Genomic DNA, 57,671 nt, shown 5'->3' on the forward strand with positions numbered 1-57,671 from the left:
TGTACTTTGCCAGTACAAATAGTCGCTCCATGCGGTAGATGAAAAAATTAGCTTCATTCAATCAGTTTCTTTTCAGAGCCCTTTCCATCTTCTAATTCGGCAATTGAACTCAATAATCTTCTCGCGTTCTCAGGTGAACGCAGCAAATACGTCGTTTCTTCCATTGCTTGATAATCTTCTAGAGACATCATCACAACAGAGGGTTGAGTCTTTCTTGTAATAATAACAGGAGCATGATCATTGCATACTTGCTCCATCGTTGTTGCAAGTTTAGCCCTTGCTGCGGTGTAGCTTATAGCGTCCATAATTGTTCTCTGGTACAGTTAGTTGTACATAGTATAACGGCAAGTTACACAAACTTGAAGCGGACAAAAAGAAAAAGCAAGATTTGTCGCTTAAGTAAGTGATGATTTTACTGGATACAACTTAGCCTTTTGCAAAGTCTTAATGCACCAAACGACGAAATAAATGAAGTAATGGGCGAAAGAAGCGGATGCCCGAGTGTTAGCATATGACAACAATGAAATAAGCTCAAAACCATTTCCAGAAGTATTAAAAAAGTATAAATGAATATTGAGTTTCTTGAGATAGCGGCTGCCTAATTAGACGACGCGTTTGAATATTATGAATTGGTCGGCTTGAAAACTAACAAAAGCATGGAGCCGGATTTGTCACAAAAGCGCTACCAAACCGCTGACCGATAAGCAGGCTTGCCACACTCATTTATACCGTGGATACTCAAATTAAATATGGCTCAATCAATGGCAAGGAGTTTAATATACCTATGGATTCTCCGCTTAGTTTTCAAATTGTCCAATTTCAATATGGCATCAAATGTCAATTGAGTGCCGTTTCCATATCAAGCGCTAAGTGGCGAGATGAACGCAATGAATTCAAAGAATTTTATTAACTACTTTTCTGAAATAGCCTCGCTTGATAAAGACAAGCAAGAGGTTATCTTAGAACAAGCTCATTACGTCTCGTTCACTAAACTAAAGCTATCGGGTAAGAGCGCACTCTATTTTATTTTGTCGCTTTTGGTTAGTTTGATATTTCCAATTACTAGCTTTCTAATGTTTGGTGCGTCTATATTAATCAACGGCCTGTCTATTGGTGTGGGTGTCTTTGTATCGCTCTTACTCTACAAAAGGCTATATTCCTCGTTACTTCAACGGGGCTTAAACGAGGTTTTAAAAAATAATGCCACCAGAAAAACCAATTAACACACTCACTTCGTTCGCCGAGACGCCCGCATACTGCTGCTTCACCATTTTCGCAGAAAGCGTTCGCCCGTTATCGGGGCATTAGTATTATATGTCAAAGTTCATAGTTGTTTTTGCGCTCGTATGGTCTTTTAGGTCAGTAGCCGCTGAGAGTATTTGTTTTGGCACTACTTCAAACGGACGACTCGAGAATGGAGTTAAGTTGCCTTCTAGCGGAGACAATTACGTTTCTTATAGCTTGTCTGCCCGATTGCTTGGACGCACATTTGTTCACTCGACAGTGAAGAAAATTGTAGTCGATGCCTATTCTAGACTTTTTGAAGAGATGCCTGATAAAGTCTTTAAGTATGCCGAGACTGGTTTTAAGGATGGCGGCGAATTTAAACCTCACAAGACCCATCGCAACGGATTATCGGTTGATTTCATGACGCCAGTTGTCGATGTAAACGGTAAGTCAGTTCATTTGCCGACTAATGTCTTTAATAAATTAGGCTACAACATTGAATTTGACCGGAGCGGTCGTTTTGATGGATTGCGAATTGACTATGACGCATTGGCTGCGCACATAGTAGCTTTGCACAAGGAAGCCTTAGCAAATGACGTTGATTTGTGGCGAGTTATATTTGATCCGGATTTACAACCGAATTTGTTTAAGACCGAGCATGGTAAATATCTTAGAGAGCACGTTCAATTTTCTACTAAGCGTTCTTGGGTGAGGCACGATGAGCACTATCATGTTGATTTCAGAGTACCGTGCTTGTAGTACTAAAAAGCGAATTAACAGAGATTATCAGCTGATATCATGCCGCTCATGCAAAACGATTACTTGATGTCCCGCGTTTGCTTAAAAGACTCCCCCCATTCACGCATTTGCAATAATAGCGGCTCAAGCGTTTTCCCAAATGCTGTAAGCTTGTACTCAACACGAGGCGGTACTTCAGGATAGACCTTGCGATGAATTACGCCGTCTTCTTCTAGCTCACGAAGCTGAAGAGTGATCATGCGTTGGGTGGCGTTTGGTGTCATTTTACACAGTTCGCCAAAACGCCTTGTCTCCTTTAACAAATGAAATAACAGAACAGGTTTCCATCGACCGCCGATAACGCTCAGCGTCGCCTCTACATCACAACCTGTTTTCCAATCATAATTTCTTGCCATAAAAATTCTCAATTTGGCTAATTTCAGCCAATACTTACATTTTTGTATGTACTTGTAAATTTAATTGTTGTATCGCAAAGTAACCCTTCATTTTTTAATTCATAGTTCTAAAAAGGTGCGATATGAAAGTTTATGAAATCGTTAAAGGCAACACTGTAGATAGCATTAAGTGCGTTGAGCGAGCTGAGCCCCTCCCAAGGGCCGATGAGGTTTGTATTGATATGAGAGCATGCGCACTCAATTATCGAGACATACTGGTGATCAAGGGGACATATGCAGAAAACGGGAAAACTACTGGCGTGATCCCTGTTTCTGATGGCGCTGGAATTATCAGTTCAGTCGGTAGCGATGTTACACACTTGAAGGTCGGCGATAGAGTTTGCGGCGCATTCATGCCAGGCTGGATAAATGGTCCGTTGAATGCCGAAAAGCAGGCTGGGTCGCTCGGTGGAGAAGTGGATGGAGTATTGGCTGAGCAGGTAGTACTCCCCGCTTCTGGCGTAGTAAGATTTCCTGCTCATTTGAGTTTTGAAGAAGCATCTACCCTTCCGTGTGCAGGCGTCACCGCTTGGTATGCAAATTTCGTGGGGGCTAATTTACAAGCCGGACAAACCGTACTTTTACTTGGCACTGGCGGAGTATCCATTTTTGCTTTGCAGTTTGCAAAAATGATAGGCGCTAAAGTCATTATCACAAGTTCGAACGACGCCAAGCTAGAAAAAACGAAGGCCCTAGGCGCTGACCATGTCATCAATTATAAGAAGCAGCCAGATTGGGAGCAGGTTGTGTTAAATCTCACCGAGGGCGAAGGAGTCGACCATGCTGTAGAGGTCGGTGGCCCAGGTACTATTAACAAAACTTTACAAGCAGTGAAGTTTGGCGGCTCTATCTCACTGATGGGCGTGCTAACTGGCTTAGCTTCTGAAGTCGCTACTGGTTTAATTCTTCATAAGAACATTAAGATACAGGGCACTTACGTCGGTTCGGTTGATATGTTTAAAGCCATGAATAGAGCAATTGAAGTTAATAAGCTCACACCACAAATAGATAAAGTGTTCAATTTTGCACAAGCCCATAAAGCTTTAGCATATTTGGAAAGCACAAAGCATTTTGGAAAGGTCGTAGTCAAAGTAAATTGATTCATATCACCTCTTACTCAATTAGCGATAAAGCCGCCATCGATGACAAAATCGGTGGCGGACATTAATACTGGCAGCGTCTTCCGTTCACTGTACGACTTGATTAATTTCCGGAAAACGATTCATATTTGGGAATTTTTGTTTTATGGTGGCGACGCCCAGTAGTCTCAGGATCTCTGAATGAGCAATTTTATTTAATTTTTATAGGGATTTTAAAATGAAAAAATTGTATCGTTATTTTGCTTTAGCATTTCTTACCGCATCATTCGTCGTTCTCGCTAATGATAATATTAAATCATTAAGTAGTTCACCTTATCAGGCTAAAAAAGCCGAAGATATAAAGAAACTTGAGTTAAGAAATCAACAAGTTGCGTTTGAGTTGGCTACTGTAAAAACTATGGCTGACTTTCAGACGATCGAAATTGCAGACTCTAGTCCGTTGAATCTTCTGTCAGAGGATGCGAAAGCAAGGTTTGCTAATAGTCTTGTTTTCAATCAACGAGGACTAGCAGGGTTTTATTATGCAGATCTTGAGGCTGAACTTACACCCACGCAAATATATACCGTTCTTCGCTTGTTCGGGAAGCAGCATGCAACTCACTTGTTTTCAAATGCTCGCATAGAAACAACTTTAGACGTGATGTTGCTTGATCGGCCTATTTCCCTTGAAGATACATCAGAATTTGTTGCAGGTACGAATAATATGCCCGTGTTTGGTGACCATAAAGGATATTATTGCGCTGGGCGAGCGACATGTACTGAGCGGCAAGGATCGATTTGCATGGGTAGTTGCTGAACGATATAGGAGAAGCTCTGTTTGCTTGATGTGAGCAGAGCTTTATCGATGAAACTTACAATCTTAGCACTTCTACTTTTTAGTTTATCCGGATATACATTAGCGTCCGAAAGGTGCAGCTCGCTTAACAACATAAAGACGAAAGTTTTCGAATTGGAAATTCTACCAGACTCTGAAAAAGCTCTGGTTTCGGGCAACACATCTTTAGTTAACCATCGCTCTTTGTTTATGGCACAACTTTTTAAAAAGTGCGTGAAACAGTTTTATTTGTCTAGAGTTGACTCCTTTTGGTCACCTGAAAATGCGCATTTGTTCTTTAGTATCATTAATAAAATAAGTTTCTATTCTATTGAGCTCGAACACTTAGTCTTATTTGAACACTTTGTCTCTAATCTATCTAAAGGTAACCCTAATCGTGAACGATATGCGCTAGCTTTGTCCGAGCGATATATTGCAGCATGGCGATTTGAAGACGTAAAAAGAATTATGACAACATTCGAGTTAGATACTAAAGCTGATATTCCTGCAATTTCGAAATCAGACGCAGCCATCGCCCGCTCGCCGAACGAACGACTACTGCTCAGTATTGAGACACCAAATAAGCTTGTCGAAGAAAAGTTTGATTTATCAAAAAACGACATTCAAATAGTGATCGTTGGGTCTCCATTCTGTTCACCTTCAGAACGCTTCGCGCGTTGGATTGAATATGAGGCGCTTGTCGATGGCGATATCCTTGCTTCCACAGTATGGATCACAAGACAAAATGGGGAGTTAAGACTCGGTGAGCGTTTGCAATCTAACAATAGCTATAAGCGCCATAGTTATCGATTCATCTACTCAAAAGAACATTGGCCGGAAATTGAATATTGGAACACACCTACAATATTAATTTATCGCAAAGGTATTCTCATAGAGCAAATTGTCGGTTGGCCGGAAGAAGGGCGAAAAGACGAATTTCTTCAAGCTATATCATTTGCGAAAATGTCGATAGAATAGCCCAATCAAAAGTGTAATAACTTTGCGCTCTGATTGTGCCAAACTACACGTTTATCCTTCAGCCCACCATGTTGTTTTCTATTATTTGAGCCATGAATAAAGCAACTCGCGCTAAGCAACTCAGTAATTAAAGCGAAGCTACTGCAGCAGCGCCAGCACAGTAACAATGGTGATGGCACTTCCAAACGTAACTCCGCCTATAAAAATTAAGAGCTGGGCTCTAATACTCAACGCCGACGTTTGCAATTCGTCTTTTTGGGCCAGCGCAAGTTCTTCTGGACTTGGTACTTTAAACAAAGCTTGTCGCTTCACATCAAAGGTGACACAAAGCGACATGATGGTCTCAAGCGACGCACTGCCGTTATTTTCGACGCGTTGAATGGTGCGCAGGTTAACATCACAAATTTCCGCAAGTTGAGCCTGTGTCCAGCCTTTTTCCAAACGCATAGTTTTGACAATGTCGCCACGAACCTCCATTTACAAATACCTCATGCACGATGCTGTAATACAAATCCACATCAAGCTGCACCGCCATATAATGCCTGTACTGCCAAATACAAAGCACCGGCAAGTAGAATACCTGCAACAATGCTGGCGGCTAGCTGTAAGGCGATACTCTTAAGCGCGCCTTTTTCTGAATAAAGGCGTTTTTCATCGTAGCAGATAACAGTGCGAAGCCTTTTGAGGTTGGCTCGATAAACACCTTTGAAACTCTCGGTTTCTTCTAGCTCTACCGTAAGCGCACTGTCGTTAATCATTATGTGATGAGTTGAACGAGTGGCCAACAAATTGCGACGTTCCGATGCGGGATGATCGTCAACATAAACCACTTCTTTTCCGGTCATGGGATTAAGGTGCACGGCAATTTGATGACGTACGCCTTGGTCCTCAAAAGGGAGATGGAACCATAATCCCCTTTTCATACTAATTTTGTTCATTGTGGCTCCACCTTTAAATCCCTACGCGCTGAAACACTGTTTCTCTTAAAGTTAAAAAACTATGCGAATACTTTAGCAACGATATAGCCGAGCATGATGAACAACACGAACAAACCCACAAAGCTAACTAACACCGATTTCCAGTTTTTTCGACTGATTTGCGCCACGGTATCGCTTTCAATGAGCTCACCGTCACAATAAAGACTGACCTCAATCTCGCCTTTTAAAATACTAGTCATACGAGTTTTAACCTCGTAATGATGCCCGTTTTTTTCAAAACTATGTTGGCTTTTAAAATTATTTAGGTTTCTGAAAGCAGACACTTCTTTATTGTTGAAAAAAACTTTTTCTTTGCCCGAGTAAACAGAGCCAAACATTGAAATGTCGTTTCCTTCGTGTTCGAAGTAGAACCAATAGCCTTTACGTAATGATACTTGACTCATTTGATCTGGCCCCTGTGTGATGCCTAAATTACTTATTTGCATTGTCTTACTCCTGTGGTTTGAATGCCAGTGCATTCCACAGGATTTTTTGCCTTATAAAAACGACAGAATAAAGACAACGATACGACAGTGGGAAATTTATAGAACGACAGTCGCATGTCGCATCTGTTTTTAATGCTCTTACTAGTAAGCAAGTGTTCACATACAATTTAAAGATTTTCGTTTATTTCGATGTGTTTTAAGCTTACTAATAGCTGGGAGTACTGAGTTTTGCCTGCATAACTTGGGCAGTGTTGAGATTTTGGAGATGGCGGCAAACTCAAACTCAGCGGTTCGCGTTATACTTTTATGAGTCTTGAGCACCTGCCCATTCGGTAAATTCTTCGGCCTTCATGGGTTTGGCAAAATGATAACCTTGGTAAATGTCACAACCCATCCGCGCAAGAATATCTACGTGTGAGACGTGCTCTACGCCCTCAGCGACGGTTTTCAAGCCCATATTATGGCTGATGGTAACGATTGAACGTGCTAGCTCGCTTGAGCGCTTTTCTTCTATTACATTTACAAAGGAGCGATCAATTTTTAACACGTCCAGCGGTAGGTCCTTAAGATGAGACAAAGACGAGTAGCCTGTCCCAAAATCGTCAAGAGCCACAGTAAAGCCAAGCTCTCTCAGTGCGTTTAGTTTATTTATACAGTCTTCTAGGTTACTCAATATCCCAGACTCGGTAAGCTCAAGCTCGAGCTCGTCAGGAGTAATGCCATGCACAGAGATGAGCTTTTGTACATCTTCAACAAAATGTTCTTGTATTAATTGCACAGAGCTAACGTTTACCGCAATGCGGCCATTAATCTCAACGCCCTGCTCTTTCCAAGCGTTTATGTCTTTACATACTTGCCCCAACATCCACAAACCAAGTTCTCTTATCGTGCCCGAGGACTCCGCAACTGCAATAAATTCATCTGGGGGCACAAATCCTAAGTCCTTGCTTATCCAGCGACACAGGACTTCAGCACCAATCAGGCGACCAAATTGGTCAACTTTGGGTTGATAAACTGGAAATAATTCGGTGTTTTCCTGCAGCGCATGCAGCAGACCCACTTCGATTTTCCTGCGTCTATCCATTTCTTCCAATATTTTGGCATCGAACATAGTCACTTCATTATGACGCGTAAATTTAGACTGCTCTAAAGCAATCTCAGCGCAGCGCAGCACTTCTTGCGCGTTTTCTACCTGCTCAGGAAAAACCACAGCGCCCGCACAAGCATCAAGCTCTGCACTTAGGCCATTAACGTGAATGGTTTTTTTAATCATTTCAAATAGAGCGTCCCAGTGAAGTTTAGCAACACCCGCTGCATGCATAGACACGTTTGAGATTAATACGGCAAATTCGTCACCTCCTGCACGAGCAATGCTTACATCCTTTTGCATATAGCCTGACAAACGCTGTCCGAGCTCTTTTAAGCACGCTTCAGCAAACGCAAAGCCAAAATCTCGGTTTATCTCTGTGAACTTGTTTAAATCAATGAGTATGAGTACCGATTGCGTTTGCTCTTCTAAGCTTTGGCTATAGGCAAAGGAAATCTGCTCGTGCAGCTTTGATATGTTTGGCAAACCGGTTTGATGATCGAAATAAGCCGTTTGATGGAGTTTGTTTTGGAGTCTATCTCGTTGAATTTCAGCGGCCGCTCGTGAGCGAAACACGTCTAAGGTTTGCATGAGTGTGGTCGGCTCATCAACTTCTTCGTCAGACAATAGAACGATAGCGCCTATTAGGTTTTCTTGTTCATCAAGCATGGGCGCATTGACATAACTTTTAGCGTTGACTGTCTTAAATAAGGTAAATTGAGGATATAGCGTTTTTAAATCGGCATTTACGTAAGTACATTGCCTACCGGACATCAATTCTGTTGGAATGTCGCGCAGGTAAAAGCGCTTATTCTCGAGCTCTGTATTTTCATGCATAACGATTTTAGTCGTAAGGGTTTCATTATTGTCGTCTAGCATCGCGATATAACAAACCTTCGCCTGACTCAATGACTGCAGCTCTGTCATCATCGTTTTATAAAACTGCAGGCTGTCATAGCTCGAAACTCCCTTTGCTAAACTAGACAATACCGACTCAAGCTTCTCTCTATTAACTACTTCGGATTTGAGCGATTTTCGCTTGATGCTTAAAGACGTAGCCACGGTAACGCAGGCAACAAAGTTGAGTACGGTGAACGCAAAACCGCCTAAATAGAAAAAGTTAAATCGACCTGAGTCCATGTAAATCGCCATAATTGACGCAAATATTTGAATGCATAAAGTTATGATCAGCAATACGCCTAATAGCTTTTTGCCCTGTTTAAATAATTTGGTAGCCAAATAAATAAGTGCCACCAAAAGAGCAACCGCGTATAGCTGAAACGCATAGACACCCGGCGTTCTATCGCCCAACATGCGGGTAATTTCACTGCCATTAAATATTGGCACTCTTAACAAATCAACATGCCCTGAAAACCGCAGTGTGCCGTCGCTTAGCAGATTAATCGTTAAAAATATTGCGCTAATTACGCACATACCAATGTAGCCCGAGCGCGGCATGCGCTGGTCGCTCCATTGCACAAACAATAAAAACATAATAGGAAGGGAAACAATGACGATTGAGGTTTGAATGCGAAGCCACATCATGGCGCTTTCAGGTTCGAGGCTAACGTGAAACTGCCAGGTGCTGTATTGGTACATGATTGAGATTATGCAGCCGAGCAATATTGTGCGATAGACCGGATGCTGACGAAGACCTGACGTGGTGACCACCGCCGCGCACAGAAGATTGATGCCAATCGAGGCTGAAAAATAAAATGAAACGAATTCGTCAAAAATTACCATGCTTATCAACAATACCTAATGTGCATTTAAAAGCTTAATTAAAATGTTTTTCAACAGGTAATATCGACCCTTTAAGCTGTGACAATAGTCAAAAGGGCCTTAAGCCTACAATTTTTAAACTTTAGTTTAATCTTTGGTATGTGAGGCGATTGTCGCCAGCGCGTCTCTCAATGCTCAGGCTAAGTGCGCGTTAATATCAAATCGTGCTAACAAGAAACTACTTTAAGCAGTGCTGCCTGCGTCTACCGTTAGCACTGTTCCGGTGACTGCTGTGGCATGCTCGCTTAACAAATAAATCAAAGCGCCCGCGGCGTCTTCCGGGCTTGCTAGGCGACCCAAAGGACTTCGACGTTTAATGCTCTCTAGTTTTTCATCTTTTAAGCTGTTGGTCATTTCAGTTTGCATGTACCCAGGTGCGACGCAGTTGACTGTAATGCCTGCTTTGCCTACTTCTCGAGCCAATGATTTTGTAAACCCTTCAAGGGCGGCCTTACTTGCTGCGTAAACGCTCAAACCATTAAATCCTGTGCGCGCAATAATTGAGGATATATTAATAATTCGCCCGCCCCGATTAAGCAGCATTGGCCTTATGAGGTACTTACTCAATAATATTGGTGCCTGAATATTAAGCTTCATAAGCGTATCAATCTCACTGTTGTGCATAGTGGCTAGCACGCCATCATAACCAACCGCGGCATTGTTAATGAGCGCATAGGGACGACCGTACTGCTTAACAATCGTGCTGCAAATACCTTGAATATCATCAAGGCGAGAAAGGTCTGCCTCAATAAAATGAAGGTCTTCATTGCTATTTTGCAGCGCTGAAAACGCCTCACTATAGGTTCGCGAGACCGCCACTACAGCATAGCCGTGCAACAAAAGCTGGCGGCAAATGGCTAAACCTAAACCTCGACTGCCGCCGGTAACAACGACTAACTTTTTTGCGGGATTGCTATTCATCTGCTCAGTTTTCCTGTGGATTGGTTCGCCAAGTGACTAACAAACTTAAATTGACTGGGTATTTGGTATCGCGCTAGCTTTGCTAAGCAGTGCGCAAGTAGTTTCTTTTTTAAGCCTTGAGTGTCTTGTGTATTGGCCACTATTTCGCATGCTACCAACTGTCCCAAAACACTGCTCGTCTTTGCGTAAACCCTGGCCAACACAACATCTTCATGCTGCGTTAGGACTTGCTCAACCGCTTCGGGGTGAACTTTGTTACCACCCACATTTATCACGCCGCAAGCACGCCCTTGAAAAACAACGCGGTCTTGCTCAATGCTAACTAAATCTTCGGTGTCGATATAACCCTCGCTGTCGACCACGCGGTTTTCTAGAAAGCCTTGCTGCTCGGGTTTAATCATTAGGTGCTGCGCATCACTAACCTTTAATTTCAGTCCGCTTCTCGTTTGCTGTAACCACTCACTCGGAAAGCCTGCCTTTTTGTCTGCTACCGCAAAACCAACACCAGCCTCTGTGGAGGCATATATATGCATAATTTTTGCGCGTGGAAACAACTGACTTAAGGTATCAAGCAGAGCCTGATCGGCTATTTCGCCGCCCAAGGTTATTTGTTTGAGATTGAGCTGGCTAAGCTTAGCGGTCATAAGCAATTGACGAAAAAATGAAGGCGTAGCCGAAAGCGCTGAAACCTCATGGTGTATCATTTGTTGAAGTCTTTGTTCAATATCACCGCTGCTGCAATCAATAAGTAGCGCACCCGATAGCAGACTTTGTAAAACCACCTGTAAACCGGCAAAACGCGCTGCTTGATAACTCAGGCCCCAGCGCAATTGTTGCGTATGCGAAGATGTTTTGATGGCGCGCGAAAGGCTGGCAAAGTCATGCACTATCCATTTAGGCGTGCCTGTTGTTCCGGATGTCGCTAAATACCAACGTGTATTTTGTTCTGAGATAGTCGCTGTGTCGCGCTCGGTTGTTGTGTCAGTTAAAACAAAAGCACTATCTTCAGGCCTATCATCAAGCGGCCATTTACATACACCTTCGGGCAAGGCTAAACTATTATCTGGCAGCATATATAACGCTTTGCACCATCCATCAAAAGCCGTTATCGCTAGAACAAGCTCATCAATATCCACGGGGGATATCGCGAGACTTTGCCCTTTTAAATTATGGTGTTTTTCGCGCAATGCTTGGGCGCCCGCTATCAGCGAGGCGTAGCTCACATTCACACTTCCATCTATCGCCGTAGTGGTAAAACCGGATGTTTTAAGATGCGCAAACAAACTCATATGACAGGCTAATCTCGCACTATTGCTTGCTGATAAATCACTAAAAATTCCCCAAACGTTTGTGGGTAAACGGCATCTTGCATATCACTGAAAGGGTCAATATCCAGCTCCTCTTCAAGTTGTGCCACTAACATAGCAAACCCTAAAGAATCTAAGCCACTTTGTAGCAACACAGTGTCATGTTCAATAGGCTCAACGAGCTGACAATCGGCCATAACAGCCACCTCTGCCAATGCCTTTCGGATTATTTGTTCTAATTCCACGTTATTATTCCCAATTCTGATTATCGACGTCGTTAAATTCAATAAAAGCAGCCGCGCCCGCTATCTGTTTAGGCAGTTTAGCTAAAATGGCTGACCGCGTGTTGCGCCAATCTGCCAAGACATATTGAAACACTTTTATCGTGTGCTCTTGGCTTGATGCTTCAATGTCTGGTAGAGGTGTATATTCAAAAAGCTTATGCATTTTGAGTACGCCCGTATTAAATGACAAGACCTCTGCATAAAGCGTATCTATATGTTTTACCGTACTGGCATAATCAAGCGCTGCAATTTCTAGCAATAAACCTGAGCCTGGCCAAACCTTGGTTTCCCCCAAATAACAGCCCCACTCTAATTGGCTCGGGCCGCGTTGATGAAAGTTCAACACACCGATTGGTCTGTTATTTTGGTAAAAAATAAAAAATCGACGGGTGTTATCTTGTTGCAGGCGCTCAAACCATTGTAGATGCTCATCCCAAGTAATAAGAGAGCTGTTGTGCATGTTTCGGCGCACGTCTTCTTTATTACGCCAGTGCCACACCTGTTCTAACAAGTCTTTTTTAAGAGGCGAAAAACCGCTAAGGGGATATCGCTTTTTATTACTCATTGCTTATTGTCTCCCCTCTTTGATTTAGGGGCTGACTGTAAACGTCGGGCTCGCCTTGCCGTTTCTTGCCTGTACCTTTGATACCTAGCAGATTGCACACATGCTCTACCACCAAAGGCGTTCCGGCATCTTTTGGCACGATGTTGCGTGCAGCATTTGCCACCGTATCAAGCAAATCGGGTTGTGATAAATAACGGCTAATATTCTTTTCGAGCATCTGCACGCTCGCCTCCTCAGCCCTCCCCAAATACACACAGGCATTTAACTGCGTTAGATATTCAGTGCTGGCAATTTGATTATCGGCACACGTCACCACCAAAGCAGGAAGCGCACAAATACAGCGTTCCCAATGCGTTGTACCGCCTGCACCAAGCATAAACTGCGCTTGGCACATTAGCTTTGCCATGTGCGGTGTTTGCACATGTAGCGCGACATTCTGTTGTTGCTTGACTTTATTTTCTAGCGCCTCGCGCCACGGATAATTATCTCCAATCACCAAGTCAACGCTGAGCGCTTTACAGTCGAGCCGCGCAATAGCCTCTAGAGCAATAGCACTTAGGTTGTGAGGGTCGCTTGAGCCAAACCCCACTAAAATTCGTCCATCAATTTTTTTATGCGTCGCCTGATAAAATTCAGGTCTTAATAGCGCGAACTTCGGTCCTAGCAAGCGAGTACAATGCTCTTGCAACAATCCCGCATAGCGTTTTTCTAACGCGTGAAAGAGGTTCTGGTCTAGCAGTAGGTCGCAGTCGTGCTCTCTGTCGGCTAAGTCATCGATGACCATGATGCTTCGACAGCGCTTACGCAGCATAGCGCAATACTCTGCGCCAAGTTCATAGTGGTCAACAATCAGGAGTTCGTAATCTTGACTAATCACCTTAAGGCTTTGTTGAGCGTCAAGTGATTGAATACTTGTGGTGTCAAAATCATTTGCGTGCTTGTTGAGGGCCGGGCTTAACGAATGAACCACAAATCCTTGTTGGCGAATAAAGGCAATTAGGTCTCCCGTGGTTTGCCTACAAAGAAACTCACAGTTGATGGATGCTGATTTGAGCGCGCGCGCGAGCGTTAAGCAGCGCATAACATGCCCACTTCCGATCTCTAGTGCAGCGTCTACCCTGAACAGCACATTCATATTACTGACGACCTCTTGTAGTTAATCTAAGCTCTGACCCTGTATAGCACTCATACACTTATCGTCAAATAGATGACGCACGCGCATCTATCTAGGATTAGCATCTGCTCGGCATGAGCCGCGGTATTTGCTAAGCACTAATTATGGTATGAGCGAATTAAAAAGAACTAAGCACAGAATGCGCCAAGTGTGAAAATGAGCGTGTTTTTATATATTAAGGCCCAATATGTGAAGGCACAGTAAGGATTCACCAGAGCGCCTAATCATTGCTACGACAGTACGATTTATCGTAGCGCCTGCGCTTCTTCAATAATAGGGTTAAGCACCGAACACGCCAACAAGCGAAATCCCTCTGGAATTTTTCCATAGGTTTGAATCAATTTTGACTGATACAGCTGTCGCATTGTTTGACAGGTCAGTGTTGGACTCATCTGTTTAATGCGCTGGTCAGATAACAAACACCGACGTGCGTGCGCATTAATATTATTTTCAGAAAAGTCTGCACACGGACTTGCTTCAACACTGTCTTGCGACGCCTCAAGTTTTGCAAGGAAGGTGTCGCAGTCGGGGCGCTTATAATTACTTGGCATAGACATCGAGTTTGTATCGTCTAAGCTCAGCAGAATTGACTCATACATCATGCCTGCAACGCCGCAATTGTTGAGCATTTGCAGCTGGCGCTTGTGCTTACTATTTGCCTGAGTCGCCATGCCAGTTAGGCATTTTACCATATGCTCAGCACTGCCATCGTAGCCCAAACAAGATTGCCAAAATGGCGGCTCACCGTTGAGGTCAAGTAGCACTTTGGCAAATACTTCGCATGTCGGGAGTTTTTCGTTAACTTTGTCTCTTGCTACGCCATGTTGCTGAAGCACGTTGGCGTACACCATCTTTAAATTTAAGCACTGAGCTTTTTGGGTATTAATGAAAGGATTAACGTTATTGTGTAGGCTAACTGAAGCTGTGGCAACACACTCATAAACATCTGACACAGACGACGGGTTAGCCGCTGCACATTTTGCGCTGGCGCCAACAGGGGCGATATTCATCAGCATTAACGTAAAACACAGAACTACGCCAATGCCCCATGGATGAGCGCGATCATGGTTTTGTCGAAAAAACAGCGCATAAGTGCGAGCGAAAGTGCGTGTGTAAGCACCATTGCAAGCACGTTCGTAAGTATTTGTAGAGACAGCCACTGCGCTTACTCCATGTCTTCAAGGTATTCAACCAATACCTTTTTCACTTCCCCAACTACCGCAGTTTGAATAATGCTTTCTTTTTGCTCCATAAAAGACGACTTTGAGTCAAAGACTTGTTCGTAGCTAATTGACCGGCTAATTTCGATGCCTGTGGTGTCGTCTATTAACAGTACACGCGACTCCATAGTTACCATCACTTGCTCATCTTCACCCCATGCGGCGAGCAGCGAATTATTGGAGTTTATCCGAGCATTCATTTCATTGACCTTTGCGGCCTCCTCACCAAAGCCAAACATGCTGCCAACCTCAGACACCAAACTTAATCCCGCTGTGGCCATTTCTTTTGTGCTCATCCCCTCTTGGTATTTTGCAAAATTAAACGCTGGCGGGCGAACCTCAATAACGGGGCCTTTGGCATTTCGCTTGTGAAGCTTAGCCTCAAATTCACCGCCTTTGGTGATTTCTCGGGCAGCGGCCTTTGTTACGCCGCGCAAATAGTTACTATCCTCATCACGTATTTTTTTTACGTGCACCACGATAGCTTCATCATCAAAGCCCTCTTGGGCGTTAACGCTCAGCGAAACTAAGCACAGACTCAATACAGATGAAAATAGGAGGGCTAAAAAGCCAAACGACAGGGTAGATTTTGAGAAGAAGGGTTTGTGTATCATAGGGTATCGCCTTGTTAGGGATACTGAGGGAATGCAGGTCAACCAATATCCATATGATGTTAAGATAATAATACTCAGCTTGACTAAGCTTTGTCTACTATTTAATCAATTGGCGATTCATCAGACCTGCAGATTTAACTCGATGCTAGCTACACTACCAGTAGACTTCAGCGTCCATGGCAATCTCGCGTGAGCGTTCCATCACGGCCAACAGGCTTTCTGACTTCTGCTGCATCCATTTCTGAAAATCTAGCGGGTCGTCTACTTCGCATTCATGCATAGCGTCTTTTAAAAAGGCCAATGCTTTGAGCTCCTCTATGCCTTGGAGTAAATCAAGCCAGGGCGCACGAAAATGTCCGCGACTGTCAGCAAAGAGGTCGCCTAACAAAAACCCATTTAACAAAGATTGTTTTAGTAAAATTTCAATCGATAAATATTTAACTGCGTCCATCTTACCGTTTCGCGGCAGCGACTGCATAAGGGTTTGCCAGCTTTGCGATAACCAACCGTTGGCGTGTTTTTTTACGGGTATTTGCGCACCGTCTGTTTGTGTTCGCCAAGGCTTTTCAATTAACAAACGTGAGGCACTTAGCTGGATATCGCTACTAAGACTCGACAGCAATAACTCCTTAGGTTTGTAAGCTAGCAACAGTCCTTCTCTGCGGCCCAATAAATAGTTCACCAACTGCGAGTTTTTGGGTACACGCTTACAAAAAGCGCCTTTTTTAGAACGAAGTTGATGGATGCTTATTAAATCCTTTTGCCATGACCACTGCTGCACCATCGACAGGAGTTTTTTATGCAGTACCAGCAGGCTGTCAGACTGCAGCACAGGCAAATACAATGACACGCTCTGCATCAATAGAAGCAAGGCTTCTCTGACCTGCGTGAGTGCTTTGGCATCCTGCGTCTGCAAGAACAGGCCTTGATGATACTGCCAATGCGCTAGCGCACACTCTATCGCTTTACAAAAACCGGCTTCGGTGGTGTCATCTGCCAACAATGACAAGAATTTGGGCAAGCTTTGGACGTTTGGTCTTGCCCCTTGAACAAGTTGATACCCTCGAGCCGCTTTGGTGATATTGCTAAGACGCACCGGCATAACCTTGGCGAGGCCCTGGGCAATATCAAACAGAAGTTTAGGTGCGCCGCTTTTGAGTTCTAATTCGATTTCTTGAATCGGCAGGGTATTGTCCCCTCGGCTAACCTCACCAATATCCAAAACTAATTCTACGTGTCCGGCGTCGGTTTTAATATCAAATTGCGTACGTGTGAAATGAGTTGTAAACAGCTTGCTTAAGCGTCTGCCAATGGCCTCAACATCAAAATCGTCGCCCCAAATATCCTTTGGAAAGCGCGTTAAATCTGGCACCGGTGAACTAAGTGCAAGGTTGTACTCAGGCCGCTGATGCAGCCCACCTTGCACCTGACCTTGCGTTTTCACTGTTTGCTCAAATTGGCCGTCGGTGCTGCGCACCCGAAAACCCATTCTTCGCTTGCCCAAAGTGTAGTCAGGCGTGTCGTAATAGTCGTTGAACACTGCTTTTTCGGTGCGCGCAACACTAGCATCAAGCGTCGGTAAAAAATCCGACTCTATGCTGGCAAGTGCGCCATCCTCAACAGCTAATTTAAGCTCAATTTCCATTACTGCAGCCTGTCTTAATCGTCGTCTTCTTCAAGGGTCATCAATGAGGTGTTACCGCCTGATGCCGTCGTATCAATAGAGACTGTTTTTTCAGTCATCAGTCGCTGTATCATATTATCGTTATATTCAGCGGTAATCATAGGCAAGATTGCACCTTCTCGCTGCGCTAATTCGCTGGCAATGTAGGCTGCTCTAGGTGTGCTACTGTCAATCACCACGCCATTTAAAGATTCATGCTTTAACAAAGCCTCTAGGTGTTTCAAGCGGGCAACCTGAAAAATATTATTTGGAGCGCCAGTGGTTTCCAACTTATTTTGAAAGGCCAGTGCTTCCTCATAAAAGAGCTCAGAGACCACCGAGATAACCGTATTGCCGGTGGCAAGTGCGGTCACTATCGATAGTACCCAATATTCAAAGGCCACTTCTTTATCCGCAAAGGTCACTAACACCCCGCGCGGCTCTAAGTAAAGCGTGTTTGACTCACCTGTAGGGCCAGGCAAAATCGTTGGTTTTTTCAAGCGTTTTTCAATCGTGATCAACTGCGCTCTCGCGGTTGCGAGAGTCTTGTTCAAATCGTCTGCAAGCTCGTCAACAATGTCCACTGTCGCAATTTTCGCAAGCAGTTGACGCACCCACGAAATACGCGAGGTCAGTGAGGTCAACCGCCATGTTTCGGCAACTTCGGTTGCCTTGGTCATTAACCTAGTTACCGCTTCGTAGTCTGCCTTATCGCTTGCCAGCGCCTTGTCGTCTGCAAATTCATTATTGACGGGTTCTGCATCTGGCGTCGCTTTTTCAACCATCAGTCGTGGTAGGTAGTTCGGTCCGCCTGCCTTTGGACCGGTGCCCGATAAGCCCCTGCCACCAAAAGGTTGCACGCCCACGATCGCACCAATCATATTACGGTTAATGTATACGTTACCCGCCTTTGATAACTTGGCCCATTCGTGAGCGCGTTCTTCTATGCGTGTATGTATACCCATAGTTAAGCCAAAGCCTGTGCTGTTGATTTGCTCGATGACTTCATTCACTTTTTTGCCTTTAAAGCGAACAACATGCACGCACGGACCAAATACCTCACGTTTAAGCACAGAAATATCGTCAATTTCATACAAACGAGGAGCAAAGTAGGTACCGTTCAGTGACTCGTCGAGCTTGCTCTGATACAACAGCTTCGCGCCTTTGTGCTCGGCCATGTAGTTGGCATGCTCTTGTAAAGAGCTGAGGGCTTTTTCGTCAATTACCGGGCCTATATCAGTGCCCAACCACTGCGGGTCGCCCACTTTCATCTCTTTAAGAGCGCCTATCAACATATCAATAAGATCATCGGCAATGTCTTCTTGCACAAACAACACCCGCAGGGCCGAACATCTTTGACCAGCACTCTGGAAACCTGAGGTAATAACATCATCTACCACTTGTTCAGGTAAGGCGGTGGAGTCAACAATCATACAGTTTTGTCCGCCTGTTTCTGCAATCAGCGGTACTTGACCCACGCCGCGTTCGGCTAGTTTTTGAGAAATGAGGGTGCCGGTTGCGGTAGAGCCTGTAAACATAACGCCTTGAACGCGCTCGTCTGGTAGCAACACTTCGCCTACGTCTGGTCCTTTGGCCAGTATTAATTGCACAACATCTTTAGGTAAACCCACCGAATGCATCAGCTCTAAGGCTCGCTTGGCGATTAAACTAGTTTGTTCAGCTGGTTTTGCCATTACCGTATTACCGGTCACAATGGCAGCCGCCACTTGGCCCAAAAAGATGGCTAACGGGAAATTCCACGGGCTAATACACAAAATGACACCCCGCGGTGCAAGCCTTTGGTCAGGGTCTAGCACCTCTGCACGGGCTGCATAGTATCGGCAAAAATCAACGGCTTCGCGCACCTCATCTATCCCGTCTTGCGCAATTTTACCTGCTTCTTTTATACAAAGACCAATGAGCTCATCCATATGCCGCTCAAGAATGTCGGCCGTTGCACGCAAAATTTCGGCGCGCTCTTGTACAGGCGTTTGTGACCAGCTTTCAAATGCACCGTGCGCGGCATTTAACTTGGCCTCAATCGCGACTTTGTCATCGTATTGATGATACCCAACCACTTCGTCATGATTGGCAGGATTTACTACAGCGACTAAAGCATCCTTATTTGGTGTTTGCTCGAGTTGCTGCATGTGCTGGCTAAACCACTTTTCTAAACTGAACTTTGTATTAATGACGTGGTTAATATCGTACAGATCGAGTCCTCTGGAATTGTTGCGCTCTTGTCCGTACAAATCGATGGGCATGCAAATTTGGTCGTTTTCACGGCGGCTCAAGCGCTGCGTATGCTCCACGGGGTCACCAAGTAATTCTTCAACTTCTTTTTCATCATCTACAATGGCATTTACAAATGATGAGTTAGCCCCGTTTTCCAGCAAACGTCTAACCAAATAGGCCAGCAGGTCTTCGTGCTCACCAACGGGCGCGTATACGCGGCATTGAATGTGGTCTTCTTCCACTATTTGGTCATACAAGGTGTCGCCCATACCGTGTAAACACTGAAACTCAAAGTTTTCTTTATCATCACCCGCCAATTCTAAAATGACCGACGCGGTATACGCATTGTGAGTCGCAAACTGAGGATAGATGGTATCTCGGTAGGCCAACAAACGATTAGCGCAGGCATGATACGACACGTCTGTTGACGACTTGCGGGTAAATACCGGGAAGTCTTCTACTCCCATCTGCTGCGTATGCTTAATTTCAGTATCCCAATACGCGCCTTTCACAAGCCGCACCATGATTACCTTGCCGACTCTTTGACTCAGCTCTCTTAACCACTCGATGACAAAAATTGCTCGTTTTTGATAGGCCTGCACCGCTAATCCAAAGCCGGCCCATCCTGCTAGGTCTGGGTCGCTGTAAACGCGTTCAATAATATCCAAGGATACTTCCAAGCGCTCAGACTCTTCGGCGTCAACCGTTAAACCTATGTCATATTCTTTAGCCATCAGGCAAAGCGCTTTTAACTTTTCACTGATCTCATCAACAATGGTTTCGTGCTTCAAAAAGTCAAAATGTGGATGAATAGCCGACAGTTTTACTGAAATACCGGGACTTTTTTTAGGGCCGCGGCCTTTTGCCGCCTTACCAATTATCTTTATAGCATGCACGTACGAGTCGTAATATCGCTGGGCGTCTTTGCCAGTGCGAGCACCCTCACCTAGCATGTCATAAGAGTATACGTAGCCCTTTTTCTCTTTTTCTTCAGCGCGCTCTACAGCGTCTTCTATGGTCTCGCCCATCACAAACTGCTTACCCATGACCTTCATAGCGATGTTCATGGCGCGTCGAATAACAGGCTCGCCTAACCGCCCCAGGGTCTTCTTCAGCAGGCCGAGCTGCTCTTGCTTGCGCTTGTCGGCATAGGTCACCATATTACCGGTAAACATTAAACCCCAAGCTGACGCGTTAACAAACAGCGAGTCGCTGTTGCCTAAATGCGGTGCCCACTTGCCTTGCGAGAGTTTATCTCGGATCAATTCGTCTTGCGTGGCTTTGTCAGGCACTCGCAGCAACGCTTCGGCTAAACACATCAGCACCACGCCCTCGGCGGTAGATAAGGAGTATTCATTGAGCAAGGCGTCCACACCGCCGTGTGCAGAATTTTCACGACGAATACGCAATACCATTGTGCGCGCACGCTCCCAAGCACGGCTGCGCGCACGCATGCTCACTTCCGCTTCTGGCAGGATATGATCAACAGCACGTCCCTCGCTAATTCGATAAAAGTCACGTATTTTCTGGCGAATAAGTGACTCGGTAGCAAGATTACTGCGTACTAACATAGAAGACCTCTTTGAAGTTAAAATCAGGATGTTTCAGCTTGAGTTGGATTGACATACTCCACGGCGTCACCCTATAAGGTATTGGGACAAATTGCCAGTATTGCAAGGTAAGTGAAATCACCGATACCGGTGCTATTGTAAACTAAACTGGTCGCGCATTTTAACGCGCTAAGGTCAAACAAACCAAGGAAATCCGTCTGCAAGTGCACGAAAAATTTTTAACGGCCAACATAGCTTAAGCGGCCTCTTACCTGTGCACTTAGGCCCACGGTAAAAATCTTAAAAAAGCGCTGAATTTGAGTATCGGCATGCCCGCCAAGGTATGCTAATATTGTGCAAAAGCTCGTGGTATTGGTTAATTTAAAGATAAATGTCTTAATTTAGAGATGCATGTCAGGACAGTCTTATGAAACATAAATGGATAGCGGTGGTTTTAATAGCACTTTTAGCTGCTCTGCAAATTCGCTTATGGTTTGGTAAAAACAGTATTTCCGACTATCGAAATATGCAGACTCAAATTTCTGCCCTCGAGAAACAAAACGCGAATTTACAGCAGCGAAATGCGCTTCTTAAAGCCGATATTAAAGACTTACAGCTTGGCATAGACTCCATGGAAGAGCGCGCACGAAATGAGCTTGGCCTGATAAAAGAAGGCGAAACTTTTTACCGAATCTTACCAAAAGAGTAGTTTATTTGACTTCGCCCCCATCCCTGTCGGTTGTTATCCCTGCTGCTGGCATTGGCACCCGCATGCAAAGCGAACTGCCAAAGCAATACCTTCGCGTAGCAGGAAAAACCATTCTAGAGCATACGCTTACGCATTTTTTAGCCCATCGGTGGATTGATACCGTGGTGGTGGCCCTGCACCCAGACGACAGGTATTTTGAGACGCTAGACATTGCTAACTCTGCAAAAATACATCGCATTGACGGCGGAAAAGAACGCGCAGACTCTGTACTAAACGCACTTAAATATATTGGCTCGTTACGCAAACACCACAACAGCGACTGGGTGTTGGTACACGACGCTGCGCGCCCTGGTTTATCGGCACAAGCACTAGCACGTTTGTTAGCAAGAGCCGGGCACGGCGATGGTGCAATTTTGGCCCTTGAAGTGGTCGATACGGTCAAGAAAATAGCGGGCAATGGTCCCTTTGAAAACACCAAGAGCATAATTGGTGAAACGCTCAACCGCAGCGCACTTATGCAAGCACAAACGCCGCAAATGTTTCATCGAGCATCCCTTGAACACGCGCTGGAAGATGCAATTAATAAAGGTATAAGCATCACCGATGAAGCCTCAGCCATGGAGCACGCAGGCAAAAATGTATGTTTGGTTGCTGGCGAGTCGCGCAACCTCAAGATTACACGCCCAGAAGATTTGGCACTCGCTGAATTTTATCTCACTCAACCATTATCAGCGACAGAGGCACTATGATCAGAATTGGACATGGCTACGACGTTCACAAATTTGGCTCAGACTCACCGTTAATACTCTGCGGCGAGCATATTGAATACGAGCACGGCCTAATTGCCCATTCAGATGGTGATGTCGCCCTTCACGCGCTGTGTGATGCCATGTTAGGCGCGCTCGCCCTTGGCGATATTGGTCAACACTTTCCTGACACCAGCGAGCAATATGCAGGGGCCGACTCTGTTGATTTGCTCAAACATGTGCACGCTTTGATAAAGCAGCACGCCTACGCACTGGTAAATGTAGATATCACGATTGCCGCCCAAGCGCCTAAATTAGCGCCACATATTTTAAACATGCGGCAAAACATCGCCAGCGCGCTTGATGCTGATTTATCGCAAGTAAGCGTTAAAGCAACCACCACAGAAAAGCTAGGTTTTGTTGGGCGAAAAGAGGGAATAGCCTGCGACGCGGTTGTCCTTTTGGAAAGCACTTCATGAGCGATACCTCCGATAATGTCGACTTACAAAACAATCCGCAAAATACGGCTACAAAAAATACTGCTACAAAAAATGCCGCTATCAATAGTGATGCTCCCATCGACAGCGCTCGATGGGTACGTTTGCATGGTGAGCCGCTTGCGACTGGGCGAATTAAGGTCTGCATTGATGATTTCATTGTGCAAGAGCGCTTGGGCTTTGCGCTCACGGGCGAGGGTGAGCATCATCTACTGTGGGTAGAAAAGCGCAACACAAATACTGCGTTTGTGGCCGAACAGCTCGCGAAATTTTCAGGCATTGCACTGAGAGACATTAGCTATGCCGGCAGAAAAGACAAGTTTGCGCGCACGCTGCAGTATTTCAGCGTTTATCAAGGTAATAATGAAGCGCCTGAATGGGACGCATTTGAACACCCTGACATTAATATCTTAAATGTCACTCGACACAATAAGAAACTTCGCACCGGCGCCCTAGCCGGCAATACCTTTACAATCAAAGTACGTGAGCTTAGCAACAGCATCGACCCAAACACACTAGATGAACGAATGCAGGCGATTAGTGCCAGTGGTGTTCCAAATTACTATGGTCAACAACGCTTTGGCGAGATGCACACAAAAGATAAAACCATATACAATGGAAATTTGCACTTGGGCATGCGTATGGCGCAAGGCGAGGCGATAAAAAATCGCAATAAACGGTCCATGGCAATCTCGGCTCTGCGCAGCTATTTGTTTAATCATATTGCCAGTGCGCGCATCGTTAACGAGCAGCATCAACAGGTAATGATGGGCGATGCGCTCCAGTTGGCAGGCTCAAACAGCTATTTTGTAGTGTCTGAACAAGATGATTTAGTTGCCCTACGCGAGCGCTTAGCAAAGCGTGATGTACTCACAACAGCGCCGCTTTTTGGTAGCGGTCGTTTAGCCACAAAAGCACAGGCCCTGCGCTTTGAGAAAGAAAGCCTCAAGCAAGATAATATGATTATGGATGCCCTGCGCTCTGTAGGGTTAAAGCAGGAAAGGCGCAACGTTATGCTGTATCCTTCTAAGTTGCAATGGTCACTCGAAGATGACGTACTGACCTTAAGTTTTGACCTACCCTCTGGTAGCTTTGCTACCTCGGTACTGCGCGAAATAATTGCATTAAAGGGCTAACGCAAGCGACTGGTTTGAGGCCACACACAAACATCACACTTCGGGAGAGGCATGCGAATATTATTAAGTAACGACGACGGCGTGTTTGCAGCAGGACTAGCCTGCATTCATAAGCATTTATCAGAGCATTTTGATGTTACCGTAATTGCACCTGACAGAAACTGCTCAGGCATGAGCAATGCTCTCTCGTTACACCAGCCTTTGCGCATTCAAAAGGCCGAAAATGGGTTTTATTCTGTCAACGGCACACCTTCTGACTGTGTTCAGTTAGGTGTAAACAGTGGCTTGTTTGAGGAGCCCGACCTAGTGGTGTCAGGTATTAACCATGGGCCTAATCTAGGTGATGATACAGTGTATTCTGGCACCGTAGCGGCAGCCCTAGAAGGCAGACATCTAGGGCATCCAGCCATTGCCGTGTCGTTATGCGCCAAGCACGACCAGTATTTTGATACCGCTGCTGCGCTGACGCTAGATATTATCAAAAAGCTTGCCGACCACCCCCTAGATATTAAGCAAATCTTGAACATTAATGTTCCTAACCTGCCACTTGAAGACATTAAGGGTATTAGAGCAACCCGCTGCGGAAAGCGTCATCGTGCTGAAACAATGGTGCAAGATACTGACCCCTTTGGAAACCAAATTTTTTGGTATGGCCGATTAGGAGAGGAAGATGACTCTGGTCCAGGTACTGATTTTGATGCTGTGCGCTCGGGATATTGCTCGGTAAGCCCTCTCTCAACCGACATGACGGTTCACGAACAAATAAGCAATATATCTCAATGGCTGCAAGAACCTTAATACAATGAACATAAAATCCACTCGTAAAGGCACACAATTGGCCGCTTTGCTGGCAAAAGAGGGCATCAAAAATACGCGCGTGCTAGACGTAATTGCGTCAACGCCGCGGGAGTTATTTGTGTCAGATGCCCTGCGTCATAAAGCCTATGAAAACACCGCGCTTCCGATCGGTCAGGGCCAAACTATTTCGCAGCCCTATACCGTTGCCAAAATGACCGAACTTTTATTAGAACAAGATATCCAACCCAACACGATATTGGAAATTGGCACTGGCTCTGGCTATCAAACCGCGATCTTAGCGCAGCTGTTTAAATCGGTATTTAGTGTGGAGCGCATCAAGGCCTTGCAGTTCCAAGCAAAACGCCGGATGAATCAACTCGACTTACACAATGTAAAAATGAAGCATGGTGATGGCTGGCAAGGTTGGCAGAGCAAGGCTCCCTTCGACGCAATCATCGTCACGGCAGCGGCGGCGAATCTACCTGAATCGTTGCCCTTGCAGCTTAGTAAACATGGACGTCTAGTAGTGCCAGTCGGTGAAAAAACGCAGGCACTTAAGTGTATCGACAATAAACAAGGAGAGTGGGTGCAAACCGCGATTGAAAATGTAAAGTTTGTGCCACTCATTGCAGGGGCGCTTTCTTGAAGATATTTACCACTTTATATGAGCTCACCCTACAGTGGTCAAAGCATCGGCATGCTGAAAAGTACTTAGCTGGCTTGAGCTGTGCAGAGAGCACCTTCTTTCCTATTCCGCCAGATGTAATGCTAGCGCCAATGGTTTTGAGCCAAACTGATAAAGCATGGCGTTTGGCGCTGATTACCACAGTGGCAAGTGTGGTGGGCGGCGTATTTGGCTATTTACTTGGTTATTTCGCATTTGAGTCTTGGCTATCTCCGTTGATAGTTGATTTAGGTTACGCACAAAAACTGGCGCTTGCTGAATCATGGTTTGCCCAATACGGTGTGTGGGTCGTTTTTATTGCTGGCTTTTCGCCCATTCCCTATAAAATATTTACAGTTAGTGCCGGCGCGCTTAGCATGGCGTTTTTTCCCTTTTTGATCGCTTCGGCAGTGGGCAGAGGTTTGCGCTTTTATTTAGTGGCCGCCTTTATGAAATACGGCGGGCCACCAATGGAGGCCAAGCTAAAAGACTACATAGAATATTTGGGCTGGGCTGTAGTGGTGCTAGGCATCGTTGCATATTTGCTCATGCGTTAGGACAAATCATGAAACGGCTCACATTGGTTTTGCTTCTCATCACTGCCCTTTTTGGCGCTGCATGTAGCAGCCGATTTGAACCAGCACCCGTTGAAACCCTATCGACCCGAATAGCCTCAACCAACAACCTAACCGAAATATCTGGCGATACCTATACTGTGCAGGCGGGCGATACTCTATTTGCTATCGCGTTTTACAGCGGAAACACTTATCGCGACCTAGCGAAGATTAACAATATCCCAGCGCCATACAACATTCAGGTAGGCCAAACGCTGCGCCTTACCCCTGCACCACCGAAGAATATTGCGAACAAAAACATTAACGTAGCAAAAAGTGCACAAAAATCAACCAAAGTAGTAGTTGACCCTCCATCAGCACAGGCGTATGGTGGCAATAAGCAAGCTAAAGCTCGAAAAAAGCAGACTAAAAGACCCGCTAATTCGATAAAAGCTGATAAAATACCTTGGATATGGCCAGCCACAGGCGAAAACAAAATCGCGACAGTGGGTAGCGATGGCAGTAATCGCGGTTTAGATATCAAAGGGCGTTTAGGCAGTGAAATAGTGGCGTCTGCGAGCGGCAAAGTAGTGTATGCCGGCAATGCTTTAAAGGGCTATGGGAACCTGATCATCATTAAACATGATGACGAATATCTCAGCGCGTATGCGCACAATGATAAGATATTAGTAGGTGAACAAACGTATGTCGAGCAGGGACAAAAAATCGCAACTATGGGCCAGTCTGGTGCCAGTGAAGTCATGTTGCATTTTGAAATTCGTAAAAAAGGCAAATCGCGCGACCCATTTCTTTATCTTCCCAAAGAATAGCAGCACCCTAAGGGTAACGATGAACATTTTCATTGCCCCTTTCACCAAGCGGAGACGCGATTATGGTCACTCAAAACAATGACACAAAAAATGACGGTCCTGAGATTGAAGGACTCGAATTTGACAATATCGACGATTCAGAACAAGACACTCCCGATGAAAAACTGAGTGATGTAAAAGCTGAGCAAGTCACGCTCAAACAGCTTGATGCTACACAAATGTATTTGAACGAAATTGGTTTTTCGCCGCTGCTTAGCGCCCAAGAAGAAGTGAAATTTGCACGCGAAGCCATTGCCGGTAATGAGGCATCTCGCGAACGCATGATTGTGAGTAACCTTCGTTTGGTCGTCAAAATCGCTCGACGTTATAACAACCGCGGCTTAGCGCTACTCGACTTAATTGAGGAGGGCAACCTAGGGCTTATTCGAGCCGTTGAAAAATTTGACCCAGAGCGAGGTTTTAGATTTTCTACTTATGCAACTTGGTGGATACGCCAAACCATAGAACGCGCATTGATGAATCAAACCCGCACTATTCGCCTGCCTATTCATATTGTTAAAGAGCTTAATCTTTATTTACGCACAGCACGCAAACTGTCTCAAGAGCTCGATCATGAACCAACACCCGAAGAGATTGCTCAAGTAACGGGTGAGCCAGTCGCTAGCGTTCGAAAAATGTTAAAGCTGAACGAGCGTATAAGCTCTGTAGACACACCAATTGGTGGCGACGGCGACAAAGCCCTGCTCGACATGATAGCCGATGAAAATGACACTGGGCCTGAAAGTCAGCTACAAAATAATAATATTCAAAACAGCATTGTTCAGTGGTTAGATGTACTTAACACTAAGCAAAAAGAGGTGCTGTCGCGCCGCTTTGGTCTACTCGGCCACGAAGCGGCGACCTTGGAAGAGGTAGGTCTTGAAATTGGCTTAACGCGCGAGCGGGTGAGACAAATTCAGGTAGAGGCCTTAAAAAGATTGAAAGAAGTTCTCAAACATGAAGGTCTTAGTATAGAGTCGTTGTTCGGGGTTGAATAAAGCTTAATTAAACCTTTTAATAAACCTTGAATAACGCCAGACCAAAGCTCCGCTTACCTTGCTGCTATATTTGAGGATACCATGGCCCTATTACGCTTAGTTATATCTGGACTGTTGGCCTTCTGTTTTTATGCAGCCTGGGCGTATTTCGCTAACAGTTTAGTCACAAACGACACCCAAATACTATTTAAAGCAGCCTTAGTACAGGGTAGCTACAGCGGCGCGATTACCCTCTTTTTTACCTTTTTACTTGAATACTTTCACGCCAAGCACGGACATGCTAGCTTTTGCTTGAGTTTTGTTATGCCCAGATGGTCAAGCCATACAAAAGCCAAACCTTGCAAAACACTGCTTATTTTTGATGACGCATTAGAACGGGTTAAACACCAGTGCGCCGGCAACTGCATAGCGGGTATGTTAGTGGTTCCTTTACCCGCTCTGCTTATTCAAACTGTGCTGGTGATTACGATTAACGTGGCTTTTTCAACCCCTAATTTGTGGCTCACCGTAGCACCCTCAATTATTTTCAGCGCCTTATACGGCTATAGCTACAGCATCACCCTAACCAAACGTCAGCAGCGTGCTAGCGTCACAAATGCGTAAGGGTACTTGTTTTTATCATCTGCCTCATGCGCTTCTCGCTGCAATTCCTGCCACGTAGCCATCGTTTCCCATTCAGGGAACTGCGTATCGCCCTCAAGTTCTGCGTCTATAAAAGTAAGATATAAATGGGTCGCTTGCGGCAAAAAGGCTTGATAGATGGTGCCACCGCCAATGATCATAACATCGTCTGATGTCTTTTGAGCCACCGCTATAGCGTCCTCGCAGCTTGGCACCACGCAGGCATCGTTCAATTGATAGCTGTCCTTTCGACTGATCACAATATTCTGTCGCCCGGGCAGAGCTTTGCCAATAGATTCATAGGTCTTGCGTCCCATAATCACAGGTTTACCGAGGGTGGTAGATTTAAAATGCTTTAAATCTGCGGGCAAATGCCAAGGCATTTGATTGTCTTTTCCAATAATTCGATTCTTTGCCATCGCGGCAATTAATGAAATTTTCACCTTACAAATATTCCTTAAAATTGGGAGACACTGCTTGCATATCAATATGGGCGATGCCGTCTTCTAAGTACGGCTGCCCTTGCTCAACAAACCCAAATGAACGGTATAAATCAACTAAATGACTCTGCGCGCCAATTGTAATGCTTTGTCCGGGCCACAATAACGCGATATGTTTAAGACTGTGGGCAATCACTTTTTTGCCGAGTGACTTTCCCCTATGGGCTTGCGCCACAAGCACTCGTCCCATGCTCACATCGTCGTAGCTTAGGCCCTTAGGCAGCAAGCGCGCATAGGCCATCAGCTCACTACTGCTTGATTCAATCAACAAATGATGCACGCCATGCTGAATATCTTTATTATCAATGTCCTGATAGATGCAGGTTTGTTCTACCACAAACACTTCACTTCGCAGTCTTAGCATTTGATAAACATGCGCACTAGATAGAGCTTCAAAAGGCTTGCACAATATATTCATGTCGATTACCTGTACCATAAAAAGCCTAGCGCCACATGATGCCCTAGGCCTGTGCAGGGAGTCTATAGCTGTTTTTCAGCGGCCTCAAGTTCGGTGTTTAGGCGATTCGCTTCGTCTGCCCGCGGCTTTGAGAACCTAGCCAAGGCATAATATAACACCGGCGTTAGGAATAAGGTGAACACTACCGCCAGACCTAAACCTCCAAACACGACCCAGCCTATGGCATTACGTGCCTCAGCCCCCGCACCGGTGGACAAAATAAGCGGCAAGCCGCCTAAAATAGTCGACACCAATGTCATCATGATGGGGCGAAGCCTCACCTTACCTGCCTCAATGATCGATTCGGCGATATCCATTCCGCTGTCGCGGAGCTGATTTGCAAATTCAACCAATAAAATCGAGTTTTTAGCAAGTAGGCCTATGAGCATGACTAAGCCAATTTGCGAGTATATATTAACCGATGTACCCGTTAAAAAGAGCGCATAAATCGCGGCTGCAATACCAAATGGTACAGTAAGCATTACCACCAGTGCACTGTTGAAGCTTTCAAATTGCGCAGCAAGTACCAACAACACAATCAAGAACGCGAGCACATAAGTCAACATAACCTGTTGATTGGTTTCTTGGAAGGTCTGCGCCTCACCCAAAAATACAATGCCTATTCCGGCGGGCAGTGTCTCGTTTGCCAAATCTCGAATTGCCGTCACGGCCTGTTCAATGGTAACGCTTTCTGGCAATTCCATCTCAAGCTCAATTGCACGTCTTTGGGCGTGACGCTCCAACTCTGCGGCAACACCTTCCTCTGTAACATAGGCAACGCTCGATAGGGGCACAAGATTATTGTTGCTGGAGCTCACGTACAAATTCAAAATGTTGGCAGGGTCTAGAGAATTTCGGCTATTCGCCTGCAGAATGATAGGAACGGCTTGGTCGCCAACGTTCAAGTCAACAATATCATCCCCATTTATTGCAGCTCGCAAGGTACGCGACACGTCAGCAAAGGCAACACCGAGCTCTTCGGCTCTGCGCCTGTCGATGTTGACCCGCAGTTGAGGTTGAGTAGGTTGATACGACACCTCTACTCGGCCCATTTCTGGCATCGTATCTTCAATACGCTTTGAAAACTCAAGTGCCGCCTCATAAATATTTTGGTAGGTGTCTCCGGTTAAAGCCATTTCAAAGCCGCCACCAAAACCACGAAGGTTAAGGCTATTGCCTCCGAATGCTCGCCCCGGCGCTCCTGCAACTTGAGACAGCATTGGCCGAAGTTCGGATATAATCTCTTGCTGTGAACGCTCACGCTCATCCCAATTAACGAGAGGGACCGTAATGAAAAGAATATTCGGGTCCCAGCGCCCTACCACGGTATAAATAGAGTCAATTTCACCTTGGTCTATATTTGGCAGCAAGAGCTCTTCAGTTTTTAACGCCTGGCGGTCCATAAAATTGATACCGGTGCCGTCAGGGCCTCGCGCAAAAATTCGAACAACACCGCGGTCTTCCGATGGCAGTAACTCGTTTTCTAGCTCGGCAAATACATAATATGCGCCGCCGCCAATGAGTAAGCATATTGCAACCACCACATACGAATACGACAACATAAGTTTAAGTGAGCGAGCATATCCATTAACACATTTTGTGCCTAACCTAGCCAACAGTCCGGGCGCTTTTTGCTTGCTCATATCAATGGCAGGAATTTTTGCAGTCAGTGCTGGCACGAGTGACAATGCGACAAAAGAGGAAATAATCACGCTGCCTGCCAGTATGCCGCCAAACTCTCGGAACAAGCGCCCAGCGGTAGAGGGCAAAAACGCGATGGGTACAAATACAGCGACCAGCACAGCGGTGGTGGCTACAACGGCAAAAAAGACCTCGCGAGTGCCGAGAACCGCCGCGGCTCTAGCCCCCATGCCTTGCGCCCTGCGCCGCTGAATGTTTTCCGACACAACAATAGCGTCATCTACAATTAGGCCTGTTGCTAGCACCAGCGCAAGTAAAGTCAATATATTAATTGAAAACCCAAAGGCCCACAAAAGCGCCAATGAACCAATGAGCGAGACGGGAATTGCCAGAGCAGGTATCAGTGTCGCTCTAAATTTACCAATAAAAATCCACAGTGTGGCAATCACTAATATAATGGTAAACAGCAAAGACTGCAGCACCTCATCAACCGAATCTCTAATAAACTCAGCATCATCTGAGGTTACGGTAAGCTCTAAGTCAGGAAAACGCGTTTTCAGATTCTCCACCATCGCGAGCACTTCATCTGAAATTTCAATGGTGTTGGAGCGGGCTTGGCGAATAACCCCAAGTCCGATAACCGGCGTGCCGTCTAACCGCACAATGCTGCGTAAATCTGCCGGACCAAAGTACACATTAGCAACGTCGCCAATTTTGATATCGCCGGCAACAACAATGTCGCGCACATCTTGTTCCGACACCGATGTGGCATCAGCGCGCACAATGAGCTGTTGATCAGATGAGCGGATACTGCCCGCAGGCACATCAAACGGAGCGGTGCTCAATGCGTTTGCAACATCTGATATCGATAGCTGGAAACTGGTTAATCTGAGGTTATCAACACTTACTCTCAAAACGCGCTGACGGTCTCCATCGAGACGAACATCTGCCACACCCGGCACGTTTAGAAATAGCGGTGCAAGGTCGGTTTCGACAATATCGGTGAGCGTCTCTAAATCGTATCTGGGGCTCGAAACGGCTACATTTACCACAGCTTGGGCGTCGTTGTCGGCTTTTACAATCGAAACTTGTTCCACTTCATCAGGCAAACGCCGTTCAATTCGAGCAACCGATTCTCGCGTTTCGTTTGCGGCATCTTCAATATTAACGCCGGGTCTAAATTCCACGCGAATGCGACTGCTGCCCTCTTCACTTGACGCGCGGATGGACTTTACACCGCTCACTCTGGCCACAGCACCTTCCAAGCGACTTGTTACCTCAGAATCAACGGTTTCAGGGGCCGCGCCGGGGTAGCTAGCACTTACGGTAATAATGGGGCGATCAACATCTGGGAGTTCACGTACCTCCAAACCATAAATAGCGGCAATACCTGCCACTACTATCAATAAGTTAAGCACCAGTATCAACACTGGACGGCGAATCGACATTGAAGGTAAATCGTCTTTGAAAAGGCTATTTTTAAACATTAGCTTGCAACCTCTTGCTTAGCAGGTTTTTTACTTAGCTGACTGCCTGATGTACCCAGCACATCTTCATTTTGGATATTGAGCGCTTGCCCATCACGCAGGCCTTGTATGCCTTCAATTATTAAAGGTTCGCCATCTCTCAAGTCGCCCGATACCAAAATACGGCCACGCAGTCTTTGCTTTACCTGCACCTCAATTCGTTTCGCTTTGGTATCTTCAGCGAGCCAAACAAAAGCACCTGTAGCGCCCCACGACAGCGCCGCCTCTGGAATCGCAACATAGCGCTCTCCTTGGATACTGAGCGATACTCTAAAGCTCATACCCGGACGATATTGGTCGCTGTTGTTATCTAATAAGGCTCTTGCTCTTATGGTTCTGTCTTGGGTGTTTACACGTGAATCGACCTCACCAATTTTTGCCTTTAGCGCAATACTGCGGTCGGTCCATGGCTCAAGCTGAACATCGGGTTTGTTCATCAAGTAAGTCACTGCAAGTTCTGGCGCAACAAAATTCACAAACAGCTCTTTACGATCATCAAGGGTGGTGATTTCTGTTTGGGGGCCAATACGGTCGCCCACTTCTACATCAGTAAATCCAACAACCCCATCGAAGGGCGCACGTACTAATCTGTCTTCTTTGTTCTCTTTTGCTTCTTGTAAATTTACGCGTGCCAAGCGTACTGCGGTCTCTGCATCATCGAGCTCACGCTCCGTTACGGCGCCTCTGGCCACACTGAGCTTCACTCGCTTAAGATTACGCTGTGCATCCTCAAGCTGAATCTGCGCACGCTCAATAGCAACGTCTTGTAAGCGGCTATCGAGCGCAACCAATATATCGCCTTGCGATACGGCTTGACCGGGCACAAAGTTAACTTCGGTAACTTCATCGGTCACGCTAGGAAATAAAGTCACCGAGCGCTTCGCTTGAGCAGTTCCTACGGCTTCGATTAACGATGTCTCATACTCAAAGCTCAATGGCTCCACTACAACAAGCTTTGGTCTATCACCGCCGCGAAACTGTGCGTTTGATGCCGCACTGATGCCGAGCAATATGATGGCGGCGACAAGCAACACGCTGTTTTTAATTATTATTTGCATAAGAGGCTATGACCTTGATTCTTCTGCGTAGGGCGCAGCAAAATAGTTGAATAAACACGTATCTCTTAAACTAAAAAAGGCGTCATATTGATCACTTTTTAAGACCAACATGACACCTTTTTAATGAAGCAAGTTCGGCCGCTCAGGCCATTTGCTTTGCGCAAAAAAGCCATCTTCTTGAAGGCAGAGACGGCGTTTTTCGACTTAGTCGTTTTCTATTCGTTAGTATAAATGACGTTAGGGTGATCATCATCCTCATCGTCATCGTCGTCTAGCTCGTCGTCAAGCTCGCTAGCCTGCTGATATTTTGGCTTGGCCGTTTCCCATTGAAAAGCAGTATCGTCATGTGTTTCATTGTCTAACTCTTCTGGCGCCATGTTCTCAATATAATCCATGAGGTCTTGGCATATTTCCATCACGCCCATTTTTTGAAAAGCCGATATTTGATAATAATCGTCTTCCCAGCCCATTTGTTCAGCAATGTCACTACAAATCTTGTCGGCTTCTTCTTCCAACATCAAATCGACTTTGTTAAACACCAGCCATCGTGGCTTGGCTGCCAATTTAGGGTTATAGGTTTCTAACTCATTAATAATGGTAAGCGCATTTTCGACGGGGTCTGAACCATCACTTGGCATCACATCTACTAAATGTAGCAAAACACGGCAGCGCTCAAGGTGTTTCAAAAATTGAATGCCAAGACCTGCGCCATCAGACGCACCTTCAATCAAACCGGGCACGTCGGCGATAACAAAGCTAGCTTGAGAGTCTAGACGCACCACGCCTAAATTGGGCACCAAAGTGGTAAATGGATAATCGGCCACTTTAGGTTTAGCAGCAGACACCGAGCGAATAAACGTAGATTTACCTGCATTAGGTAGACCGAGCAAGCCTACATCTGCTAGCAGCATTAACTCTAGCATGAGGGTTCGAATCTCGCCTGGCGTACCATTACTTTTTTGACGAGGCGCGCGGTTAGTACTGCTCTTAAAACGTGCATTCCCAAGGCCATGAAAGCCACCTTGGGCCACTTTTAACTGTTGACCATGCTTAGTTAGGTCGCCCAGCACTTCAAGGGTTTCTTTGTCGGTAGCGCGCGTACCTACGGGGACTTTGAGAATTAAATCTTCACCTTTATGTCCTGTGCAGTCGCTTCCTTTGCCGTTTTGACCGCGCTCAGCGCGATGAAATCGTTCAAATCGATAGTCAATAAGGGTATTGAGGTTTTCATCTGCTTGAAGATATACGCTCCCGCCGTCACCGCCGTCACCGCCGTCTGGTCCGCCTCGTGGAATGTATTTTTCACGACGAAAGCCGACCACGCCATTGCCGCCGTCGCCTGCTTCTACTCGTATTTCTGCTTCATCTACAAATTTCATTTTACCACTCGATTTTATTGCTTCTCATTGATTTCTGCGTAGGCACCAATATAGGGGAGTACTTAGTATAGCAAAGACGCTGTTCGCCATCCTGGCCGCTCAACACAGGCCATCCATGGCCTGTGATGCTTTACTATACTAAGTACTCCCCTATATCAGCGCTTTCTATACTTTGTATTGCCTATTAGCAATACTCAAGCGGTATCGATACCCATGCAAGTTATACAGTAATTTTGTCACTACTCTATGCGAACCAAATGAGTTTTACTTGATGCCTAATGCATAGTAGAAGGGGGCGTTCACAAAGTCTCCAAAACCAAGGATGGTTTTGGTGAAGCGGCCATGGATGGCGCAAAGCGTCTTTGTGAACGCCCCCTTCTGCTGTGCATACCGATGCAAAGCGACAAAAAACCCCGCATTAAGCGGGGTTTTTCAAAAGCTCGCTTGATGCTTACTCAGCAACAATGCTTACGTATTTACGGTTTTTAGGGCCTTTGGTTTCAAACTGCACTTTACCGTCTGCTAATGCAAACAAAGTGTGGTCTTTACCGATACCCATGTTGTCACCGGCGTGGAACTTAGTGCCGCGCTGACGAACAATAATGTTGCCTGCCAATACTTCTTGACCGCCGAAACGCTTAACACCTAGGCGTTTAGAGATTGAATCGCGACCGTTTTTAGTACTACCACCAGCCTTTTTATGTGCCATGTGTTCGTCTCCTACTTAAGCTTGAATACCAGTGATTTTCACTTCAGTGAACCACTGACGATGTCCCATCTGTGAGCGTGAATGCTTACGACGACGGAACTTCACAATTTTAATTTTTTCACCACGGCCATGCGTAACCACTTCTGCTGTTACCTTGCCGCCACTAACATAGGGCGTGCCGATTTTAATATCGTCACCATTACTTACCATCAAGATGTTATCGAACTCAACCGCTTCACCCGGCGCCATTTCGATCTTTTCAAGACGAACGGTTTGGCCTTCGGCCACACGGTGTTGTTTACCACCACTTTGGAAAACCGCGTACATAATTCTCTCCGCTCTGCGCACATAGGCGCTCAATTCAAAAAACAGGGCGCGAATTGTACGTAAACTTGGTCCAAGTGACAAGCCTTATCTACCGATAAATCACGATTAATTTGAATATTAATTGTTCAGTGCCTTAAAATACCATAAAACGCCTCTCATCACGCTTATTACTAGCCGAATACTTTGATAAGTGTCACAATATTGCTCAATTATTTAGACAGTTACATCATCACAAACGGGTGAGGTTTGGATTTAGACAACATACGCAAGCTTTCTGACAGCGACATGAAAGCGGTTAATCGCCTGATACAGCAACAGGTAAGTTCAGATGTTGCACTTATCGACCAGCTAGGATTTTATATTGTCAACAGTGGCGGAAAACGTTTGCGCCCGTTGTTAACCGTGCTGGCAGCCCGTGCGCTCAATATACAGTCAGATGACCATCACACGCTTGCGGCCATTATTGAATTTATACACACGGCCACCTTATTGCACGACGATGTTGTGGATGAGTCGACGATGCGCCGAGGACGTGAGACTGCCAATGAGCTCTTTGGCAATCAGGCAAGCGTCTTAGTGGGAGATTTTCTTTATTCTCGCGCCTTTCAAATGATGGTAGATTTAAAGCGCATGCGCGTTATGGAAATCTTGTCAGACGCAACTAATCGGATTGCTCAAGGCGAAGTTATGCAGTTGATGAATTGCAATGACCCTAACACCACCGAAGCCAAATACCTTGACGTAATTTACAGCAAAACCGCTCGCTTATTTGAGGCTGCCACGCAGCTTTCTGCCGTGCTTACCGACCAACGTCAAGACGTTGAAATAGCCATGCAGCACTATGGTAAGCACTTGGGCACCGCGTTTCAGCTTGTGGACGATGTCCTTGACTACACTGCAAAAAGCGAACAGATGGGCAAGCAAGCGGGCGATGACTTAGCTGAAGGAAAACCAACGTTGCCGCTATTGCATGCGATGTGGAACAGTAACGGCGAAGATGCCGCTCTGATTAAAAGCGCCATCGAAAACGCAGACGGTATGGCGCACTTTGAGCGTATTTTAGCTGTGATGGAAAGCAGTGGGTCGATTGCTTACACACGTGACTTGGCGCAGGCCGAGGCTAACAAAGCAAAACAGGCAATCAGCATCTTACCCGAGTCACATTATAAGGCTGCGCTAATAGGTTTAGCCGATATCGCCATTAATCGAGACAGCTAAACGCCGTAAAACAGCTAAGGACCTAGGCTTTTTCTGAGATATTTCCAACCTCAAGTACTGGTGAGGCGTCTAAGTTTTCAGCATCCATCATGCTGGCAATGCGCTGCATTGTTGCAACCATCTGACTTTGCTCCCACTCTTGTAGACGACTAAAGCGGTTAATAAAATGCTCTTGTAGGGGCAAAGGGGCGCGAGAGAGAATTTCTTCGCCTTCTTTGGTTAAAAATACGCCGACCTTTCTTTTGTCTGACGTGCTTCTTACGCGCTCTACGTGGGCTTTGCCCTCCAACCGGTCGAGTATACTGGTCACCGTTGCAGGGCTCAGATTAATGTTTTCGGCAATTTGCCTGACCATAATACCGGGTGTTTTAGCGATATTTTGCATGACTAAGAGTTGCGGCCCAGTCAGGCCCGCTTCTTTGTTTAATTGCCTAGAGCGTAAATCTATGGCTCTAATCACGCGTCTAAGCGCAATTAGGAGCTCTTCGTCTTTTTGCATATGTTGCTCCATAGTGTAAGACTCAAGCGCTGCATATTCGTTTATGATACTAAACAACTACGCAAGGCTCATTATCCTGACCCTTGCTGTAAATAAGCATTAGTGCACATTGTTGATAATAAATTAGCCTACCGCAGCAGATGCAAAAAGTGCTGATGCTTATGGTACTGATCTATCACATCATTAATAACAGCGTCTTTCGACCAGCCCATGATGTCATAATCTTGTCCGCCCTCACGCAGGTGGACCTCAGCCCGATAATAAGTATGTTCATCGTCAGCGTCTAGTGAGTCTTGCTCATTATATGAAAACTCAGGCTGAATGTATTTTCGCCAGTGCACGCCATATACAAAGTCTTGTTCGTCACCGTGGTGCACAAAAAGCTGCATCCCATCATCTTTTTGCTTTAACTCTGCGCTTATGGAATGAGTTTGCAACTCTTTTACAACGGCCTCGAAAGCTGGCTGAACAATACTACTGAGGTATTTTTGTACGGCAGACTTACTTGGAAAATCCACAATGTTTTGCAAACGCTGTTGCCAACCAAGTTCATGCTCTATCGGATACACTGGCGCTGTATTGATAAGGAGAGACTCACGTTTAAATTCATCTATTCTAAGAGCCTTTAACAAGCCCACTAACGACAGTAAAATAATAATGGCAAACGGCAGCGCTGATGCAATGGTCATGGTTTGCAGTGCGGTTAAGCCCCCAGCAGCTAATAAAATTGCCGCCACAATTCCTACTCCCAAGGCCCAATAAATGCGTTGCCACACAGGTGTGTCATTTTTACCGTGAGAACACAGCATATCAACCACCATTGCGCCGGAGTCGCAGGACGTCACAAAGAAAATTACCACCATCATGATGGCAATCCCCGACAGCAAGTCGGTCATGGGAAAATACTCAAAAAACAGAAACAAAGCCGCAGAGGTGTCTTCATTTACCATGTTGCTCAAACCCACGTGCGCTTGAGTGGAAATAAATTCAATCGCGGTATTGCCAAATACTGTCATCCACAGCAGTGTAAATGCAGTCGGAATCAGCAGTACGCCAAGTACAAATTCTCTTATTGTTCTGCCACGAGAAATGCGCGCAATAAACAAGCCAACAAACGGTGCCCATGCTATCCACCAGCCCCAGTAAAATATTGTCCAGCCGCCTATCCAGTCGGTTTTCTCATAGGTAAATAAATTAAATGTGTTGCGCACGATGTCTGACAAATACGCGCCCGTGTTTTGCAAATATGCTTTTAATAAAAACACCGTTGGGCCTAGCAGTAAAATAAACACTAAAAGGCCAATGGCGAGTATCATATTGGCTTCAGATAAACGCCTAATCCCTTTGTCTAAGCCAGATACCACCGACACTATGGCGACTGCGATAATCCCTGTCATCAGTATAATTTGATTACTGGAACTTACCTCAAAGCCTACCAAATAATGCAATCCGCTGTTAATTTGAGCGGCCCCTAGACCGAGCGAAGTTGCTACGCCAAATATCGTGCTGATCACGGCAAAAATATCGACCGCATGACCTGCCCAACCGTGAATTCTATTGCCAATGATAGGGAACAGCGCCGAGCGCATCGTTAAGGGCAAATTATGTCGAAAGCTAAAGTAAGCGAGAATAAGCGCTACAACGGCATAAATTGCCCACGCATGAAAACCCCAGTGAAAGAAGGTAGTCTTCATTGCCTCTCTTACCGCATCAATTGTTTCGGGGGTTGCCGATGGCGGCGCCAGATAATGCATAACAGGCTCTGCCACACCAAAAAACATCAAGCCAATACCCATGCCAGCAGCAAATAACATAGAAAGCCAAGTTGGCAATGCGTAGTCTGGCGTAGCGTGATCCGGCCCAAGGCGAATTGCACCATAACGCGAAAACCCTAAATACAGCACCGTAACTAAAATTACCGCTACGCTTAAAACGTAAAACCAACTGCCGTTTGTGACGATAGTGAGTTGCGTCATTTGAAAGAGCTCATCTGCCACATTTGGCGCTGCGACCGCAAAGATCAAAAGGGCAACGATTGCCAAGGAGGCTGTAATAAACACGGGCTTATTTAATGGAGATTGGGCATTACTGAACTGCACGAATATGTCTCTTTTGATTTGCTTCTAATTTGCGAAGGTTAACGCAGATATAAAATAAATACTATTTAACACTGAACGAATAATTCGTTTACTAGTAAATTTTTGAGAAACATTCTTAGAAAGGCGCGAAATAAAACCAAATTTTGCGACAATGCGTAGAAAATCACGCCAAATGATAGTTTGTATACGATGTAATTTGCAGTTTTTTCTACACAGCGTATGATCAAGTGGTATCAACACAACACATTTATTAATCAAATCAGAACTTAGGGGTAAGCAAATCTATGCTTAAATCAAAAATAAGTATCGCGGTGATCGCGGCACTCGCAGCGTCTTCTGTGCATGCACAAACACCAGAAAATAGTAGTGCAAAAGCAAAAATCGAGACCATAGAAGTTACTGCAACAAAACGCTCTGAATCAATACAGGATGTTCCTGTGTCAGTCACCGCTCTTGACGGCGCTGCGCTTGAAAATCTGGGCGTAGATGATTTCAGCGATTATGTAGAGTTTTTACCTAATGTGACCTTTCAAGGCACAGGCCCTGGTCAAAATGAGATTTACATTCGCGGTGCTGCTACTACGCAAACGAATATTTCGGTTTCATCTGTACAGGCGCTGCAGCCATCAGTTGCCCTATATTTAGACGAACAGCCCATTTCAATGCAGGGCCGAAACTTAGATGTGTACGCCACAGACATGGAGCGAATCGAGGTATTGCCTGGACCACAAGGCACCTTATTTGGTGCAAGCTCGCAGTCGGGCACGGTGCGTTTGATTACCAAAAAGCCTGATCATTTTGGATTTTCAGCCGGTGTTGACACAGACTTTTCAGTGACCAAAGGCGGAGAAAACAGCAGTTCAGTGGAAGCCTTCTTTAACTTCGTACTCACCGATGACCTTGCCGTAAGAGTGGCAGCCTATAATTCAAAGCAAGGCGGCTGGATTGACAACATTCTTAACGAACCTGGTCAGGGCGGTTATATTGGCAGCGCAGTAGTCATCGACCGTATTTCTGGCGGTGTGTTGAGTGACCCACAAAATACCCCGGTGGTATCACCTAAAAATGACTCACTTGTAGAAGACGATTTTAACGATGCTGTTTATTCTGGTGCGCGCTTTGGCCTCTCATACATCATCAATGAAGATTGGAAACTCCTTGTTCAACACACCGAACAAACCTTAGAAACCGAAGGCGTCTTTGCGTATGACCCAAATCTAGATGGCGAGACGTCGGTAAACCGTTTTACGCCAGAAGATAACGACGATGAATTTGGTTTGACGACATGGACCTTGGAAGGTCGTTTAGACAAACTCGATATCGTTTACACCGGTGGCTATTTAGACCGAAACATCGACTCTACAATTGATTACACCGGTTACACAAACGGTGGATTGTTTTCGGCGTACTACGTGTGTAATCACTATGAAGCCGCCACCCCGGCAGACGAACGATGCCTAGACCCAACAAAATTCTATAAAGAACAAACCGAAACCTCGCGCATGACTCACGAGCTTCGTATAAACACCGATGTTGAGAACACTTGGCGCATAACCGCTGGTATTTTCTACGATGAGCAAGACGTTGATACCATTGGCCTATTTAACATCGCCAATACCGAGCTTGGCTTCTTTACCGATTTGGCAAGAACCACCGTTGGCACCGAAGGAATCAATAGCGACGGCGGACCTTTCCCGTCTGAAATCAGCTTTGTAAACGACGTATCGCATGGTATTGACCAAATTGCCGTATTCGGTCAGCTTGAATATGACATCACCGAAACACTCACAGCAAGCCTTGGTGCTCGCTGGTATCAGATAGATGACATTTACAAAGGCTCAACAACAACTGTAGATGTGAGCAGACGATTACGTGCTTTCGGTACGCTTGACCCGAACGAACTAGCGGCAGTTGGCTTAGACCCAGATGCAGTATCAGCGGCAATAAACAGCGGACAGCTTCAGGTAGATTTGTTGGATGACGATGGCGTGCTTACCGTAGACGATACCATTTTCAAATTCTCGCTCGATTGGAAAGCATCAGACGACGTACTGTTTTTTGCTACTTACTCTGAGGGCTTTCGTCCTCCGGTTACTAACCGTGTAGGCGGTGGTTTAGCTACCAATCAACAAGGCGCATTTGAAAACTTTCGGATTCCAGTGTATTCACTTACCGATACGCTCGACAATTATGAACTTGGGATGAAGGGTGACTTCCTAGACGGTATTTTGCGTGTTAACGCTACCGCTTATTACTCAGAAATTAGCGACCTTCAGACTTCGCGCTTTGACCCCACGAACATCAGCTTTTTGGTATTTACGGATAACGTAGGTGATGCTGAGATTACAGGTCTAGATGCAGATATTACTTGGTTAGCAACCGATAATTTAGTGGTAGACGCGGCGTTTAGTATATTAGACACAGAGCTTACTTCATTGAATCCAGAGCTTGAGGGCATTGCCTTGCCAGTGGGCTCAGAGCTACCTTATTCAGCGAGCTTTTCGGGTAATTTGCGTGCTCGATATTTCTATGAGCTGCCAGAGGGTTTAACGGGCTATATCAATGGGTCTATTTCATACACCGGTGACCGCTTAGCGGGCATGAACATGGACGCATACGTGGTAGAAGATGCAACTCAGTTGATTTACGGAACAGGCTCAGGCTTACCTATTCAACAAGAGGCCGCTAGCTTTGAGGGCGTAACTTACCCAGATGCTAACGGCAACGCTTTCAGGGGCGGCCGGTATGTTCAAGAAAGTTATACCATTACCAACCTAGCATTTGGCGTAACTAACGACGAGTGGAAGGCTGAGTTTTATATTGATAACGTATTTGATGAAAATGCAGTGTTATATATTGATACTCAACAGTTTACTCCTAAAGTCGTGAGCAACCGCCCCAGAACGCTTGGTGTGAGGTTATCTTACGATTTCTTCTAACAGGCTATAAACAACCGGCAATGATATTTAAAATCAAGTCATTGCCGTTTTTAAGTGTTTATAGCTTTGGTAGCATAGTTACATACAGCTAAAGCAAATGAAAAGACAAGTCCATGACTTGTCTTTTTTGTGTAAGATTTAACTTTCCGATATATCGTCGCGATATGAATTTACGTGCGGTGTTTACCTTATAGAGATATTCAGTGACCCTTGAACAACAAATCAAACAAGCCATTAGTAAAGGTCAACTACAAGACGCCATCAACATGGCAGAACAGGCCATTGCAGAGCTAGACAAACAAGGCGCTGAGCACCAACAGCATATTGCCTTGCTATATATTTTAGCGGTAGCAACTCGGCTAAGCGGTGATTTAAAAAAAGCCATTGAGATCAACGAATCATTGCTCGCGCTCAGTGATTCTCACGCGCGCGCGCATCAAGAGCTTGCGTATGCGCATCGAGCAATGGGTGACGATTTGCAGTCAGCGTCTCACTTTTATCAAGCAACGCAGTTTAACCCAGCGCTGCTGAGCAGTTGGAAAGGACTTTTGCAGCATTATCAAAAAAGTCACAACGACCAAGCAGCAGACCTCGCAACAGCCCAAATAAACTATTTGAGCGAACTCCCCAAACAGCTTCTGCATGCCAGAGACTTGATGCATGAAGGGCAGCTTCATCAGGCTGACCAGTTATGCCGAAAATTTTTGCAAACCCATAAGCATCATCCAGAAGGTATGCTGCTGTTAGCTGAAATAGGCATTGCACTCAAGGTATATGCCGATGCAGAATTTTTACTTGAAAGCTGTCTGGCGCTGCATCCCGAGCATCGCGCTGCCGGCATAGAATATTTAAAATTGCTCACTAAAATGGGCCGTTTTCAAGATGCGCTCGATTGCGCAAACAATCTGCTCGTTAAACACCCTACTCATCCCGCTGTTTTAAGTGCAAAAGCAAGTGCCCTGCTTGGCTTAGGTGAGGCAGAGCAAGCCATTGAGCTGTATCAACAGTTACTGGAAGATTCACCGAATCAAGCCGGTTTGCACCTGCTGAAGGGGCATGCGTACAAGGCCGCAGGGCAGCTTGAGCATGCTGTCAGCGCCTATCAAAAAGCGTATACCATTAAAGCTGATTTTGGTGATGCCTATTGGAGCTTGGCCAATACTAAAACCTACAGTTTTAGCGACGCTGAGCTAGAGGCGATGGAAAAGCAAACCCAACAAAATATACATCTCGAGGATAAAGCGCATTTTTACTTTGCGCTGGGCAAGGCGCTTGAAGACAAGCAATCGTTTGACTCCTCCTTTGCTTATTACGACAAAGGTAACGCTATAAAAAGAGCGCAAAGTGGATATCAAGCTGAACAGTTTGAGCAGCAGGTGAGACAACACAAACAAGTGTTCACCAAAGCCTTATTTAACACACTGAATAAGGTAGGGGATGCTGCCGGCGATCCTATTTTTATTGTTGGACTGCCGCGGTCTGGCTCAACCTTATTGGAACAAATCCTCGCCTCACACTCGCACATAGACGGCACGATGGAGCTGCATAATATCCTTGGGCTTGCGTCTCGTTTAAAAGGACAAAAAAATAAGTACCCTGATATTGTTGCCACCTTAGATAAAGATTATTTTCAGCGCTTTGGTGCCCAGTATATTAAAGATACGAGGGCGTATAGAGCGGGCGCGCCAATGTTTATTGATAAAATGCCAAACAATTTTTTGCACATTGGTTTAATCAAGCTCATTTTGCCAAATGCCAAAATTATTGATGCTCGCCGTGAGCCCATGGCCTGTTGTTTCTCAAACTTTAAGCAGTTATTTGCAGAAGGACAGGAGTTTACTTACGGGCTTGAGAATATAGGACGCTACTATAAAGCCTATATGGACATGATGGCGCATTGGAATGAGGTATTGCCCGGCTTTGTACTGCATGTTCAGCACGAAGACGTGATTAATAATTTAGAGGAGCAGGTAGCACGCATGTTAGATTTTTGCGGCTTACCCTTTGAGCAAGCCTGCGTAGATTTTCATAAAACGAAACGCACCATCAAGACGCCATCATCCGAACAGGTAAGACAGCCCATCTTCAAAGACAGCATGCAGCAACACTTACATTATGATAAGCATCTAGCACGCTTGAAGAATTTAGTAGGCAAGCTCAATTAAGCGCTTTCCTACTTAATTTTAGGCTTTATACACCTAAGTCGCGGGTCATATTTTCGTTTCGTTCTTTGTGCACAATCACGTTATCTTCAATGCGAATACCGCCGTAAGGTCGCAAGCGGTCAACTACGTTCCAATTGACATACTTCGAATGCGCCGACCCTTTTAAATCAGCCAACAACGACTCAATAAAATACAATCCCGGCTCAATGGTAAAAACCTGTTTGGGTTCAACTGTGCGTGTACAGCGCAAAAATGGGTGCTGCTCTGGAGGTGGAAACGGTGTGCCTCTGTCGTCAGCTACATGACCGGCAACGTCATGTACTTGAAGGCCCAAAAAGTGGCCGGTTCCGTGTGGAAAGAATGTGCTCACTATGCCTTCGGCTACAGCATCATCGCCCGCCATATTCAGAATGTTTGCATCCTCAAGAATTTGCCCTACGCCGCGATAAGCCACTTTATGCACATCCACATAACTTACGTTAGGCACTAAGGCCTGCACACACTTAAGCGTGAGCGCATCTATTTGACTTATCAGATCAGCAAACTCGCCCTGTTGTGCAGCATAAGTGCGGGTAATATCAGCGGCATAACCATGATAGCTGGCACCGGCATCAATCAAAAAACTCAGATGGGCGGCGGGCGTTTTTGTGTCAAGGCGCATATAGTGGAGGATTGCGCTATGTTCGTTCAGTGCCACAATATTGTTATACGGCACCTCATTATCGCCCTGTTGCGCCGCTAGCAAATAGGCTTGGTTGATATCAAATTCGCTGCGTTTGGCAAAAAATGCCTCCTTTGCAGCTCGGTGAGCATTAGCCGCAATCGCATTGGCTTGGCGCATGCAGTCAAGTTCATAATCAGTTTTGTAAGCCCGATGAAAGTGCAAGTAATGCAACACTCTGTCAGGATTTACTAAATCAAAACCAAGCGCCTTAGCCACCTCTATGTATTCGCCTACATAAGCATACTTTGCTCTATCGTAAGGTAGGTGTTTTTCTACCGCATTCGCTTGTTTGAGCATAATGATGTCGAAGTGCTCCGCCCAAAAGTCATTCGGCTCATCAGGCACCCAATGCCAAAAATCTAAAGGACGATAAAAAATGAGTTTCGGACGACTCACCCCATCGACAATTAACCAGCAGTTTGGATTGTCAACAACGGGCAGCCATGCTTTAAACTGAGGATTTACTTTAAAGGGATAATGATTGTCGTCTAAAAACTGATGCTTTGACTGACCAGAGTGGATGATTAACCCATCTATACCCTCGCGCTGAATAGCTTCAAGCGTTCGGTGCTGAAGAATCTGAATATGTTCTGCATATTGCGCTGCCTGCATAATGCTTGTGCCTCAATTTGATATAAACAAGAATAATTTGCCTTGCTGAGCCTTCCTAGATTCAGCATTAAAGATGTGGTGAAAGGCTATCATGGCGCAGGGAAAATGTCAGGGAAAAGCGAGACCTTGATTTATACTCGATTAATACTCACGCTGCCTTTTTGCTTTGTTAGTTTTTGCGTAAGTCTTGTTGCGCAAACCGAGCAAAAACAGTGTTATCCACGCTCTGACGATTAATTTTGTCTTGGTAAATTTGCTGGTAGGCCAACACTGCTTTTACATAATTACGTGTTTCTCTGTAAGGTATTGTTTCTACCCAAATATCGGCCTCTACACTGCCGGTTTCAGGCAACCAATCAAGTACCTTTCGCCACCCCGCATTATATGACGCAGTGGCGAGCAAGGCATTGTCGTCAAGCTTGTTCATTAGGTATCGCAAGTATTTATTGCCAATACGCGTATTTACATCAACGTCGAACAAATCTTTCGCACTCACCCTTCTCTCTAAATAGCGTGCCGTGCTTGGCAAAATCTGCATGAGGCCGCGCGCGTCGGCTGACGAGATTGCATCGGTCATAAATGAACTCTCTCGCCGAGCTATGGCAAAGGCCCACTCTGGGGCAATATCATTTTTCAATGCCTCTTTGGTCAGTAAATCCTCAAAAGCGGTAGGGAAACGTCTGTCAACATCGTTGAGGTAACCTTCTCGGCTCAGTGTAAAAATAGATTGGTCGTGCCATTCCCATGCGCTACTCACCACAGCCGCCGCCAGCTTTTGCGACTCGCTAAGCTGACGCTGCGCGTATACCCATTCTAGTCGGGCATGATAGAAACGTTCGAGCTTTCTGAGCTCATAGGCTCGTTGTGTGGCCTCTAAACTCACGATTTCGCGGACATCTTGCTCTGTTGCTTGCACAGGTTCGTTTTGCAAGCTGTGCTCAATATTCATCCGAGCGCTTGCCAAAAAACCATAGTAATGGCGTTCTTGCGCAAGTTGCGTATATAAGGCATTCGCAGCCTCATCGCGACCGAGTTTTTCATAAGCCCGTGCTAACCAATATTGAAACTGGTTTTCGTTTGTTAACTGCGGCGGAGATTTCTCAATCAACAGCGCAATACTCTGCCAGTCTTGTTTTTTAAGTAAATAAGCAAGGTGCCAGCGCATCGTTTCAGATTCGGGTCGTAGCAAAGATGCCTCAACTAGCCACCGCTCTGCATCCGCGTGGTCATTTAATGCAAGCGCTACCGCGAAGCGATGAACAACACGCGCTCGCTGCTCTTCGGAAAAGGTAATTCGCTGCAGAGCTCGTTTGTAAGTACTTAACGCTAAATCCTCATCGCGCCAAATCAGCCGAGCCAGTCCATAACTAATAATTTGTGCCTCAATGGCAGGGAGTTTGCCAGGGTAACGCACCAAATGACGAACTTGCGAGGGGTCTTTTCTTACCTCCCTCCATCGGTCGGCAATGTATTGTTTATCGCTTGGAAGCAAGCTTCGTAAGTAGGGTATGAGGGAATGTTTGCCGCCATCTGCCGCCTTCTCAATGCGCTGCAGGATTAAATCTTCGGTTAGGCCGCCGTCTTTCATCCATACGCCAAATACAGGATCGCAGGCCTTATCTTGTGAACGCCCCACTGTCCATAATTTAGGCAGCTGTTTGTAGATGTCTGCCTTTGCAACGCCGGCCTCGTACTGATAGCGCAAAAACTGACACTGAAGTTCTGCGCTATTGCTGTGCTCATAAAATTCAATGAACAACGAGCGCCGGTTACGCTTTGCCAGATATCGCAACCAGTCTGCACGAACATTTTTTGCAAAAGGTGCGTCGCCATACTGGGCAAAAAACGCGCGCATATCATCCGCATCGTCCAGAGATATTTTATACCGTAGTTTTTTGGCCACTAAATATGGCGCTAGCGGATAGTCTCCAAGCTCTTTTAAGGTTTCTTGCAGCTCTTGTGCGTCCATACTCCAAATGGCACGCTCGGCTCGCAAAAACGCTGCGCGTTGTGCTTCTCGTTTTGCTTCATCAACAAAAAAAGCATCTGTCGCGATTTTTGATGCACCTGACTCTAGCCCGGCCTTTGTAGTGGTGTTTTGCGCAGCCAATGCACTTTGCCCAAACATCAGCGCAAACATCAGACTAAACATCAGCCCAATAAATGCCCACGCAAACACCATTTGCTTTGCGCCATTTAAAAAAGATATTCGGGAGTGAGAAGACAGTATCACTGGGTTCCTATGGGTTATTTTGACAGCTACATTGCAGCGCTGATTGGCGCGTATCATCAAAAAAAATAAACGCTGTTGCCTTGAATGACGTACTATCATTGCAACATAGTTTATACCGCAATTTTAATACTTGGTTCCATATTACAAAGAATATTAAATGTTTGTCATTTTTGTATCGGAATCAGTGGTCTATTCTTAATCAGAATTATTTACACATTTTCACAGGAGATACCCATGATGTATGAAGGCAAAAGTCTATCGGTCAATATGACAGATGACGGCATTGCTGAACTAGTCTTTGATGCTCAAGGTTCGGTTAACAAATTCGATAAGCAAACCGTTGCAGAACTTGCAGAAGCAACAGCGACTATTGTTGGTAGCGATGGCGTAAAAGGCGTATTAGTTCGCTCCGCAAAAAGCACTTTTATAGTGGGCGCAGACATCACTGAGTTTACCGAGCTTTTCGCCATGCCCGACGGTGAAGTACTCGCATGGGTAGCTAAAACCTCTCAAGTGTTTAATCATTTTGAAGACATCCCTGTCCCCACTATTGTGGCGATTAACGGCTTTGCACTAGGTGGTGGTTGCGAAATGGCGCTTGCGGCTGATTTACGCGTTGCCGATACAACTGCTCGCATTGGTTTACCAGAAGTAAAACTCGGTTTAATGCCAGGATTTGGCGGTACGGTTCGCTTGCCACGCTTAATTGGCTCTGACAATGCGTTAGAGTGGATGACCACAGGGCGCGACCGCGATGCACAAAAAGCGCTAAACGAAGGCGCTATCGATGCAGTGGTGTCACCTGACAAGCTGCATCAAAGTGCCCGCAAGATGTTACTCAGCGCCATTAACGGCGAACTTGATTGGCAGGGCCGCCGAGAGCAGAAAATGGCACCGCTTAAGTTAAACACCAATGAGGCCATGATGAGCTTCTCTACTGCAGCTGCGATGGTAGCGGCACAGGCGGGTAAACACTATCCGGCGCCGCATAAAATGGTAGAGACAGTGCAAAAAGCGGCCGCTAGCGCAAGAGATGGTGCGCTTAAACTCGAGAACGAAGGTTTTGTAATACTTGCAAAGACCGACGCATGCCAAGCCCAAGTCGGTATATTCTTAGCCGACCAGTTGGTGAAAGGAAAAGGCAAGAAGCTTGCGAAAGCAGCCACTAAAGCAGTGAATCAGCATGCTGTATTAGGCGCAGGCATCATGGGCGGCGGCATTGCCTATCAGGGCGCGGTCAAAGGCGTACACACTGTGATGAAAGATATAGCCCAGCCGGCGCTTGATTTAGGGCTGTCTGAAGCCTCAAAAATTCTGAGCAAAGGCATGGCGCGCGGAAAGGTTGATGCGAAGAAAATGGCGAGCACCTTAAACAATATAGTGCCCACGCTCGATATGAACGCTATCAAAGATGCAGACTTGGTCATTGAAGCGGTAGTTGAAAATCCAAAAGTCAAAGCCAGCGTGCTTAAAGAAACAGAGCAAACCGTTGCTAAAGACGCCATTATTTGCTCTAACACCTCTACTATCTCCATTAATTCATTGGCTCAAAGTCTAGAGCATCCAGAGCGTTTCTGCGGCATGCACTTTTTCAATCCTGTGCATAAAATGCCATTAGTTGAAATTATCCGCGGCGAAAAAACATCTGAAAGCACTATCGCATCTGTTGTGGCCGCCACCCTTAAAATGGGGAAAGCCCCTATCGTAGTAAACGACTGCCCCGGCTTTTTAGTCAATCGGGTGCTATTCCCTTACTTTGCCGGCTTTAGCAAGCTGTTGCTTGATGGCGCAGATTTTACCGCCGTCGATAAGGTGATGGAGAAGGTATTTGGTTGGCCCATGGGCCCCGCTTATTTACTCGACGTAGTCGGTATGGACACGGCAGACCACGCGGCTGGTGTTATGTCTGACGGCATTCCAGAGCGCATGCAAAAAATCGAAAATGACCCGGTGACTTTGCTTTATAGCAACCAACGCTTGGGTCAAAAGAACGGCAAAGGCTTTTATAATTATTGGGTTGATAAGCGCGGTAAACCATCTAAAACACCTGCCGATGAGGCCTACGACTTATTCAAAGGGCATGTTGCTGCAAGTAAAGACTTTAGCAAAGAAGAAGTGATTGCCCGCGTTATGATCCCCATGGCAAACGAAGCTATTCGCTGCTTAGAAGAAGGCATTGTAGCGAGTGCTGCAGAGGCGGATATGGCACTGCTGTATGGCTTAGGTTTCCCTCCTTTTAGAGGCGGTATTTTCCGCTATATCGAGAGCATGGGGCTTGAAAACTTTGTCAAGCTTGCAGACCAATACGCGCAGCTTGGCCCGATTTATCAAATTAGTGACGGTGTGCGAGAAATGGCCGCGTCTGGCAAGTCTTACTTCGCCTAAGTAAACAGGAGATTAAAACATGAAAGATGTAGTAGTAGTTGATTGTATTCGTACCCCGATGGGACGCTCCAAAGGCGGTGTTTTTCGTAACGTCAGAGCAGAGACTCTATCGGCTCACCTTATGAGTAAGTTGCTTGAACGTAACCCTAAACTCGACCCCACTGAAATTGAAGATATTATCTGGGGATGCGTACAGCAAACAAAAGAACAGGGCTTTAACGTAGCGCGTAACGCCCAGTTGCTGACTAACATTCCTCGCAGTACAGGTGCCGTTACGGTTAATCGCCTTTGTGGCTCGTCTATGCAGGCGCTTCACGATGCTGTATCTGGCATTATGACCGGCCGCGGTGATGTGTATATGATTGGTGGCGTTGAGCACATGGGTCATGTGCCAATGAATTATAATATTGATTTTCATCCAGGGCTTGCAAAGCACACGGCAAAAGCCTCTGGGAGCATGGGCATGACGGCCGAATTGCTAGGACGTCAAAACGGTATTACCCGTGAAATGCAAGATGCCTTCGGTGCGCGCTCTCATCAAAAGGCAGCCGCTGCTGCCAACAATGGTGGCTGGGACAATGAAATTGTTGCCGTTGAAGGCCACGATGCTGACGGCTTGCTAGTCTCTGTGACTGCTGACGAGGTCATTCGTCCTGACACTACCGTTGAGACGCTCTCAGCCTTGCGCCCGGTGTTTGATCCGGTTAACGGTTCGGTTACCGCTGGCACATCATCGGCCATTTCAGACGGTGCATCAGCGATGTTGATAATGTCGGCAGAGCGTGCAAAATCACTGGGCCTCACGCCAAGAGCGAAAATTCGCAGCATGGCGGTTGCAGGATGTGACGCCGCGATTATGGGATTTGGGCCTGTGCCGGCAACAAAGAAAGCACTCAAACGCGCTGGCCTAGCAATGGAAGACATTCAGTTGGCTGAATTTAACGAAGCCTTTGCAGCACAAGCGCTATCGTGCATTAAGCAGTTGGGCTGGATTGATAGCTACGATGATAAAGTCAACCTAAAAGGTGGAGCGATTGCTCTGGGCCATCCATTAGGATGCTCAGGTGCGAGAATTTCAACAACCTTAATTAACAACATGGAAGACCAAGACGTAAGCATTGGTTTGGCAACAATGTGCATTGGTTTAGGCCAAGGGATTGCGACTGTCTTTGAACGCGTGTGACCTTGCGGTTAACCTTTAAGGACTAAATACAAAAATGGCGCTGTATAAGCGCCATTTTTTAAAGCTGTATGAACTGAGCGTTAGATCATTTCAACATTGGCGGCTTGTAAGCCTTTTTGACCTTCTTCGACCTCAAACGAGACACGTTGGCCTTCTGGTAGGGTTTTATAACCCTCTGCGACAATCGCGCGGAAATGAACAAAGACATCTTTACCGCCGTTGTCCTGTGTTAAAAAACCGTAACCCTTTTCGGGGTTAAACCACTTAACTGTGCCTGTAACTGTAGACATGTAAACCTCAAACTTTTAAACATAAAGACGCAAAACGCTGCGCAATCGTGCCTCTGGCAACCATATGATGGGCTTATTGCTGCACCGAACGTCTTTAACCATTTAACGCTTTTGCGTGAGATGCTTAAAGTTCGCTTGCCTTCTAAAACCACAGCGTGTGTTTTGCCAAAAACACTTAAAGTGTAGCACAAATTAAAAAAAGCAAAGAAAATTCCAAATCTTTATTCGAAACTCAACTTTGCTTTTTTGTCAGTCAATGATTAGTCCTAGGGTCGCAGCGCTCTATCTCCACGAGAAAGACCGCAAACACCCGTTCGGGCAGACTCTGTGATTTCCGCGCACTGCGTCATCACATCGCTAAAGGCGGTCAGCTTGTCGCTGGTTCCGGTAATTTCAATGGTATAGTGCTGGGCAGTTACATCAAGCACTCGCGCACGAAATATATCGACGTTGCGCTTAACCTCAGCGCGCGCCATCTCGGTGCGAGTAGCAACTTTAATCAACATCAGTTCACGCTCTACATGGGCTGAGTCAGTAAGTTCAGCCACACGCAACACATCAATTAGCTTGTTCACCTGCTTGGTGATTTGCTCGGTAACTTTGTTATCGGCCTGCGTGATAATCGTTAAGCGCGAGAGACTCTCATCTGAGGTTGGTGCTACGCAAAGTGAGTCAACGTTGTAGCCGCGCTGTGAAAACACGCCCACAATGCGAGAGAGTGAGCCTGGCGCGTTTTCCATTAGTACTGAAAATATTCGTCTCATTACGTACGCTCCGTCTTGCTCAATCTCATATCATCCATCGCACCATATTTAATCTGCATTGGGTATACATGCTCGTTCTGGTCTACGGCAATATCCATGAACACGAGGCGATCTTTTTCTGCAAAGCAGCGTGCCATGGCGTCGTCTAAGTCTGCTAGCTTGTCGACTCGAATGCCAATATGCCCGTATGCTTCAGCTAACTTCACAAAGTCGGGCATTGAATCCATGTATGAATGAGAGTGCCGTCCTTTGTAATTCATATCTTGCCACTGGCGCACCATGCCAAGCGCACGGTTGTTGAGCGAAATAATTTTTATCGGCAGGTTATATTGCAGGCAGGTTGAAAGCTCCTGAATATTCATTTGAATACTGCCATCACCGGTTACCACTACCGAACATGCATCAGGGTGGGCAAACTGCACGCCCATGGCGGCAGGCAAACCAAAGCCCATAGTGCCCAAACCGCCAGAGTTTATCCATCTGCGAGGTTTTGCAAAAGGATAATACAGGGCCGCAAACATTTGATGCTGCCCTACATCTGAACTGACGTAGGCATCACCGTGTGTATGCTCATATAGCGCCTGAATAACTTTTTGTGGCTTAATAACTTCGCCATTTTCTTTATAATTTAGGCACTTGCGCGCTCGCCATTCGTTGATTTGTTCCCACCAATCGGCGAGCTTGTCGCTTTGCTCAGATAAGTCGTGTTGCTCTAGTACAGCCAAAATCTGTTCAACCACTGTTTTCACCGAGCCGACCACTGGAATATGCGCATTCACCGTCTTTGAAATAGAAGCTGGGTCAATGTCTACATGGATGATGTCGGCGTAGGGACAAAACTTTTCTACATTGTTAGTCACGCGGTCGTCAAAGCGTGCACCTAAAGAAATAATACAGTCGGCGTTGTGCATCGCTTTGTTTGCTTCTAATGTGCCGTGCATCCCAAGCATTCCAACAAACTGCTCGTGAACGCTAGAGAATGCGCCTAATCCCATTAAGGTACTGGTTACAGGTGCGTGCAATCTTTCAGCTAATTCGGTCACAACTTCAGCGGCCTCGCTGGCAATAGACCCTCCCCCTACATACAAAATGGGGCGTTTGGCTTTAACTAAGCTTGCAACTGCTTTTTTAATTTGCTTACTGTGACCCTTGAGCGTGGGATTGTAAGACCGCATGGTGACGTCGTCTGGAAACACGTAGGGATGGGAATCTTGTACATTCACGATGTCTTTCGGCAAATCTACCACCACCGGACCAGGCCGGCCAGTGTTAGCGATATAGTATGCTTGGGCAATGGCTTTGGGGATATCCGTCGCTTTTTTAACTAAAAAACTGTGCTTTACCACCGGACGCGAGCACCCCACCATATCAGTTTCTTGGAAAGCATCCTCACCAATATGCATAGACGGCACCTGCCCCGATAAAATTACCATCGGAATAGAATCCATATATGCGGTGGCAATACCCGTTAGGGTGTTGGTGGCTCCAGGGCCAGAAGTCACCAGTACTGTGCCAGTTTTGCCCGTCGCTCGCGCATAACCATCTGCCATGTGCGCGGCACCTTGTTCATGGCGCACTAACACATGCTTTACATGCTCTTGCGCAAACAAGGCATCATAAATATCGAGCACTGCACCACCTGGGTAGCCAAATAAATGCGTTACCCCAACGTCTTTCAACGCTTCAACCACCATCGCGGCGCCAGACATCATCCTCACAAGATTGTCTCCTTATTAGCCTCATTGTCTTGCTAAGCAATATACCCGCTTAGACGCAAAGGAAAAACATAAAATCAGGAAAAAGCGAAATACTTATCCCTATATACTAGATTTTTAGGATATTCATACTAAAAATTAATAATTTGTCGCGGTCGTTAGATGATTATTATTATTGTTGGCGTAAAGCCTGATATCTTGATGACGTGTGAATGTTTCACTGACTGCCTGACTTCTTCGAGTCTTGTTTGAAGATTACCGCGCAGCTATTTGATAATCAAGGCTAAACTTTGCTTGATAACGCACGTATCAACTTAAAAGTTTACAGACAGGATGCCAATGCTTGAAATTAAAGCATTAACCAAGAGCTACCAAGCGCCAGAATCACGCATTCAGGTGCTTGAACGGGTTGATTTAAGCTTAGCGGCTGGACAGAGTTTATCGATACAAGGCCCATCAGGATGCGGTAAGTCTACCTTGCTTCACCTTATAGGCGCTTTAGACAAACCCGATAGTGGCACTATTGCTTTAAAATCTGGCACTTCAAGCCGCACCAGCACTACACATACTAATGCCGGTGAGTCGTTTAATGTGCACGAACTTAGCGAAACCCACGCAGACGCCTATCGACGCCAACACGTTGGATTTGTCTTTCAAAAATTTAATCTGATTGACTGTTTGTCGGTACAAGACAATATATTTTTACCTAGCAAGCTTAATGGCTATAACGATAATGACTACATTATGGCTTTGATTGACGCATTAGATATTGCCAAGCATGTCAATAAACTGCCTAATCAGCTCTCTGGTGGAGAGCAGCAGCGGGTTGCCATCGCACGGGCGCTTGCTCACAAGCCAAGGCTTGTCCTTGCCGACGAACCCACAGGTAATTTAGATGAAGTAAACTCAGATAAAGTATGCCAGTTGCTCTACCAAACCTGCCAACAAGCTAATGCAGCGTTGGTTTTGGTTACCCACAGTAGCGCGGTTGCCAAGTTGGCAGATAGTCAGGCGCATATGCAAAACAAACAGCTCGTGCGAGTGAGTTGACATGCCCTCATCTAACAGCCCGCGCGAATGAAGTCTTCAAGTGAACACAAACAAGCTTCTACAGACGCTTTGCCATCAGATAAGGCTGCGAGCCATGTGAGCATGTGGCAAGTGTACAATCTGCTCTTGGCCAGTTATCGAAATACGTGGTTTAGTTTGCTTATGGTCGTGCTTTCTTTGCTTATTGCTTGTGCTGGCCTAAGTGCGGTACTGATCATTAACCAAGGCGCTAAGCAAAGTTATACTGGGAGCTCTGCGAGTTTTTTAGTGCCTGCCCGGCATCAAATTGTTGCCCTTAATGCCTCAGTGCCGCTTAGCAAAGCAGATTATGCGAGCTTGAGGCGCCAAGGCTATCGGCTTAGCGCAATTGCTGAAACCAAGCAGCGCTTATACATAGGCGATAGACGCCTGAGCGCGCGGCGCATAAGCCTTATTGGCGTAGACGCGCTGCCCTTGCTTAATCAAAGCTATGCAGCCCCCCGGGGCTCCATTGCCAGAAGCCCATCTTTATCGTCACAATTAACGTCAGACGTGTCGTCAGCATCAACATCGGCGTCAGCGTCAACCTTGGCGTTAACAGATGAACAACCCGATACCTCAGTAGACTGGTTATTGACTCAGGCAGGTGCTGGGCTCGGGTTGTCGGGCGTAATGATGCATCCGCAGCTTGCGCGAGAGCTAAATGTTAAACAAGGCGACCGATTCGCGCTGAGCGCTTCGTCAAACGCAGAGCTTAGCCCTGTCCTGTTGCCGCCAATGCAGCTACTTGAAGTAAATGCACTCTCAGATGCCTTGCTCATGGATATCGGCACCTTGCTTAACTTACTACCGGAGCTGAACCTGAGCGCCATTTTTGTGCTAGGTAAGCCGGATGATAAAGAGCTTGCCAGCATTCGAGCATCCCTGCCGTCGCATCTTTCTTTGGTCAGTATTGACACTGAGCAAAGCGACCCAGAAATGACCGAGAGCTTTTATTTAAACCTCTTTGCCATGGCTTTATTGATGTTTGCGGTATGCTTGTTCATTGTGATGAATGCCTTTAATTTGCTGATTTTCAATCGCTTTGCCATGCTCAAATCTTTGCGCCAGCTCGGGGTTGGACGCCGTCAAATTTTATTGGCACACGGCCTTGAATTTATCTTATTTGCGCTTGCGATTACGGCGGCAGGTATATGGATTGGCTCGCAATTGGCACTTTTTGTGGCGCCAACAATTAGAGGCATAGTAGAGGGTTTATATCAAGTTCAGCTCGGATTTACCGACACCAGTTGGTGGGGGCTGTATGTAAAAGTACTCGCAATATCCCTTACCGGCATTGCACTTGCTTTACTTGCTCCTATTAAGCAGCTCAATCAATCATTAAGTCATACCCAGCCAAACGCTGACAATACAAGCATCAATCGCTGGCTGTTTGTCATCAGCGCTATACTTGGTTTATGCGCCTTCTTCATCTTTTTTACTTCTTCGCA

The 57,671-nt window shown here is 45.9% G+C and carries 52 protein-coding genes (2 of these 52 cut by a window edge); 22 read left to right on the top strand and 30 right to left on the bottom strand.

Annotation, left to right across the window (positions count from 1 at the left end):
* Window positions 1-57: the 5' end (the start) of a Txe/YoeB family addiction module toxin gene (locus ACFO4O_RS10100; protein WP_382407975.1), read on the bottom strand. 204 nt of this gene lie to the left of the window's left edge; only the first 57 of its 261 coding nucleotides appear in the window; it begins with the start codon at window positions 55-57; the stop codon falls past the left edge of the window.
* The gene (locus tag ACFO4O_RS10105) at window positions 54-305 is read right to left on the bottom strand and encodes a type II toxin-antitoxin system Phd/YefM family antitoxin (protein WP_382407977.1); all 252 of its coding nucleotides are present in this window, start codon (window positions 303-305) and stop codon (window positions 54-56) included. Before ACFO4O_RS10105 ends, ACFO4O_RS10100 begins: the two co-directional genes overlap by 4 nt.
* Window positions 306-887: 582 nt before the next feature.
* On the opposite strand from ACFO4O_RS10105, the gene ACFO4O_RS10110 reads away from it, so the two are divergent.
* Together ACFO4O_RS10110 and ACFO4O_RS10115 are read left to right on the top strand one after the other, a co-directional pair.
* Window positions 888-1,223 (top strand): hypothetical protein, encoded by a 336-nt coding sequence (locus ACFO4O_RS10110; protein ID WP_382407979.1) that lies wholly within the window; start codon window positions 888-890, stop codon window positions 1,221-1,223.
* Between the two features lie 91 nt (window positions 1,224-1,314).
* Window positions 1,315-1,986, top strand: a complete 672-nt coding sequence (locus tag ACFO4O_RS10115; RefSeq protein WP_382407981.1) for a penicillin-insensitive murein endopeptidase — start codon at window positions 1,315-1,317, stop codon at window positions 1,984-1,986.
* Between the two features lie 59 nt (window positions 1,987-2,045).
* Here the strand turns inward: ACFO4O_RS10115 and ACFO4O_RS10120 are convergent, their stop codons facing one another.
* Window positions 2,046-2,381, bottom strand: a complete 336-nt coding sequence (locus tag ACFO4O_RS10120) for a winged helix-turn-helix transcriptional regulator (protein ID WP_382407983.1) — start codon at window positions 2,379-2,381, stop codon at window positions 2,046-2,048.
* A gap of 122 nt (window positions 2,382-2,503) precedes the next feature.
* On the opposite strand from ACFO4O_RS10120, the gene ACFO4O_RS10125 reads away from it, so the two are divergent.
* From ACFO4O_RS10125 to ACFO4O_RS10135, 3 genes are all read left to right on the top strand, one after another.
* Entirely contained in the window at window positions 2,504-3,520 is a 1,017-nt protein-coding gene (locus tag ACFO4O_RS10125; protein ID WP_382407985.1) for a zinc-dependent alcohol dehydrogenase family protein, read from the top strand.
* Window positions 3,521-3,737: 217 nt separating this feature from the next.
* Window positions 3,738-4,316: a hypothetical protein gene (locus ACFO4O_RS10130; RefSeq protein ID WP_382407987.1), complete on the top strand. Its 579-nt coding sequence runs from the start codon at window positions 3,738-3,740 to the stop codon at window positions 4,314-4,316.
* Window positions 4,317-4,337: 21 nt separating this feature from the next.
* Window positions 4,338-5,312 carry a hypothetical protein gene (locus tag ACFO4O_RS10135; RefSeq protein ID WP_382407989.1) on the top strand — a complete coding sequence of 325 codons (975 nt, stop codon included), beginning with the start codon at window positions 4,338-4,340 and terminating at the stop codon, window positions 5,310-5,312.
* 138 nt (window positions 5,313-5,450) lie between these two features.
* Here ACFO4O_RS10135 and ACFO4O_RS10140 read toward each other — a convergent pair whose 3' ends face one another.
* From ACFO4O_RS10140 to putA, 13 genes are all read right to left on the bottom strand, one after another.
* On the bottom strand, window positions 5,451-5,789 hold the full coding sequence (locus ACFO4O_RS10140; RefSeq protein WP_382407991.1) for a helix-turn-helix domain-containing protein: 339 nt from the start codon (window positions 5,787-5,789) through the stop codon (window positions 5,451-5,453).
* A 41-nt stretch (window positions 5,790-5,830) separates the two neighbouring features.
* Window positions 5,831-6,250 (bottom strand): hypothetical protein, encoded by a 420-nt coding sequence (locus tag ACFO4O_RS10145; protein ID WP_382407993.1) that lies wholly within the window; start codon window positions 6,248-6,250, stop codon window positions 5,831-5,833.
* Window positions 6,251-6,309: 59 nt separating this feature from the next.
* The gene (locus ACFO4O_RS10150; protein WP_382407995.1) at window positions 6,310-6,735 is read right to left on the bottom strand and encodes a hypothetical protein; all 426 of its coding nucleotides are present in this window, start codon (window positions 6,733-6,735) and stop codon (window positions 6,310-6,312) included.
* A 304-nt stretch (window positions 6,736-7,039) separates the two neighbouring features.
* Window positions 7,040-9,565 (bottom strand): EAL domain-containing protein, encoded by a 2,526-nt coding sequence (locus ACFO4O_RS10155; protein WP_382407997.1) that lies wholly within the window; start codon window positions 9,563-9,565, stop codon window positions 7,040-7,042.
* Window positions 9,566-9,787: 222 nt separating this feature from the next.
* Window positions 9,788-10,525 carry an SDR family NAD(P)-dependent oxidoreductase gene (locus tag ACFO4O_RS10160; protein ID WP_382407999.1) on the bottom strand — a complete coding sequence of 246 codons (738 nt, stop codon included), beginning with the start codon at window positions 10,523-10,525 and terminating at the stop codon, window positions 9,788-9,790.
* Complete coding sequence (locus ACFO4O_RS10165) at window positions 10,522-11,814, bottom strand: AMP-binding protein (protein ID WP_382408001.1); 1,293 nt, start codon at window positions 11,812-11,814, stop codon at window positions 10,522-10,524. The genes ACFO4O_RS10160 and ACFO4O_RS10165 overlap by 4 nt, the downstream gene beginning before the upstream one ends.
* Before the next feature lie 8 nt (window positions 11,815-11,822).
* The gene (locus tag ACFO4O_RS10170) at window positions 11,823-12,077 is read right to left on the bottom strand and encodes a phosphopantetheine-binding protein (protein ID WP_382408003.1); all 255 of its coding nucleotides are present in this window, start codon (window positions 12,075-12,077) and stop codon (window positions 11,823-11,825) included.
* Window positions 12,078-12,081: 4 nt separating this feature from the next.
* A complete protein-coding gene (gene pseH, locus ACFO4O_RS10175; protein ID WP_382408005.1) occupies window positions 12,082-12,681 on the bottom strand; it encodes a UDP-4-amino-4,6-dideoxy-N-acetyl-beta-L-altrosamine N-acetyltransferase in 600 nt (199 codons plus the stop codon).
* On the bottom strand, window positions 12,674-13,816 hold the full coding sequence (gene pseG, locus ACFO4O_RS10180; RefSeq protein WP_382408007.1) for a UDP-2,4-diacetamido-2,4,6-trideoxy-beta-L-altropyranose hydrolase: 1,143 nt from the start codon (window positions 13,814-13,816) through the stop codon (window positions 12,674-12,676). Before pseG ends, pseH begins: the two co-directional genes overlap by 8 nt.
* 284 nt (window positions 13,817-14,100) lie before the next feature.
* Entirely contained in the window at window positions 14,101-15,015 is a 915-nt protein-coding gene (locus ACFO4O_RS10185) for a hypothetical protein (protein ID WP_382408009.1), read from the bottom strand.
* A gap of 5 nt (window positions 15,016-15,020) precedes the next feature.
* Window positions 15,021-15,689 (bottom strand): hypothetical protein, encoded by a 669-nt coding sequence (locus tag ACFO4O_RS10190; RefSeq protein ID WP_382408011.1) that lies wholly within the window; start codon window positions 15,687-15,689, stop codon window positions 15,021-15,023.
* Window positions 15,690-15,843: 154 nt separating this feature from the next.
* Window positions 15,844-17,334 (bottom strand): CYTH domain-containing protein, encoded by a 1,491-nt coding sequence (locus ACFO4O_RS10195; protein ID WP_382408013.1) that lies wholly within the window; start codon window positions 17,332-17,334, stop codon window positions 15,844-15,846.
* Between the two features lie 14 nt (window positions 17,335-17,348).
* Window positions 17,349-21,158, bottom strand: a complete 3,810-nt coding sequence (putA, locus tag ACFO4O_RS10200) for a bifunctional proline dehydrogenase/L-glutamate gamma-semialdehyde dehydrogenase PutA (RefSeq protein WP_382408015.1) — start codon at window positions 21,156-21,158, stop codon at window positions 17,349-17,351.
* 406 nt (window positions 21,159-21,564) lie between these two features.
* Here putA and ftsB point away from each other — a divergent pair, with 406 nt between their 5' ends.
* The 10 genes from ftsB to ACFO4O_RS10250 all read left to right on the top strand — a co-directional run bounded on the left by ftsB (window position 21,565) and on the right by ACFO4O_RS10250 (window position 28,711).
* Window positions 21,565-21,846, top strand: a complete 282-nt coding sequence (gene ftsB, locus ACFO4O_RS10205; protein WP_382408017.1) for a cell division protein FtsB — start codon at window positions 21,565-21,567, stop codon at window positions 21,844-21,846.
* 5 nt (window positions 21,847-21,851) lie between these two features.
* Window positions 21,852-22,595 carry a 2-C-methyl-D-erythritol 4-phosphate cytidylyltransferase gene (gene ispD / locus ACFO4O_RS10210; protein ID WP_382408019.1) on the top strand — a complete coding sequence of 248 codons (744 nt, stop codon included), beginning with the start codon at window positions 21,852-21,854 and terminating at the stop codon, window positions 22,593-22,595.
* A complete protein-coding gene (ispF, locus tag ACFO4O_RS10215; RefSeq protein ID WP_382408021.1) occupies window positions 22,592-23,071 on the top strand; it encodes a 2-C-methyl-D-erythritol 2,4-cyclodiphosphate synthase in 480 nt (159 codons plus the stop codon). The genes ispD and ispF overlap by 4 nt, the downstream gene beginning before the upstream one ends.
* Window positions 23,068-24,225 carry a tRNA pseudouridine(13) synthase TruD gene (gene truD / locus ACFO4O_RS10220; protein WP_382408023.1) on the top strand — a complete coding sequence of 386 codons (1,158 nt, stop codon included), beginning with the start codon at window positions 23,068-23,070 and terminating at the stop codon, window positions 24,223-24,225. Before ispF ends, truD begins: the two co-directional genes overlap by 4 nt.
* A gap of 51 nt (window positions 24,226-24,276) precedes the next feature.
* Complete coding sequence (surE, locus tag ACFO4O_RS10225) at window positions 24,277-25,023, top strand: 5'/3'-nucleotidase SurE (RefSeq protein WP_382408025.1); 747 nt, start codon at window positions 24,277-24,279, stop codon at window positions 25,021-25,023.
* 4 nt (window positions 25,024-25,027) lie between these two features.
* On the top strand, window positions 25,028-25,669 hold the full coding sequence (locus tag ACFO4O_RS10230) for a protein-L-isoaspartate(D-aspartate) O-methyltransferase (RefSeq protein ID WP_382408026.1): 642 nt from the start codon (window positions 25,028-25,030) through the stop codon (window positions 25,667-25,669).
* On the top strand, window positions 25,666-26,244 hold the full coding sequence (locus tag ACFO4O_RS10235) for a YqaA family protein (protein ID WP_382408028.1): 579 nt from the start codon (window positions 25,666-25,668) through the stop codon (window positions 26,242-26,244). The genes ACFO4O_RS10230 and ACFO4O_RS10235 overlap by 4 nt, the downstream gene beginning before the upstream one ends.
* A gap of 8 nt (window positions 26,245-26,252) precedes the next feature.
* Window positions 26,253-27,071 (top strand): peptidoglycan DD-metalloendopeptidase family protein, encoded by an 819-nt coding sequence (locus tag ACFO4O_RS10240; RefSeq protein ID WP_382408030.1) that lies wholly within the window; start codon window positions 26,253-26,255, stop codon window positions 27,069-27,071.
* A gap of 62 nt (window positions 27,072-27,133) precedes the next feature.
* Entirely contained in the window at window positions 27,134-28,108 is a 975-nt protein-coding gene (gene rpoS, locus ACFO4O_RS10245; protein WP_382408032.1) for an RNA polymerase sigma factor RpoS, read from the top strand.
* A gap of 81 nt (window positions 28,109-28,189) precedes the next feature.
* Entirely contained in the window at window positions 28,190-28,711 is a 522-nt protein-coding gene (locus tag ACFO4O_RS10250; RefSeq protein WP_382408034.1) for a hypothetical protein, read from the top strand.
* Here ACFO4O_RS10250 and folA read toward each other — a convergent pair.
* The 7 genes from folA to rplU form a co-directional block, all read right to left on the bottom strand.
* Window positions 28,681-29,148 (bottom strand): type 3 dihydrofolate reductase, encoded by a 468-nt coding sequence (gene folA, locus ACFO4O_RS10255; protein ID WP_382408317.1) that lies wholly within the window; start codon window positions 29,146-29,148, stop codon window positions 28,681-28,683. The two genes, ACFO4O_RS10250 and folA, sit on opposite strands and share 31 nt — an antisense overlap.
* Before the next feature lie 25 nt (window positions 29,149-29,173).
* Complete coding sequence (locus tag ACFO4O_RS10260) at window positions 29,174-29,665, bottom strand: GNAT family N-acetyltransferase (protein ID WP_382408035.1); 492 nt, start codon at window positions 29,663-29,665, stop codon at window positions 29,174-29,176.
* A 44-nt stretch (window positions 29,666-29,709) separates the two neighbouring features.
* Window positions 29,710-32,814: an efflux RND transporter permease subunit gene (locus ACFO4O_RS10265; RefSeq protein ID WP_382408036.1), complete on the bottom strand. Its 3,105-nt coding sequence runs from the start codon at window positions 32,812-32,814 to the stop codon at window positions 29,710-29,712.
* Window positions 32,814-33,911 (bottom strand): efflux RND transporter periplasmic adaptor subunit, encoded by a 1,098-nt coding sequence (locus tag ACFO4O_RS10270; protein WP_382408038.1) that lies wholly within the window; start codon window positions 33,909-33,911, stop codon window positions 32,814-32,816. The genes ACFO4O_RS10265 and ACFO4O_RS10270 overlap by 1 nt, the downstream gene beginning before the upstream one ends.
* 215 nt (window positions 33,912-34,126) lie before the next feature.
* Window positions 34,127-35,290 (bottom strand): Obg family GTPase CgtA, encoded by a 1,164-nt coding sequence (gene cgtA, locus ACFO4O_RS10275; RefSeq protein ID WP_382408040.1) that lies wholly within the window; start codon window positions 35,288-35,290, stop codon window positions 34,127-34,129.
* Between the two features lie 451 nt (window positions 35,291-35,741).
* Complete coding sequence (rpmA, locus tag ACFO4O_RS10280; protein ID WP_382408042.1) at window positions 35,742-35,999, bottom strand: 50S ribosomal protein L27; 258 nt, start codon at window positions 35,997-35,999, stop codon at window positions 35,742-35,744.
* Window positions 36,000-36,014: 15 nt separating this feature from the next.
* Window positions 36,015-36,326, bottom strand: coding sequence for a 50S ribosomal protein L21 (rplU, locus tag ACFO4O_RS10285; protein ID WP_382408319.1), 312 nt, complete (start codon window positions 36,324-36,326; stop codon window positions 36,015-36,017).
* A 246-nt stretch (window positions 36,327-36,572) separates the two neighbouring features.
* Here rplU and ispB point away from each other — a divergent pair, with 246 nt between their 5' ends.
* Window positions 36,573-37,544 (top strand): octaprenyl diphosphate synthase, encoded by a 972-nt coding sequence (gene ispB / locus ACFO4O_RS10290; protein ID WP_382408044.1) that lies wholly within the window; start codon window positions 36,573-36,575, stop codon window positions 37,542-37,544.
* A 22-nt stretch (window positions 37,545-37,566) separates the two neighbouring features.
* Here the strand turns inward: ispB and ACFO4O_RS10295 are convergent, their stop codons facing one another.
* Both ACFO4O_RS10295 and ACFO4O_RS10300 read right to left on the bottom strand, forming a co-directional pair.
* Entirely contained in the window at window positions 37,567-38,043 is a 477-nt protein-coding gene (locus ACFO4O_RS10295) for a MarR family winged helix-turn-helix transcriptional regulator (RefSeq protein ID WP_382408321.1), read from the bottom strand.
* A gap of 128 nt (window positions 38,044-38,171) precedes the next feature.
* On the bottom strand, window positions 38,172-40,142 hold the full coding sequence (locus ACFO4O_RS10300; RefSeq protein WP_382408046.1) for a BCCT family transporter: 1,971 nt from the start codon (window positions 40,140-40,142) through the stop codon (window positions 38,172-38,174).
* Window positions 40,143-40,426: 284 nt separating this feature from the next.
* Here ACFO4O_RS10300 and ACFO4O_RS10305 point away from each other — a divergent pair, with 284 nt between their 5' ends.
* Both ACFO4O_RS10305 and ACFO4O_RS10310 read left to right on the top strand, forming a co-directional pair.
* Window positions 40,427-43,081, top strand: coding sequence for a TonB-dependent receptor (locus ACFO4O_RS10305; RefSeq protein WP_382408048.1), 2,655 nt, complete (start codon window positions 40,427-40,429; stop codon window positions 43,079-43,081).
* A gap of 203 nt (window positions 43,082-43,284) precedes the next feature.
* Entirely contained in the window at window positions 43,285-45,246 is a 1,962-nt protein-coding gene (locus ACFO4O_RS10310) for a tetratricopeptide repeat-containing sulfotransferase family protein (protein WP_382408050.1), read from the top strand.
* A gap of 25 nt (window positions 45,247-45,271) precedes the next feature.
* Here the strand turns inward: ACFO4O_RS10310 and pepQ are convergent, their stop codons facing one another.
* Both pepQ and ACFO4O_RS10320 read right to left on the bottom strand, forming a co-directional pair.
* Window positions 45,272-46,582: a Xaa-Pro dipeptidase gene (gene pepQ, locus ACFO4O_RS10315; protein ID WP_382408052.1), complete on the bottom strand. Its 1,311-nt coding sequence runs from the start codon at window positions 46,580-46,582 to the stop codon at window positions 45,272-45,274.
* Between the two features lie 169 nt (window positions 46,583-46,751).
* Complete coding sequence (locus ACFO4O_RS10320; RefSeq protein ID WP_382408054.1) at window positions 46,752-48,815, bottom strand: transglycosylase SLT domain-containing protein; 2,064 nt, start codon at window positions 48,813-48,815, stop codon at window positions 46,752-46,754.
* Between the two features lie 234 nt (window positions 48,816-49,049).
* On the opposite strand from ACFO4O_RS10320, the gene fadB reads away from it, so the two are divergent.
* Window positions 49,050-51,200 (top strand): fatty acid oxidation complex subunit alpha FadB, encoded by a 2,151-nt coding sequence (fadB, locus tag ACFO4O_RS10325; protein ID WP_382408056.1) that lies wholly within the window; start codon window positions 49,050-49,052, stop codon window positions 51,198-51,200.
* 19 nt (window positions 51,201-51,219) lie between these two features.
* Entirely contained in the window at window positions 51,220-52,383 is a 1,164-nt protein-coding gene (gene fadA / locus ACFO4O_RS10330) for an acetyl-CoA C-acyltransferase FadA (RefSeq protein WP_382408058.1), read from the top strand.
* Window positions 52,384-52,463: 80 nt separating this feature from the next.
* On the opposite strand, the gene cspE is transcribed toward fadA, so the two are convergent.
* The 3 genes from cspE to ACFO4O_RS10345 all read right to left on the bottom strand — a co-directional run bounded on the left by cspE (window position 52,464) and on the right by ACFO4O_RS10345 (window position 55,155).
* The gene (cspE, locus tag ACFO4O_RS10335; protein WP_382408060.1) at window positions 52,464-52,673 is read right to left on the bottom strand and encodes a transcription antiterminator/RNA stability regulator CspE; all 210 of its coding nucleotides are present in this window, start codon (window positions 52,671-52,673) and stop codon (window positions 52,464-52,466) included.
* Window positions 52,674-52,939: 266 nt separating this feature from the next.
* A complete protein-coding gene (ilvN, locus tag ACFO4O_RS10340) occupies window positions 52,940-53,437 on the bottom strand; it encodes an acetolactate synthase small subunit (RefSeq protein WP_382408062.1) in 498 nt (165 codons plus the stop codon).
* Window positions 53,437-55,155, bottom strand: coding sequence for an acetolactate synthase 3 large subunit (locus ACFO4O_RS10345; protein WP_382408064.1), 1,719 nt, complete (start codon window positions 55,153-55,155; stop codon window positions 53,437-53,439). Before ACFO4O_RS10345 ends, ilvN begins: the two co-directional genes overlap by 1 nt.
* A gap of 336 nt (window positions 55,156-55,491) precedes the next feature.
* On the opposite strand from ACFO4O_RS10345, the gene ACFO4O_RS10350 reads away from it, so the two are divergent.
* Together ACFO4O_RS10350 and ACFO4O_RS10355 are read left to right on the top strand one after the other, a co-directional pair.
* The gene (locus ACFO4O_RS10350) at window positions 55,492-56,202 is read left to right on the top strand and encodes an ABC transporter ATP-binding protein (RefSeq protein WP_382408066.1); all 711 of its coding nucleotides are present in this window, start codon (window positions 55,492-55,494) and stop codon (window positions 56,200-56,202) included.
* A gap of 27 nt (window positions 56,203-56,229) precedes the next feature.
* A protein-coding gene (locus ACFO4O_RS10355; protein ID WP_382408068.1) for an FtsX-like permease family protein crosses the window boundary here: on the top strand, window positions 56,230-57,671 show its 5' portion. It continues 1,219 nt past the right edge of the window; only the first 1,442 of its 2,661 coding nucleotides appear in the window; its start codon is at window positions 56,230-56,232; the stop codon falls past the right edge of the window.

This window comes from Glaciecola siphonariae, assembly GCF_042652645.1.
Lineage (GTDB): Bacteria > Pseudomonadota > Gammaproteobacteria > Enterobacterales > Alteromonadaceae > Glaciecola > Glaciecola siphonariae.

Coding starts and splice junctions, on each gene's coding strand:
- ACFO4O_RS10150 (WP_382407995.1), bottom strand. CDS start 6,735: ATGCAAATAAGTAATTTAGGCATCACACAGGGGCCAGATCAAATGAGT.
- cspE (WP_382408060.1), bottom strand. CDS start 52,673: ATGTCTACAGTTACAGGCACAGTTAAGTGGTTTAACCCCGAAAAGGGT.
- surE (WP_382408025.1), top strand. CDS start 24,277: ATGCGAATATTATTAAGTAACGACGACGGCGTGTTTGCAGCAGGACTA.
- ACFO4O_RS10110 (WP_382407979.1), top strand. CDS start 888: ATGAATTCAAAGAATTTTATTAACTACTTTTCTGAAATAGCCTCGCTT.
- ispF (WP_382408021.1), top strand. CDS start 22,592: ATGATCAGAATTGGACATGGCTACGACGTTCACAAATTTGGCTCAGAC.
- ACFO4O_RS10140 (WP_382407991.1), bottom strand. CDS start 5,789: ATGGAGGTTCGTGGCGACATTGTCAAAACTATGCGTTTGGAAAAAGGC.
- truD (WP_382408023.1), top strand. CDS start 23,068: ATGAGCGATACCTCCGATAATGTCGACTTACAAAACAATCCGCAAAAT.
- ACFO4O_RS10130 (WP_382407987.1), top strand. CDS start 3,738: ATGAAAAAATTGTATCGTTATTTTGCTTTAGCATTTCTTACCGCATCA.
- putA (WP_382408015.1), bottom strand. CDS start 21,158: ATGTTAGTACGCAGTAATCTTGCTACCGAGTCACTTATTCGCCAGAAA.
- ACFO4O_RS10165 (WP_382408001.1), bottom strand. CDS start 11,814: ATGAGTTTGTTTGCGCATCTTAAAACATCCGGTTTTACCACTACGGCG.
- ACFO4O_RS10295 (WP_382408321.1), bottom strand. CDS start 38,043: ATGCAAAAAGACGAAGAGCTCCTAATTGCGCTTAGACGCGTGATTAGA.
- pepQ (WP_382408052.1), bottom strand. CDS start 46,582: ATGCAGGCAGCGCAATATGCAGAACATATTCAGATTCTTCAGCACCGA.
- folA (WP_382408317.1), bottom strand. CDS start 29,148: ATGGCAAAGAATCGAATTATTGGAAAAGACAATCAAATGCCTTGGCAT.
- ftsB (WP_382408017.1), top strand. CDS start 21,565: ATGAAACATAAATGGATAGCGGTGGTTTTAATAGCACTTTTAGCTGCT.
- pseG (WP_382408007.1), bottom strand. CDS start 13,816: ATGAATGTGCTGTTCAGGGTAGACGCTGCACTAGAGATCGGAAGTGGG.
- ACFO4O_RS10230 (WP_382408026.1), top strand. CDS start 25,028: ATGAACATAAAATCCACTCGTAAAGGCACACAATTGGCCGCTTTGCTG.
- ACFO4O_RS10120 (WP_382407983.1), bottom strand. CDS start 2,381: ATGGCAAGAAATTATGATTGGAAAACAGGTTGTGATGTAGAGGCGACG.
- fadA (WP_382408058.1), top strand. CDS start 51,220: ATGAAAGATGTAGTAGTAGTTGATTGTATTCGTACCCCGATGGGACGC.
- ACFO4O_RS10350 (WP_382408066.1), top strand. CDS start 55,492: ATGCTTGAAATTAAAGCATTAACCAAGAGCTACCAAGCGCCAGAATCA.
- ACFO4O_RS10190 (WP_382408011.1), bottom strand. CDS start 15,689: ATGATACACAAACCCTTCTTCTCAAAATCTACCCTGTCGTTTGGCTTT.
- fadB (WP_382408056.1), top strand. CDS start 49,050: ATGATGTATGAAGGCAAAAGTCTATCGGTCAATATGACAGATGACGGC.
- ACFO4O_RS10265 (WP_382408036.1), bottom strand. CDS start 32,814: ATGTTTAAAAATAGCCTTTTCAAAGACGATTTACCTTCAATGTCGATT.
- ilvN (WP_382408062.1), bottom strand. CDS start 53,437: ATGAGACGAATATTTTCAGTACTAATGGAAAACGCGCCAGGCTCACTC.
- ACFO4O_RS10270 (WP_382408038.1), bottom strand. CDS start 33,911: ATGCAAATAATAATTAAAAACAGCGTGTTGCTTGTCGCCGCCATCATA.
- rpoS (WP_382408032.1), top strand. CDS start 27,134: ATGGTCACTCAAAACAATGACACAAAAAATGACGGTCCTGAGATTGAA.
- ACFO4O_RS10105 (WP_382407977.1), bottom strand. CDS start 305: ATGGACGCTATAAGCTACACCGCAGCAAGGGCTAAACTTGCAACAACG.
- ACFO4O_RS10305 (WP_382408048.1), top strand. CDS start 40,427: ATGCTTAAATCAAAAATAAGTATCGCGGTGATCGCGGCACTCGCAGCG.
- ACFO4O_RS10160 (WP_382407999.1), bottom strand. CDS start 10,525: ATGAATAGCAATCCCGCAAAAAAGTTAGTCGTTGTTACCGGCGGCAGT.
- ACFO4O_RS10250 (WP_382408034.1), top strand. CDS start 28,190: ATGGCCCTATTACGCTTAGTTATATCTGGACTGTTGGCCTTCTGTTTT.
- ACFO4O_RS10125 (WP_382407985.1), top strand. CDS start 2,504: ATGAAAGTTTATGAAATCGTTAAAGGCAACACTGTAGATAGCATTAAG.
- rplU (WP_382408319.1), bottom strand. CDS start 36,326: ATGTACGCGGTTTTCCAAAGTGGTGGTAAACAACACCGTGTGGCCGAA.
- pseH (WP_382408005.1), bottom strand. CDS start 12,681: ATGAGTAATAAAAAGCGATATCCCCTTAGCGGTTTTTCGCCTCTTAAA.
- ACFO4O_RS10115 (WP_382407981.1), top strand. CDS start 1,315: ATGTCAAAGTTCATAGTTGTTTTTGCGCTCGTATGGTCTTTTAGGTCA.
- ACFO4O_RS10155 (WP_382407997.1), bottom strand. CDS start 9,565: ATGGTAATTTTTGACGAATTCGTTTCATTTTATTTTTCAGCCTCGATT.
- ACFO4O_RS10195 (WP_382408013.1), bottom strand. CDS start 17,334: ATGGAAATTGAGCTTAAATTAGCTGTTGAGGATGGCGCACTTGCCAGC.
- ACFO4O_RS10240 (WP_382408030.1), top strand. CDS start 26,253: ATGAAACGGCTCACATTGGTTTTGCTTCTCATCACTGCCCTTTTTGGC.
- cgtA (WP_382408040.1), bottom strand. CDS start 35,290: ATGAAATTTGTAGATGAAGCAGAAATACGAGTAGAAGCAGGCGACGGC.
- ACFO4O_RS10260 (WP_382408035.1), bottom strand. CDS start 29,665: ATGGTACAGGTAATCGACATGAATATATTGTGCAAGCCTTTTGAAGCT.
- ACFO4O_RS10145 (WP_382407993.1), bottom strand. CDS start 6,250: ATGAACAAAATTAGTATGAAAAGGGGATTATGGTTCCATCTCCCTTTT.
- rpmA (WP_382408042.1), bottom strand. CDS start 35,999: ATGGCACATAAAAAGGCTGGTGGTAGTACTAAAAACGGTCGCGATTCA.